Origin of the sequence: Paenibacillus cremeus (assembly GCF_007786445.1) — a bacterium.
In the GTDB taxonomy this organism is placed as follows: domain Bacteria; phylum Bacillota; class Bacilli; order Paenibacillales; family NBRC-103111; genus Paenibacillus_G; species Paenibacillus_G cremeus.
In genome coordinates, this window is sequence record NZ_VNJI01000001.1 from 287868 (window position 1) to 345538 (window position 57671).

The following is a 57671-nucleotide window of genomic DNA, read 5'->3' on the forward strand; positions in this document are numbered from 1 at the left end:
TTCGTATGGCCCGAGCCAGGATTGGGTCAAAATCGCTCAATCGTCGCACGCGCGGTCGAAGATTCGCCAGTGGTTCAAGAAGGAGCGCCGCGAGGAAAACGAGCTCAAAGGCCGCGAAGCGATCGAGCGCGAGCTGAAGCGCCTGGGCTATGATCCGACGGCGCTGATGAAGGATGACGAGATGCTGGAGGTTGCGCATAAGTTCAACTTCCACGAGGTCGAGGATATGCTGTCGGCTGTCGGCTTCGGAGGCATTACCGCAGCGCAGATCTGTACCCGTCTGACGGAGAAGGTGCGCAAAGAGGCGGAGGAGGCCCAGCAGCAGGCGCTGCAGCTGACCTCCGAGGTCCGCGAAGTGAAAGCGCCTGACAAGGAGCGCAGGGGCCGCCCGACGAACGGCGTTCGCGTCAAAGGCGTAGACAATCTGCTCGTCCGCTTTGCGCGCTGCTGTAACCCGGTGCCGGGCGACGAGATCATCGGGTACATTACCCGTGGCCGCGGCGTTTCCGTCCATCGCTCGGATTGCACGAACATCCCGGCGCCCGAATGCGAAGATGAAGGCAACCGGGTCATCGAAGTGAACTGGGCGGACGACGTGGAGGCCAGCTACAATGTGGAGATTGAGATTACCGGCCATGACCGGCTGGGCTTGCTCAACGAGGTATTGAAGGCGGTCTCCGAGAGCAAAACCATTATTTCCGCCGTCTCCGGACGCTCGGACAAAAATAAAATGGCGATGATCCACATGACGATTTTGATCCGTAATATCGATCATCTGCATGCCGTCGTGGAAAAAATCAAGCGGGTCAAAGATGTATACTCCGTACAGCGGATTATGCAAACGTAAGACTGCTAGATATATAAGGAGCTTCAGATGAGAGTAGTGCTTCAGCGCAGCAAAGCTGCACAGGTCACAGTAGAAGGGGAGATCGTCGGACAGATCGAGCATGGACTCGTGCTGCTGGTCGGCATCTCCCATGAGGATACAGAGCAGGATGCGCGTTATGTAGCGGACAAGGTGGCGGGGCTGCGCATATTTGAAGATGCGGAGGGGAAGATGAATCACTCCGTCCTGGAGACAGGCGGTCAGATTCTTTCCATCTCGCAGTTCACGCTGTACGGCGACGTGCGCAAAGGCAAGCGGCCAAACTTTATGGCAGCAGCCAGACCGGAGCGTGCAGAGCCGCTGTACGACCGGTTTAACGGGATGCTTCGCGAGCACGGACTGAAGGTCGAGACCGGACGGTTCGGCGCGATGATGGATGTGCAGCTAGTGAATGACGGACCGGTGACGCTGATCGTAGAGAGCAAGCAGCAAGGCTAAGCGCGTGGTGCGATGGCTGCGGCTGCGAGGATAAGGCTGACTTCTTTTGGGAAAAATGGAGATATCAACGCTGAAGGAGCGATTGCTGCCCATGTATCGACCCCCAAAAGACCAAATCAGCTCCATGCCGGAGCTGCAGTTTAGCTCCGGTGGTATGCCAGAAGCGATGGCGATGATGTCGGAGAATGGAATAGGCACCGAATTTAGCGCCGCTTATTCGTCAGTGAGCGAACAGTTCAAGCGGACGCCGCGCAAGCCTAACCGTTAGAAGCCTCCGGCCGGGATGAACCAGGAATAGACCGTGTTTCGTTTTCGAAGACGAAGGCGGTCTATTTGCTTTCATGAGGGATGCAAATATGCTACACTATTGCTAGTTTTGGGTTTAGAGCGCTTTACAGCAGGGTTGGAGGTTGAGAATCACATGAAAATTCAATTCGAGCGAATGGGCTTCAGCAGCCAGGCGACGGAGATGTTTCATATATGCAAGCTATTTTTTGAAGAGGTAGAGGCTGTGTACGAGCCCGTAGAGGATGCACAGCTGCTTATGCGGGTTCAGGTGGAGGCCGACGAGAAGCGGCGCTTGATTCTAGCCAACGTGCGGATGACCGAGCATGCGACTGGAGCGGTGTTCGAGAGCTCGCATCAGCGGGCGATGGATACCCGGGACGAGTCGCAAAAGCGCGCAGTCAAGCGTGCCGTCGGCTTTTGCTTGCTGCAGGTGCTGAGCGAGTACACCGGCATTGAGCAGGCTTGGGGCACGCTGACCGGCGTCCGCCCGACGAAGCTGATGCACAATCTGATGATGAAGCACAGCAGCATCGAGGACTGCAAGCAGGTGCTCCGCGACGAGCATCTGGTGACCGAGCCAAAGGTTCAGCTGCTGGCCGAGATCGCAGAGCGCCAGCTCCGGGTGATTCCCGATTTATTCAGGCTGGACCGTGAGGTCAGCATTTATATCGGGATTCCTTTTTGCCCGACCAAATGCGCCTATTGCACATTCCCAGCATATGACATCCGCGGTAACAACGGGTCGGTTGAAGCGTTCCTGGAAGGGCTTCATTACGAGATTCGCGAGATGGGCCGCTGGATGCGTGAAGCCGGCGTGACGATTACGACGATTTACTGGGGCGGTGGGACGCCGACGAGTATTTCCGCGGAGCAAATGGATGCGCTGTTCGTCACAATGCATGAGGCGTTCCCGGCGATGGACAAGGTGCGGGAGCTGACGGTGGAAGCCGGGCGTCCGGATACGATCACCGTGGACAAAATCAACGTGATGAAAAAGTGGAATGTCGACCGCATCAGCATCAATCCGCAGAGCTTCACCCAGGCGACGCTGGACACGATCGGGCGCCACCATACGGTGACGGAGACGCTGGACAAGTTCCAGCTGGCCAGAGAGATGGGCCTCAACAACATTAACATGGACCTCATCATCGGCCTGCCGAATGAAGGGATGAAGGAGCTGCAGCTGACGCTCGATCAGACGGCGAAGCTGATGCCGGAGTCGCTCACGGTGCACACGCTGTCATTCAAGCGCGCCTCTCGGATGACCAAGAACAAAGATGACTACGAAGTGGCGGAGCGGGATGAGATCACGGAGATGATCCGTACGACTGCAGAATGGACAGAGCAGCAAGGCTACGTGCCTTACTACATGTATCGCCAAAAGAACATTCTCGGCAACCAGGAGAACGTCGGCTACTCGCTCGAAGGCTACGAAAGCCTCTACAACATCTTGATGATGGAGGAGCGGCAGACGATTATCGGGCTTGGCTGCGGTGCGGTCAGCAAGGTGCTGTTTCCGAAGATGGAGCATGAGGACGGGTACGAGCAGCGTATCGAGCGCTTTCCGAATCCGAAGGAGCCGTCGGTATACAACCAGGCGTACAAGGAGTATATCGTGAAAAAAATCCGCTTGCTGGACGAAGCCTACGGCGCCGTAAGCACGGGGCAAGCTTAGGCGGACGGGGGACCGATCTGCTATGTTAAGCAGCACGTCTGCCACTTGCTCAAGACTAGCTGCCTTTGGTTAGTTGCTTCGAACGCAGCTATTTCTTATGACTTATTTATAACTTTTACGTTAGAGGTGCAAAATGTCGGCAAATTCAAGTTCTCCCCGTGGTCGCAATACCAAGGGGATTATCCTTCTTGCTGTAGTCGTCCTGCTGGTGGCGGCTGGGGCGGGAGTGTACTGGTGGAAACCGTGGAGTAAAACCGGCAAGGAAGGCGTGGTCGGGAAGCCGCAGCCGCTGGCGCAGGTCAAGACCGTCAAAGCGCCGAAGGACAGCTACGACGTCATTGTCGTGGGCACGGATCCCGAAGGCGTGGCTGCTGCCGTTTCCGCGGCCAAGAACGGACTGAGCACACTGCTGCTCGACGGGCGCAATCGGGAGATTTTAGGCGGACTCATGACGCTCGGCTGGCTCAACAGCTTGGATAATAACTATGAGCCAGATCGGGGAACGCTCCACAAGCGGGAAATTCTCAACAAGGGGATTTTCAGCGAATGGTACAGCAAGGTCGAAGGCGACTCGTTTGATGTGGCGACGGCGGCCAACGTGTTTAACGACTTGGTTGCGAAGCAGAAAAACATCGACGTCCTGCTCAAGGCTAAGACGATGGAGCCGGTGCTCAGCAAATCCGGAGACCAGTCGACCATAACCGGGATGAAAATCACCCAAGCGGACGGAACCGTGAAAACGGTGCAGGCGGGTGCGGTAATCGATGCGACGCAGGATGCGGATATTGCGGCGGCGTCCGGCGTGCCGTTCACGTTCGGCCGGGAAGACCTCGGCGATAAAAAGTCGAAGATGGCGGTGACACTCGTTTTTCGCTTGAAAAACATTACGCCGGACGTTTGGAAGCAGATGCAAAAGCGGATGGAAACGGACAACGACGACGGCACTGGCGCAAACGAGATGAGCGTTTGGGGCTATAAGGATATGAAGGACTACCCGCCGATCAACAAGGATCGCGTAGCGATGCGCGGACTGAACATCGGCCGACAAAACAACAACACGATGCTGATCAATGCGCTGCAAATTTTCGGCATCGATGGGACGGACCCGAAATCCCGTGACGAAGCGTTTGAGCTCGGCAAGAAAGAGCTGCCGCACATCGTCGAGTACATGAAAAAGAAGTATCCCGAGTTTGCCGGGATTGAGCTCGATGCTACCGCGCCGGAGCTGTACGTCCGGGAAACCCGCCACATTCAAGGCGAATACCGGCTTAGCATTCTCGACGTGATGGAAAATCGCGACCAATGGGATCGCATCGCCTTTGGCGCTTACCCGATCGACATTCAGCGCCTGTCTCCGGCGGATACTGGAGCTGTAGTAGGCCAGCCGCTTCAATACGCGGTTCCTTATCGCAGCATCGTCCCGAAGAAAGTGGACGGACTGCTCGTCGTCGGCCGCGCCGCCAGCTTTGATACGCTGCCGCATGGCTCTGCTCGTGTAGTCCCTGTAGGGATGGCGACAGGGGAAGCAGCCGGCGCTTCGGTGAAGCTTGCGAAGGAGCAGCACCTGACATTTCGTCAGCTGTCCGCTTCAAAGGATGCGATTGCCACGCTTCAGGATACGCTGAACAAGCAGGGCATGGAGCTCAAACCATTTGATTTGAAAACGATGGGGCTGCCGGATGCGAACCGGGCGTATAAAGGCTGGAAAACCTTTATGGAGCATAAGTCCTTCAAAGGCCTCGAAACTGCGTTGACCCTGGGACTCGCTACAGGAGCCTATACGAACGACTTCGCGCTTGATGCCAAGTCGAACGGGCAGCGGATGATCAACCAGCTGGAGGGCATGCGCAAGTTCAGGCCGGAAGTGCTGGTCGGCAGTCCGGCCGCAGCCGTCGCGAAAGGGACCGATCCGAAGGCGCTGCCGGTCACGCTCGACCTGGCTGCACAGATGATCGCGCAGCTGCTCAAGGTGGATGCGAAGCCGGGAAGCGCAGCGGAAACGCTGTTAAACAAGGGCATTTTGACGCAGGAATCGATCGCCACGATCGCGGACAAGCAGGAGCTGACCAACGGGGACACGTACATGCTGATCCGGGATGTTTATAATGCGGAAAAAGCGGCAAAATAGTAGAAGGCCCAACTGTCGGTTTTTGCTTGACTTTGGAAAATTTCGCGTATAAAATAATGGATAATCCAAACCAACATATGATCCGTTGATGGGACAAAGTACTTCGAACCTTGCATAAACAGAGAGGGAAGCCACAGGCTGCAAGCTTCCTTATGTGAATCGGACGAACAGACCTCCCGGAGGACGGACGGCGAACCTTGCGAATCCAAGCAGTAGCCGCTCTGCGCAGGCGGGCGATATCCGCAGTTGAAGTGTAAGTGAGCCTTCCGGCGTTCGGCTGGATCGTTCATTTAAATCGTGGGTGGTACCGCGGGAGACTTAGAAATAAGCGATCTCTCGTCCCTGAATGCCGTGAGCAGCAGGGGCGGGAGTTTTTTATTTTTTTACCAGGATACCGTAGAAAGGAGCTTGACCATAGATGAGTATTCAAAAGCCCAAAGGAACCCAGGATTTGCTTCCGGGTGAAGTGGAGAAGTGGCAATACGTGGAGGCCAAAGCCAGAGAGCTGTGCGAGCGGTTTAACTACCGGGAAATTCGGACGCCGATGTTTGAGCACACGGAATTGTTCCAGCGCGGGGTAGGAGAGACCACGGATATCGTGGAGAAGGAAATGTACACGTTCATGGATAAGGGCGACCGCAGCATCTCCCTTCGTCCGGAGGGCACCGCCGGTGTCGTCAGAGCGTACGTCGAGAACAAGCTGTACGGCGAGCCGGATGTCAGCAAGCTGTATTATACCGGCCCCATGTTCCGGTATGAGCAGCCGCAGGCGGGACGCTACCGCCAGTTTCACCAATTCGGCATCGAGGCTTTTGGGTCCGTAGATCCGAGCATCGATGCGGAGGTCATCGCTCTGGGCTACACGTTCTATAAGGAGCTGGGCCTCAAAGAAGTGACGGTAGAGCTGAACTCGGTCGGCAACCCGGCCGTTCGCGCCGCTTACCGGGAGCACATTCAAAAGTTCTTCGCCCCGGTGAAGGATAAGCTTTGCAAGGACTGCCAATCGCGCTACGACCGCAATCCGATGCGGATTCTCGACTGCAAGATTGACCAGAAATATTGCGAGGGCGCGCCGACCATCGTCGAGCACCTGGATGAGGAATGCAGCACGCATTTCCAAGCGGTGCAGGACTACTTGACCGCGATGGATATTCCGTTCCGTCTGAACCCGCGTCTGGTTCGCGGACTAGATTACTACACGCACACCGCGTTCGAATACAAGGCCGGCGGCATCGGCGCCATTGATACGATCGGCGGCGGGGGCCGGTATAACGGCCTCGTTGGCCAGATCGCCGGCGGCGGCAACGATCAGCCGGGCGTCGGGTTCGGGCTCGGGATGGAGCGGATCTTACTGGTGCTGCAAGCGCAAGGGGTCGACATCCCGGGTGTCAAACCACTGGACGTGTACTTAGTCGGACTAGGCGAAGCTGCCGAGCGGGAAACCGTCAAGCTGCTGCAAGGCCTGCGCCTGGCCGGGCTGAGGGCTGAGAGGGACTATCTCGGCCGCAAGATCAAGGCGAAGATGAAATCCGCCGACCGCTACAACGCGGCCTATGTTGCCATCCTTGGCGACGACGAGCTCGCCAGCGGCGAGATCACCGTCAAAGCCATGGCGACGGGCGAGCAGGAAACCGTTCGTCTGGACGCTTTTACCGAATCGATGCAAAGCCGAATCCGGCATGTATAAATTTTTCCATTCTTAACCACACTTGGAGGTAGAAATCGACATGTTGCTAAAAACGCATCACTGCGGAACTTTAACGAAAGCAAATGTAGGGGAAACTGTCATCTTGAACGGCTGGGTACAGCGTCGCCGGGACTTCGGCGGCATTCTGTTCGTCGATCTGCGCGACCGCAGCGGTCTGGTACAAATCGTATTCAATCCGGAGGTGTCGAGCGAGGCACTGGAGATTGCTGATCGTGCCCGTAATGAGTACGTTCTGGCCGTACGCGGTAAAGTGATCGAACGGTCGGAGGAGACAATCAACCCGAACCTGCCGACAGGTGAGATCGAAGTAACGATTACCGAGATCGAAATTATGAATGCGGCGAAAAACCCGCCGTTCTTCATCGAAGACGGCATCGAGATCGACGAGTCGCTTCGTCTGAAATACCGTTACCTCGACCTGCGCCGTCCGGAAATGCAGCGTACGCTTATGCTCCGTTCCAAAGCAGCTAAGGTATTCCGCGATTACCTCGACGACAACGGCTTTATCGAAGTAGAAACGCCGATCTTGACTAAGAGCACGCCGGAAGGCGCACGCGATTATCTCGTGCCAAGCCGTGTGCACCCGGGCGAATTTTTCGCACTGCCGCAGTCGCCGCAAATTTTCAAGCAGCTGTTGATGGTAGGCGGCATGGAGCGCTACTACCAAATCGCTCGCTGCTTCCGCGACGAGGACTTGCGTGCCGACCGTCAGCCGGAGTTCACGCAAGTGGACATCGAGACCTCCTTCCTGTCGCAGGATCAATTGCTCGACCTGATGGAGAAGCTGGTCGTTCGTTTATTCAAGGAAACTGCGAATACGGACATTCCAACTCCGTTCCAGCGGATCAGTTATGCCGATGCGATGGGCAAGTACGGCTCCGACAAGCCGGATCTTCGCTTCGGGCTGGAGCTTAAGGATGTTTCCGACCTGGTAGCGAACTCGGGCGTGCAAGTGTTTGCGAACGTGGTCAAAAACGGCGGTCAAGTTAAAGCGCTCAACGCGAAAGGTTGCGCGGCTTGGAGCCGGAAAGAAATCGACGACCTCGGCGTTTTCGCTGCCCGCTATGGCGCTAAAGGTCTGGCTTGGATTGTATACAAAGATGGCGAGCTGAAAGGTCCGATCGTGAAGTTCTTCAGCGAGCAGGAGCTAGAAGCAGTTAAAGCCCGCCTCGAAGCCGAAGAGGGAGACCTTTTGCTCTTCTCCGCGGACAACAAGAAGGTCGTCGCCGATGTACTCGGCAACCTGCGTCTGAAGGTTGGCCGTCAGCTGGGTCTGATCGACGACAGCCAATTCAAATTCGCATGGGTCGTAGACTTCCCGCTGCTCAGCTACGACGCAGAAGAGAAGCGCTATGTGGCGGAGCACCATCCGTTCACACGTCCGAAGGAAGAAGACGTACACTTCTTCGACACCGATCCGGGACAAATTCGCGCGCAAGCGTATGACCTTGTGCTCAATGGCTACGAAGTCGGCGGCGGCTCGATGCGGATTTACCAGCGTGATGTGCAGGAGAAAATGTTCGGCGCCCTCGGTTTCTCCAAGGAAGAGGCGAATGAGAAATTCGGCTTCCTGCTGGAAGCCTTCGAATACGGCACACCGCCGCATGGCGGGATTGCGTTCGGCTTTGACCGTTTGGTCATGCTGATTACTGGACGCACCAACCTGCGTGAAACGATTGCGTTCCCGAAAACGGCCAGCGCTACCGATCTGTTGACCGACGCACCGGGAGCCGTGGACAGCAAGCAGCTGGAGCAGCTTTCGATTCGTCTCGCACTCAAGCAGCCGTCCTCGAAATAACGCAACAGATATCCCAAAGGAGTGTGGGTTAACCCCTATGCTGCACCAGTTTTCGCGAACGGAGCTGGCTATCGGACCGGAAGGTCTCGAGGTCATGAAAAATAGTACGGTAGCGGTGCTCGGCATCGGCGGCGTCGGTTCGATCGCTGCCGAGGCGCTGGCCCGTACCGGGGTGGGGCGCGTGGTGATGATCGACAAGGACGTGGTCGACATCACCAACGTCAATCGCCAAATTCACGCGCTGACGACGACGGTTGGCCAGCCGAAGGCTGAGCTGATGCGGGACCGCATCAAGCAGATCAACCCGGAGTGCGACGCCGTCGCGCTGCGCATGTTCTACACCGAAGAAACGTATGAGCAGCTGTTCGAGTACCAGCTCGATTATGTGCTCGACGCTTCCGACACGATCAGCTACAAGATCCATTTGATCAAGCAGTGCCTCCAGCGCAAAGTCCCGATGATTTCGTGCATGGGCGCAGCGAATAAAATGGATCCAACCCGCTTCCAGGTGGCGGACATCTCCAAGACATCGGTCGACCCGATGGCCCGAGTCATCCGCCATAAGCTGCGCAAGGAAGGGATCAAGAAAGGCGTGAAGGTCGTGTTCTCGACCGAGGAGCCGATGAAGCCGCGCGGGGATGTAACCGAGCGCATCGTGCCCGAGAACGCACCGGAAATCCGCAAGGCGCAGCAGCCACCGGCGAGCAATGCGTTCGTTCCACCGGTCGCCGGACTGATCATGGTCAGCGTAGCGGTCAGAGACCTGTTGGCAAAGCACGGACTCTAAGCTAAGTCAAGCTAAGTTATGTGAGATTCATAAAAGCACCGCTTGAAGCAGAAATGCGACAAGCGGTGCTTTTGTGCCTTATAATAGAATTACACATTCAAACACTTGCGATAAAGGTTGTGTTGGCATGGATTTGTTCACTATGGCGGCCGAGCAGAGCCCGAGCGGCAAGCTGCTGGCGGATCGGATGCGTCCGGTCACGCTGGAAGAATATATAGGTCAAGAGCATATCGTAGGCCCGGGCAAGCTGCTGCGCCGCGCGATCGAGGCGGATCAGGTGTCCTCCATCCTGCTGTACGGTCCACCGGGGACCGGGAAGACGACGCTCGCGAATATTATCTCGCACCGCACCTCCGGCGTGTTCGTCAAGCTGAACGCGGTGGACGCCAGCGTCAAGGACGTGCGCGAGGTCATCGATCAAGCGAAGCAGAACCGCGCGCTCTACGGCAAAAAAACGATCCTGTTCCTCGACGAGGTGCATCGCTTCAACACGTCGCGTCAGGATGCGCTGCTGCCGGCCGTGGAGCAGGGCATGATCATATTCATCGGTGCGACGACCGAAAATCCGTTCCATCACGTCAACGGGGCGCTGCTGTCGCGCTCCACACTGTTTCAGCTGCAGCCGCTGACGCACGAGCATTCGCTGATCGCCATGCGGCGGGCCTTGGCCGATCATGACCGCGGGCTCGGCTTCATGCCGATCGAAGCCGGCGAGGACGCACTCGCGCATCTGTCGAAGATGGCCGGCGGCGACATCCGCCGGGCTCTCAATGCGCTGGAGCTGGCCGCGCTCACGACGCCGCCGGAGGCGGACGGCACGGTGCGCATCACAGTGGAGGTTGCAGAGGAGTCGATCCGCCGCCCGACGGTGAAGGCCGATGAGTCGACGCAGTACGACGTGCTGTCGGCGTTTCACAAGAGCCTGCGCGGCTCCAGCGATGCGGCGCTGTTCTGGTTTCTGCATGCGGTGGAGCGGCTCGGGATGGATCCGATGACGTTCCTGCGGCGGCTGATCGTCATGTGCAGCGAGGACATCGGCCTTGCGAACCCGCAGGCGATGGTGCAGGCCGTCTCGGCCATGGATGCGTATCACAAGATCGGCTGGCCCGAGTCAAAGTATGTCATCGCGCAGGCCATCCTATTTGCCGTAGAAAGCCCCAAATCCGACGCCATTCCCCAGGCCATCGCCAAAGCGATGATGAGCATGGAGCGCCTTCGGACGGTGGAGGTGCCGCTGCATCTGCGGGACGCCCATTACAAGGGCGCCGAAAAGCTTGGGCATACAGGCTACCTGTATCCGCATAATTATCCTGGGCACTATGTGGAACAGCAATATTTGCCCGATCCGATCCGGCATGAGCACATTTATATGGCCACGGAGCAGGGCATGGAAGACAAGATTAGGCAAAATCAGGAGAAACGCCGTTCCCAGGGAAAGGGACGTCGCTAGCTATCGTTACCCCGCACACGATTCCGAAGCTGGAAGCGAGTGACGGGGTTTTTGCCGTGGGAGAAATTATTCAAGCATAATTGAACAGGGGTGCCGATTATAATTTTAATAATCGCTCCAAATTCCACGAAACCCGTCGAACCGACAAGCGAACGCTTAAGTTAAGGGAGGTGCGCCTCCTCACCTGGAACCGGGTGGGCAGGCAAAGGAATTGAGTGATGGTTCGATCCCGTTAGGTTGGAACATATTGCTGGTCCTCGCGTTGGTCTTCTTGAACGGATTTTTCGTAGCGGCGGAGTTTGCGATGGTGAAGGTGCGAAGCAGCCGGATCGACACGCTGATTCTGAAGGGCAGCCGCAGCGCCGGGTTTGCCAAAAGCATCGTAACGAACTTGGATGCCTATTTATCCGCCTGTCAGTTGGGTATCACACTATCCTCACTGGGACTCGGGTGGATCGGCGAGCCGGTGGTGGCTGCGGTTCTGGAGCCTGTGCTGCGTCCGTTTCAATTGCCGGAGCCTGTGATTGAGACCCTCTCGTTTTTCGTCGCCTTTACGTTTATAACGATTCTTCATATCACCCTAGGGGAGCAGTTCCCCAAAACGTACGCCATCCGCAAATCCGAGCAGGTCACTTTGCTTTCCTCCGTGCCGCTGATTGGCTTTTATAAGCTCATGTACCCGTTCATTTGGTTTCTAAATGGGGCTTCCAATGCCTTGCTGCGCCTGGCCGGAATCGAGCCGACAGCAGAGACGCGCCTAGCGCATACAGAGGAGGAAATCCGCGGCTTGATGAAGGAAAGCAACCAAAGCGGCCTGATCGACAATACGGAGCTGACGCTGGTGGACAATATTTTTGAGTTTACGGAGACGCATGCCCGCGAAATTATGATTCCCCGGACGGAAATGGTATGCCTGTACCTTCACCGCACGTATGAGGAGAACAAGTCAATTGCGATCCATGAGATGCACACGCGGTACCCGGTTTGCAATCCGGACAAGGACAACATTGTCGGGTTTGTGCATATTAAAGATTTACTGACCACAGAGGAAGCCACCAAAAGCCTGCAGGAAATTATTCGCCCGATTACGAAGGTGCCGGAGTCCATGCAGATCAGCGCGCTGCTGAAATTGATGCAGAAGCAGAAGACGCAGCTGGCCCTGCTGATTGACGAATACGGAGGCACCTCGGGGCTCGTGACATTTGAGGATATCATTGAGGAGATTGTCGGCGAAATCCAAGACGAGTTTGACGAAGAGCGGGCTCAGATTGAGAAAAATGACGCAGACTGCTACTCCATTGACGGGAGGATGTTAATTGAGGAAGTGAACAGCTATTTCGGGTTAAGTATAGCATCAGACGATTATGATACGATCGGAGGCTGGATTTATTCGCAAGTGGAAATGCCGCCCAAGCCGGGCCAAAAAATCGATCTAAACGCCGCATTTGAATTCGTGATTGAGGAGACCGACCAGCTGCGCATTACCCGTGTGCTCGTGAAAAAGCGGGCTTCCCGCAGCAGCGTAAGCGGCACGGACACCGACTCAGCGAAGGTGGAGGGACCTTGAGTATCCTTAAAAGATATTGCCATAAAAAAAGCCGTCAGGGACTCGCCCTGACGGCTTCTTCACATCTTTACAGAATCAGCTTGTCAATCACCGCGCCGCCCAAGCATACCTCACCGTCGTAGAACACGACGGATTGCCCCGGCGTAATCGCCTTCTGCGCCTGGTCGAACATAATCTCGCAGCCGCCGTCCGCCTCGAAGCGAACCGTGACGCCTTGATCCGGCTGACGGTAGCGGAACTTCGCGGTGCAGCGCAGCTCCTGCGGAGGCTCCCCTGCGATCCAGTTCAAGTCGCTGGCCAGCAGACCTTTGGAGTAGAGGGCAGGATGCTTCTCGCCTTGCACTACATGCAGCACGTTCTTCTCCAGATCCTTGCCGGCCACAAACCAAGGCTCACCCGTGCCGGAGCCGCCGATGCCAAGCCCTTGACGCTGGCCCAGCGTGTAGTACATGAGACCGTCGTGACGGCCTTTGACTTCCCCTTCGAGCGTCCGCATATCGCCTGGTTTCGCCGGCAAATAGCCGCTCAAAAACTCCTTGAAGTTGCGCTCGCCGATGAAGCAGACGCCGGTGCTGTCCTTCTTCTTGGCCGTTGCAAGCCCGGCCTTCTCCGCGATGGCCCGGACCTCGGGCTTCGGAATATGGCCGATCGGGAACATCGCCTTCGACAGCTGATACTGATTCAGCGCATGGAGGAAGTACGACTGATCCTTGTTCGCATCCACACCGCGCAGGAGACGGTATTTGCCGTCCACTTGATCGACGCGGGCGTAGTGGCCGGTGGCGATGTAGTCGGCGCCGAGCTCCAGTGCTTTTTGCAAAAACTCGCCGAATTTGATCTCCCGGTTGCACATGACGTCCGGATTCGGCGTACGGCCCTTGCGGTATTCGTCCAGGAAGTAGGCGAACACCTTGTCCATGTATGGTTTTTCAAAATTTACCGTATAATAGGGAATGCCGATTTGGTCGCATACCCGGCGCACATCCTCGGCGTCTTCCTCCGCCGTGCAGTGGCCGAACTCGTCCGTATCGTCCCAGTTTTTCATAAACACGCCGATGACCTCGTAGCCTTGCTCCTTAAGCACGAGCGCCGAAACGGATGAATCGACGCCGCCGGACATGCCGAGGACGACGCGTGGTTTTTTTGTCATTGCGGTTACCTCGCTTTGCTGCATTGCTACCGCTTCGCTTAGGGAAGCAATAGCTTGTCTAGTATTATACATCGGTTTGCAAAAAGAATAAAATATTTCATGAATATGTCACGGTTTTTCTCCCATCGAACAAGGATTTATGATAACATATTAATGATACGGAAATGTATGAAATGTGAACGAGGTGTTCGAATTTGAAGATTTCTACCAAAGGCCGCTACGGACTGACCATCATGATGGAGCTTGCAACGAAGTTCGGAGAAGGCCCCACCTCACTGAAAAGCATCGCGGAGAAGCATCAGCTCTCCGAGCATTACTTGGAGCAGCTTGTCGCACCGCTGCGCAACGCGGGTCTTGTTAAGAGCATTCGCGGCGCCTATGGCGGTTATATATTATCCAAAGCGCCGGAGGAAATTTCTTCGGGCGATGTGATTCGGGTTCTGGAAGGACCGATTAGCCCGGTCGATTTTACAGAAGAGGACGATCCTGCGAAGCGCGATTTGTGGATTCGCATTCGCGACAGCATTGCAAGCGTGCTGGATTCGACGATGCTTTCCGACTTGATTAATTTCAAGGAAGAGGGAAGCAAAGACAACTATATGTTTTACATTTAACAAGTGATTGTGGTGAACGTCTTGGAGCTTATTTACTTTGACCATGCCGCTACAACCCCGGTCCATCCGGACGTCGTTTCGGCGATGCTGCCGTATTTCACAGGTATTTACGGGAATGCTTCCAGTACGCATCAAGCCGGACGGGATGCCCGACACGCGCTGAATCAAGCCCGGGACCGTATTGCGGCTTTCGTCGGCTGCCGGCCTGCGGAGCTGATCTTTACGGGCAGCGGGACCGAGAGCGACAACATGGCCTTGTTCGGCGCAGCGGAAGCGTATCGGCCGAAGGGCAAGCACATTATTACGACGCAAATCGAGCACCACGCGGTGCTTCATGCCTGTGAGCGTCTGGAACAGCTAGGCTACGAGGTCACCTATCTTCCGGTGGACCAATGCGGCCGTGTGAGCGTGACGGATGTTGAGGCAGCGATTCGCCCGGATACGATCCTGATCAGTGTCATGTACGGCAACAATGAAGTGGGAACGCTGCAGCCGATCGAAGAGATTGGAGCACTCGCGCGCAGCAAGGGCATTTGCTTTCATGTCGACGCGGTGCAGGCGCTTGCGCATGTTCCGATCGATTTAAGTACGCTGCCTGTGGATTTGATGAGTTTTTCCGCGCACAAATTGAACGGCCCCAAAGGAATTGGTGCGTTATATATAGCTAAGCAGATTCGATTATCGCCGCTCATGTACGGAGGCTCTCAAGAACGCAAACGCCGTCCCGGCACCGAGAACATCGCCGGAATCGCAGGCTTTGCGAAAGCCGTCCAACTTTTTGAACAGGGCAGGTATGAATTGCAACAAAAGGTGGAAAAACTACGTCAGGAAATGGTAAACGAGCTTCGAATTCATGTGGGTGAGTCTGATTTTGTCGTCAATGGCCATCCCACGGAACGGCTTCCGCACATACTGAACGTGAGCTTTCCCGGAATTTCCACGGAAACGATGCTGATGAACCTCGATATCGCCGGTGTCGCCGCAGCCAGCGGCTCCGCCTGTACCTCCGGTTCCCTCGAAGTGTCCCACGTCCTGCAAGCGATGCAGTTGCCTGAGGAAGTAACGAAGTCGGCCGTACGATTCAGCTTTGGCCAAGGCAACACCACAGAACACATCACCGCCGCAGCCCAAATCGTTGCAACCATCGTGAACCGTTTACGTACTAATGTTTAAGCAGGTAGGAGAGAATCATCGTTGAAAAAAGCGCGGAATGTCATCGGATTGCCGATCATTTGCGTCGGATCAGGTGAGCAGGTAGGCACGGTGAAAGACCTCCTCTTGAACGACGAATGGCAAGTGGAGGCGCTCCTGCTGGAAGCGAAGCATTGGTTTTCCGACGTGACCTGCATTCGGCTGCCGGATGTGATAGCCATCGGCGATGATGCCGTCACGATCGAGCATCCCGGGGTGATCATCCGATGGGAGGATCAGTCCCAGCTTATCGCTTGGCTCAGCGGAGATCGCAAAGTGAAGGGGCTTCCGATCCTGACAGTGAACGGACAGCAGCTGGGTGTCATTGAGGATGTTTATTTAGAGCCCAATAAGGGCACAAAGGTAATAGGATATGAATTGACCGAGGGTTTCATCTCTGATCTCAAAGAAGGACGCAAATGGCTGCCGCTGCCGGACTCGGTAAAGATCGGCAAGGATGCCGTCATTGTGCCCGTGGACGCTTCTGAGGCGCTGCAGGAAATCTTCGAACCAAAAGAAGAATAGGAGGATACGTTATGCTGCGTTGTCCAAATTGCAATTCCAAAGATATTGGAAAAATCGGGTCTCATCAATTTTATTGCTGGGGCTGTTTTATCGAGCTGACGGTAAACGGAGAGAAAATGTCCGTGTATCAAGTAGAGGAAGACGGAACGCTGAGCTCGCTGGACGATTTGTTTTTTGAAGAGGAAATGCCGCAGGTGCATGCGAACTAATCGCATAGCCGCATAAGGTACATGAACAGAACATACACCGCTTTCGAAGCCTTCGGACCGTCCGAGGCTGGCGAAGCGGTGTTTTTTGCATTCTCCACACTATATTCAGCAGGCGTACACTCTATGTCGGCATGGATGAGCAAGGCCTGCCCCGGTTAAAAATCCCAGCGTTGACACATACTGAAACGAAGGGGACGTCTGAATTCGACCTAAGAGCAGGGGGAGCTACTGTGGAGCGGTTTACGAAAAATCATCTGTTTATCTTCATGATCTATGTGCTGCTGGGCCTGCTGATGCTGTTTTTGGTGCTGCAAATCAGGCCGATGATCAGCTGGATGTATGGATTTTTACGCGAAATATTAGCGCCTTTTATTATTGCCATGATCATCTCTTATGTGCTCAATCCGATCGTCAGGCTGCTCGGAGCCAGGAAGGTGCCCCGTTCCATGGCGGTGCTGCTCATTTATGCAGTCTTTATCACCTCGTCCACGGTCGTGCTGATGAATATGATTCCGATGTTTATGAAGCAGCTGACGCAGCTGAATCAGAGCATGCCGGAGCTGGCGTTCAAAGCGCAGAGCATCGTGGACGGTGTGAACGGGAATCAACTGCTGCCGGACAGCGTGCGCGCAGGGCTCAATCAGTCGCTGGCCAAGCTGGAAAATGCGATTGCGCTCGCCATCTCCGAGTACATCCGTAATATCGGCAGCATGATCAACACCTTGTTCTTGATCTTCATTACGCCGTTCATGGCGTTTTATATGCTCAAGGATTTTCAGCTCATCGAAAAAACAGCGCTGGCCATCGTCCCGAAAACGCAGCGCAAGCAGATTGTCACCATGCTGGTGGACATCGATACGGCGCTTGGCAATTACATCCGCGGGCAATTTCTCGTCTGCCTCATCATTGGGGGGCTGGCCTACGTCGGGTATTGGCTGATCGGCATGCCTTATGCCTTGCTGTTTGCTTGTGTAGTAGCCGTTTTTAATATCGTTCCGTACCTGGGTCCGTTCTTGGGGGCTGCTCCGGCCTTGGTCGTAGCGGCTACCATCTCGGTGAAAATGGTGCTGTACGTCGTCCTAGTCAATACCGCGTGCCAAATTCTGGAGGGGAATGTGATTTCGCCGCAGGTGGTCGGACGATCGCTCAAGATGCATCCGCTGCTCATTATGTTTGCGCTGCTGGTGGGCGGGGAGCTGGCAGGGGTGGTCGGATTGATTTTGGCGGTGCCTGTCTTTGCGGTCATTAAAGTAATCGTACAGCATGTATTTCTGTACTATGTTCATCGGCGGACGGCGTGACGTGAACGGCTAGAAATTGCAAATGGCGGTGCATTTATGAGATAGTTAATGTTAAGAGCTTCCAATGGAAAGGCGGTGCGTGAGCTTGCTGCACTATGAATACGATCAAGAGCTGCTGAACATCGAGGAGCAGCAGAGCGGGCAGGATGTAGAGTTTTGGCTGCGGATGAAGCGGCCGGATGCCGGGGTGGAGAAGGCGGTGAAGCAGGTCCGCGCGCACTTCGATCAAGATGACATGACGTTGGACGTGCTGTTTTATGCCCATCCGCAGGAGGCCTACCAGTGGATTATGCGGCAGGATGCCTATATGGAGTTTGTCATGTGCCTATTTAAACACCGGTTGTTTACCTCCATCCGATGGAATTGAAAAACGGGTTGTCTTCTCCGAAGAGAGACAGGCGGCGCAATAAGCGCTGCAAAGGCAGGACTGGAGCCGAGTTGACAGGCAGCGGGGCGAAACGATATAATTTGATTTCAGTAGTGCATATTTTGGAAAGCGTTGAAGAAATTCAGTAGGTCATAGCCCATTAGTCAGAGAGAAGGCTTGAGGGGTTGCTTTCATACGAGAGTCGACCACCCAGCTGCGATTGCCTTCCTAATGAAGAATGACTGAAGCTCATTTCGGAGTGCGGATGAGAGTGTGCGCGTGAGCGATCACGAGAGCCATGAAAACCCGCCGGCGGGAGCCGTTACAAGCCATACATGAGGAGATTGTGCGGGAGCTGCAAGTCAGCATTTCTGCGCAATAACCAGGGTGGTACCGCGAGCAATTCGTCCCTGTTACAGGGGGCGATTTTTTTGTTTTTAGGGTCAATAAGTCAAACAGGAGGGTCATCACAATGATGAAAGCAGCTGACATTCGTTCCAAATGGTTGAAGTTTTTTGAAAGCAAAGGGCATAAGATTGAGCCGAGCGCGCCGCTCGTGCCGCATAACGATCCGTCCCTGCTGTGGATCAACGCCGGGATGGCTCCACTCAAGCCGTACTTCGACGGCCGTGTCGTTCCTGACAATCCGCGGATTGCCAACTCGCAAAAATGTATCCGTACCAACGATATCGAGAACGTCGGTAAGACGCGCCGCCACCATACGTTTTTTGAGATGCTGGGGAATTTCTCGATCGGCGATTATTTTAAAGAAGAAGTGATTACTTGGGCTTGGGAGTTTTTGACCGACCCGCAGTGGATCGGCTTTGATCCGAACCGACTGTCCGTTACCGTGTATCCAGAGGATACCGAGGCGTTCGAGTTCTGGAACAAGAAGATCGGACTTCCTGAAGAGCGCATTTACAAGCTGCAGGACAACTTTTGGGATATCGGCGAAGGCCCTTGCGGACCTTGTACGGAAATTTTCTATGATCGTGGCGACGCATACGGCGATTTGAACGATCCGGAGTGCTGGCCGGGCGGAGAGAACGAGCGCTTCCTCGAAGTTTGGAACCTTGTATTCTCGCAGTTCAATCATAACAAAGACGGCAGCTATACGCCGCTTCCGAATAAGAATATCGATACAGGCGCAGGTCTCGAGCGGTTGACTTCGATCGTTCAAGATGTAGACAGCAACTTCGATACGGACCTGTTTATGCCGATCATCGAGAAGACTTGCGAGCTCGCTGGCGTGAAATACAAGCAAAACGAAGAAACCGACGTTGCGCTGAAGGTGATTGCCGATCACGTGCGTACCGTAGCGTTCTCGGTTGGCGATGGTGTGCTTCCATCTAACGAAGGTCGCGGTTATGTTATCCGCCGTTTGCTTCGCCGCGCTGTTCGTTATGGAAAAGTGCTGGGCATGGATAAGCCATTCCTGTATTTGCTGACACCGATTGTCGGCGAGATCATGGGTGTGTACTACCCTGAAGTGGTGGACAAACGCGAATTTATCGAGCGTGTTATCCGCACCGAAGAGGAGCGTTTTCACGAAACGCTGGAGGGCGGCCTCGCCATCCTGGCTGATCTCGTAGAGAAGGCCCGCAAAGAAGGCAGCAGCCAAATCAGCGGCGCGGACGCGTTCAAGCTGTATGACACGTATGGCTTCCCATTCGACCTGACGGAAGACTTCGCTTCGGAAAAAGGACTGACGGTCGACCGCGCAGGCTTCGATCAATCGATGCAGGAGCAGCGCGATCGCGCCCGCAGCGCACGCCAAGAATCGGAGAGCATGAAGGTCCAAGGCGGGCCGCTCGCGGACTTCACGGTTAAAACGGAATTTGTTGGTTATACTGATTTGGTAACTGCTGCTAAAATTATTGCTATTGTCCATGAGAACCAGTTTGTGGATCTGGTGGGAACCGGTGAAACGTGCCAGGTCATCTTGGATCAAACGCCTTTCTATGCGGAAAGCGGCGGTCAAGTCAGTGACCACGGCTATATTACATCCGGCGACCTGGTGCTCAAGGTAGAAGATGTCTACAAAGCACCGCATGGCCAGTTTGTTCATACGGTGGTTGTCGAAGCAGGCGTACTCCGCAAAGGCGAAGCCGTTCAAGCTGCGGTAGCCCAAGATTTGCGCGAGGACATCATCAAGCATCATACAGCAACGCACTTGCTGCACAAAGCGCTGAAGGAAGTGCTCGGCGATCACGTCAATCAAGCGGGCTCCCTGGTAGCTCCAGAGCGTTTGCGCTTTGACTTCTCGCACTTTGGCAGCATCTCGTCGGAAGAGCTGCAGGATATCGAGCAGCGCGTTAATGCGCAGATCTGGAAGAGCATCGAGGTGGACATTTCCCTGAAGCCGATTGCGGAAGCAAAGGCTATGGGAGCGATGGCACTGTTTGGTGAAAAATACGGCGATGTTGTGCGCGTCGTTCGTGTCGGCGGCTACAGCTTAGAGCTGTGCGGCGGCTGCCATGTGCAGAACACCAGCCAAATCGGTTTGTTCAAAATCATTAGTGAGTCCGGCATCGGCTCCGGCGTGCGCCGGATCGAAGCGGTCGCAGGCCGCGGCGCGTATCAGTACCTGGACGGACAGCTTCAGTTGCTTCGCGATGCTGCGGGTCTCTTGAAATCCAACATCGCGGATGTGCCGAAGCGGATCGACGCGCTGTTCGCCCAGCTGAAGGAAATGTCGCGTGAGAACGAGTCGCTCAAGGCGAAGCTCAGCGGCATTGAAGCGGGCAGCTTGACCGATCAGGCCAAGACGGTGAACGGGGTTACGCTGCTCACCGCTCAAGTGAACGCCGGCGATATGGAATCGCTTCGTAACATCGTGGACCAAATGAAAGCAAAGCTTGGCTCGGCTGTTATCGTGCTTGGCGCAGCGGCCGAAGACAAAGTGAATCTGGTTGCAGCGGTGACGCCGGATCTCGTATCCAAAGGGCTGCATGCCGGCAAAATTATCAAAGAAGTGGCGACACGCTGCGGCGGCAGCGGGGGCGGACGTCCGGATATGGCGCAAGCCGGGGGCAAGGACGCTTCCAAGCTGCAAGAAGCGCTGCAAAGCGTGGAGCAGCTGATCGGATAAACTTTTTTGGCTTGTCAAGAGGAATAATTAGGGATATGGCGAATAAATGAGATATAATGATGTTGTGGGGGGTGCTGTAGCATGAGTTCGATGGATAAAACAATGAAGTTCAACGTCAAGGCGGAAGAGATCGAAACCTCGCCGAAGGAAGTCATTTTGCAGGTGTATGATGCTCTCCAGGAAAAAGGGTACAACCCGATTAACCAAATCGTAGGTTACCTGCTCTCCGGCGACCCTGCATACATCCCGCGCCATAACAATGCAAGAAGTATTATCCGCAAGCGGGAGCGGGACGAATTGATCGAGGAGCTCGTTCGTTCTTACTTGCAGCAGTATAAAGCTTAAGGAGCCGCTATGCGTTTAATGGGTTTGGATTACGGGGATAAAACGATCGGTGTAGCCGTCAGCGATGAGCTGGGCTGGACCGCTCAAGGGCTGGAAGTGATCAGACGATCCACGGTGGAACGGGATACCGCACGGCTGAAGGAGCTGATTGCCGAATACGGCGTTGGAGAGATCGTTGTCGGGCTGCCCAAGAACATGAACAATACGATTGGTCCACGTGGAGAAATTTGCATCGCATTCGCCCAAAGTTTGCATGAAATACTACAATTGCCTGTGCATATGTGGGATGAACGGCTCACGACCGCTTCGGCTCAGCGTACGCTGATCGAGGCGGATGTCAGCCGCAAGAAGCGTAAGCAGGTCGTCGATAAGATGGCTGCGCAGCTTATTTTACAAGGGTATATGGATGCCCATTCTTAAGAACGAGAGGTGAAGACGATGTCTCAAAAAGATCAGCCGACGGATCAGGATCAACTGCTGGAAGAGCCGGAAATTATTTTCATTCCGGATGATGAAGGAAACGAAGAAGAATTTGAAGTCATCATGAAATTTGAGGTGGACGGCTCGGACAAGAAGTATATGATGGTCGTCCCTGTTGATGCCGATGAAGAATCGGACGAAGTGTATGCATTCCGTTATGAAGAAGACGGTGACGATCTGCAGTTGTACACCATCGATGACGAAGAGGAATGGAACATCGTCGAGGAAACCTTCAATACGCTCATGGATCAAATGGATGACGAGGACGAAGAAGACTCGAAATAACTGAAATGTTGCAGCACACAGGGCGCTGAAACCTATGTTTCGCGCCCTTTTTACTCAAAGGAGGCCGCAAATCTTGTACCAGATTTCGGACGTGAAAGAGACGCAGCAGTTGCGGGAAGCTTTCGGAGATGATATTATTTTGTATGATGAGCAGCAGGAATCCGTTGTGTACCGCATCAAATCGGAATTTATTCTGGGCGGGCAAGGCTATGCCATGCTGGAGAAAGCTAAGCCCGGCAAGGAAGACGAACCGGAGATTTTCCGGGTGGCGCGAACTTCGGAGAACGAACTGGAGCTGCAGACGATCGAAGATGATGACGAATGGGAGAACATTGCGGAGCTCTTCGATGAATTAACCTTCCCGGCTGACGAACAGCTGTAAATCGAACTTTACAGTTGCCAATGAATGCAGGCAGTTGCTCGAGCGGAGATGATCCGCTCTTTTTCGTCGTGTAGGAGATAATGATTGAGGTTGAACAGCCATGAAACGGATTTTCCTATGGGGATGGACGGTGCTCCTCCTGCTGGCGATTGGGACTGGTGCAGGCTTTGCTCTCCATGTGGGGAAGCAGCTTGCGCCGATGCCGGAATCGCCGGATATCCAGCATATATCCTATCCCAGCGGCACGTCGATTACCCAGCTTGCCGATCAGTTGGAAGCGAAGGGGATTGTGCGGAGCGCGAAGTGGTTTACATGGTATTTGAAATACAAGAAGGAAGGCGCCCGGTTTCAAGCCGGGGAATACGCCATGTCTCCTGGACTTCGGATGGACCAGATCATCGGACAGCTCAATCGCGGCGAGACCATCAAGGAGGAAGCGCTGCGCGTGACGGTTCCGGAGGGGTACACGGTACGGCAGATCGCCGAAAAGCTGCTGCAGTATGGGGTGGATTCGGCGGCCTTTTTGCAGGCGGCGCAGAGCTTTAAAGGAGCGCAGGGCTCCTACGCTTCGCAAATTCCGAACGATCCGGCGCTGAAGGTCAGGCTCGAAGGGTATTTGTTCCCGGAGACCTACGAGTGGAAAAAGGATGCCCAGCCTCAGGACATGATCGAGAAGATGACGTCCGAGCTGGACAAGAAGCTGAGCGGATTGCCGGCCGGCTGGCAGGAGGCCATGACGAAGCAGGGGCTGAGCTTTCACCAGATGCTGACGCTGGCTTCGCTAATTGAGCGCGAGGTCGCCTTGGACGAAGAGCGGCCGATTGTCAGCGGGGTGATCCACAACCGGCTGAAGCAGGACATGCCCCTGCAGATTGATGCGGCGGTGCAGTATTTGCTGGACAAACCGAAGGAGCGGCTGTATGAGAAGGACCTGCAAATTGCGAGTCCGTATAATACGTACCTGAACAAGGGGCTGCCGCCTGGGCCGATTGCGAGCCCGAGTCTAGCCTCCATCCAGGCCGCCATTTATCCTTCGGATACGAAATATTTGTTTTACGTGACCAAGAAAGACGGCAGCAAAGGCCATTTGTTCGCGGAAACGTATGAGCAGCATAAGAAAAATATTGCGGAAAGCAATAAATAAGCGGGTGAATGGATCATGAGCAAAACGGAGCTTCTCATTTCTGCGGGATCCGTGGAGGAAGTTCGGCGTTACATTGAAGCCGGCGCGAATGCCGTCCTGGTCGGGGAGCATCGCTTTAGCCTCCGGCAGCCGGGCGAAGTTACGCTGGCGGAGCTGGCCGACATTGTTCCGTGGGTACACGGGCAAGGGGCCAAGGTGTATGTCGCCGTCAACAACATTATGGAAAATGCGATGCTGGACGATTTGTCGTCCTACATTGCGAAGCTGAGCGAGCTGAATGTGGATGCACTGGTCTTTGGCGATCCAGCGGTGCTCATGGCGGTGCGCCAATCGGCTCCGGGCATGAAGCTGCACTGGAATGCCGAGATGACGTCGACCAACTACGCGACGGCGCGGTATTGGGGCAGCAAAGGCGCGGTGCGGATGGTGCTGGCTCGCGAGCTAAACCTGGAGGAGACGCTGGAAATCAAGCGTGAGCTGGGGGATGCGATGGAGGTTCAGGTGCAGGTGCACGGCATCACGAACATCTATCATTCGAAGCGCAGCCTGCTGACCAACTACCAAGATCATCAAGGCCGGCCGGAAGAGCTGAACAATTTTGATCTCGGTATGGACGAAGGGCTGTTCCTGATCGAGCAGGAACGGCAAAATGAGCGTTTCCCGGTCTACGAGGATGCCAACGGCACGCATATTATGAGCTCCGACGACATCTGCATTCTGGACAGCGTGCAGGAGCTGCTGGAGGGCGGAATCGACAGCCTCAAAATCGATTCATTGCTGAAATCCGTGGAGTATAACGTGGCCGTTGTTCGCGGCTATCGAAATGCGATTGACGCTTATGAGGCCGATCCGGCAGGGTATGAGTTTAATGAGTTGTGGCTCGATGCGATTCGGGAGCTGCAGGATCCAAGACGCGAATTGACCTACGGGTTCTTTTATAAAGAGCAGGTTTATTAAAATAGGTAAGCGAGGTGGAAATGATGACTTTGATGCAGGAACAATTGCTTGGTAAGCGGGTGAGGCTGGAGAAGCCTGAGCTGCTTGCGCCGGCTGGAAGCTTGGAGAAGCTGAAATTCGCCGTGCATTACGGTGCAGATGCGGTGTATATCGGCGGACAGCAGTATGGTTTGCGCTCCAATGCGGACAATTTTACATTCGAGGAAATGCGCGAGGGCGTCGAATTTGCGGAGAAGTACGGCGCCAAGGTGTTTGTTGCGACCAACATTTATGCGCACAATGAAGATATTGCGGGACTGGAAGATTACTTGCGCGGCATTCAGGATGCCGGGGTTCATGCGATTATCGTGGCCGATCCGATCATTATCGAAACGTGTAAACGGGTAGCACCGAAGCTAGAGGTTCATCTGAGCACGCAGCAGTCGACGATGAACTGGCAGGCCGTCCAGTTTTGGAAGGACGAAGGCATTGACCGCGTCGTATTAGCCCGTGAAGCCAGCATGGAAGAGATTTTCGACATCAAAAAGCACGTGGACATCGAAATCGAGGTGTTTGTGCACGGCGCGATGTGCAGCTCGTTCTCCGGACGGTGTGTGCTGTCGAACCATTTTACGGACCGCGATTCGAACCGCGGCGGCTGCTCGCAGTCGTGCCGTTGGAAGTATGATCTGTTCACGACGGAAGAAGACGCGGAGCAGGCGCAAGTAGGCATCAAGGAAATTCCGCTGTTCCAAGCGGGCGACAATCCGTTCTCGATGAGCTCCAAGGATTTGTGCATGATCGAGCATGTGCCGGAGCTGGTTCGCTCGGGTGTGGACAGCTTCAAGATCGAAGGCCGGATGAAGAGCGTTCACTACGTGGCCACGGTGGTAAATGCGTACCGTCAAGCGATTGACGCGTATTTCGCCGATCCGGAGCACTATGAGCTGAAGCCGGAGTGGCTGTATGAGATTCAGAAGGCGGCGAACCGTCCGCTGAATACTGGATTTTTCTATGATCGTCCGGGCCACGAGGATCATATCTTCGAGCCGGAGGATAAGGCGGCACCATACGATTTTGTCGGCGTGGTGATGGGCTACGATGAGGAGACGAAGACGGCGTTGATTCAGCAGCGCAATCACTTCAAGCCGGGCCAAGAGATCGAGTTTTTCGGACCGGGCGGCTCGTTCTTCAAGCAAACCGTATCCGAGCTGCGAAGCGAGGACGGGGAAGTGCTGACGGCGGCACGCCATCCGCTGCAGCTGATCCGCATGCAGGTGGAGCAGCCGGTCAAGCCGCTGGATATGATGCGCAAGAAGATGGGCAAGAACTGATAATAATCGAATGACAAGAGACGTTTTGTCTATGGGGAGACCCGTGGCAGAGCGTCTTTTTTGTTGTGGAGGTTTTCATAAAATTAGGAAAAAAAGACTATTTTTTGACCTGAATCGACGCTTAAAGAGGAATCAACCTCATGTTGTCGAAAAGTAAACCTATACATATTCGCAACTTGATTATGATTTAGGGCGGTGAATCATTAATTTTTCTTTATTTTCTTAAAAAAACATGAAGGGATTTGGCAAATAATGTCGAACCTTTTAGGTTGAACAGCCAATTATGGAATCTCTCAACCGACAAAACCCAGCACATATTACAGAACAAGGTGGTGTACCCAGTGAAGGAGAAGCTGTCCTCACTTAAAGCCAGCCTGCAAAAAGCCGGCCAAGCTATGCAAAGCAAGAGTAATCAACCCTCAGAGAAAAAATCGCCCAATGGGATGAACGGAGCGGAAGCGCTCAAAAGCCTCGGACTTCAAAACGTGATGAAATCCGTTGGCATCAAGCTTTTCATTATCTTTTTTGTCAGCATCCTGTTCTTTGTCCTTACGGTGGGATTGACCTCATACAACATCTCCAAAGGCGTTATTCAAAATAAGGTCGGCGACGCGTCCGAGCAGACGATCATTCAAGCCGGTCAAAAGCTGGATTTGCTCTATGCTACCTATGAAGACTTGTCGATGCAAATTATGCTGGATGAAGATCTGAAGAAGATGCTGAACGAATTGGATAATGTCAACAAAAGCAGCTACGATTTTTTGCAGCTCCGGCAGAAGATCAACGACAAGATGAATGTGTTCTCTTATTCCAATAAGACGATCAAGTCGCTGAACATTTTTAAAGGCACGGGGGAGCCGATAACGACCGGTACAGGCGGATTTGCCAAGGAAACCTATGCGCAGGAAGATTGGTTCAAGCGTACGCTGGACGCCAACGGTAGAGCTACGTGGAATGAATCGCGCAGCAAAGGGTTTGGAGATAGTGGGACTGCCGGTGGAGCGCCGACATTTGCATTGACCCGCGTGCTCAAGAGCCCTTCGTCCAATACCATAATTGCCGTATTGCTGATGGAAATCAACATTGACGCGGTGGCCAAAGAGCTTGGCGATATCAATATGGGTGAGGGCGGCAAAACGGTCATTTTGAGCGCCAACCAAAAGCTCGTATATTCGAAGGAACAGGGCATGATCGGCTCCGACGCTTCGCTGGGTGTGGCTGACACTGCTTACGGCAAAGACCACGACCATATGCTGAACGAGAAGAAGGATAATCAGCTCGTCTATTTTAAATCGGCCAAGAACGGCTGGCTGCTTGTAGGCGCTATGCCTGTAGATGAGCTTGTGAAAGATGCCAAAAAAATTTCCATGGTTACCTGGTGGATGGCGTTCTTCGCTACGATCATTGCGGTTGTTATCGGCTTCTTCGTCGCACGGATGATCGGCGGACCGATGATTATGCTGCGCAACTTGATGAAGGATGGCGAGCAAGGTAATCTGCGCGTCCGTATGAACGTGAAGACCCAGGACGAGATCGGCCAATTGGGTCACAGCTTTAACTCCATGATGGAGAAAATCACGCTCTTGGTGCAGCAGACGAACAACTCCGCACAAGAGGTTCTGAATACGGCGATCGAGCTGTCCAACGCTTCGAAGCAGACGGCCACGTCCGCGAAGGAAATTGCGGTTGCGACCGAAGAAATCGCAGGCGGTGCTTCCAGCCTGGCTTCCGAATCGGAGCGCGGCAACGAGCTTACGCATAACATCGGCGTGCAGATGAAGAACGTCGTCAATGCGAACATCTCCATGGGCACTTCCGCATCGGATGTTCAGAAGTCCTCCGAGCAAGGGATTACATACATGTCCGAGCTGATCGGCAAAACGAATTCAACCGAAGCAATGACGCGTTCGATGGTCGAGAAGGTAGACAACTTGAAGGAAAGCACGCGCTCGATCCGCAAAATTCTCGACGTACTTGGCAACATGACGAAGCAGACGAATATTTTATCCTTGAACGCCACCATTGAGGCAGCAAGAGCAGGCACGGCGGGTAAAGGCTTCATGGTCGTCGCCGATGAGATTCGCAAGCTCGCGGACCAATCGAGACAATCGATCTCCGTCGTTGGGGACATCACGGATACGATTCAGAAGGAAATCGACGAGACCGTTAAGGTGCTGTCGCAGGCTTATCCGATATTCCAAGAGCAGATTTCTTCGGTGAAGGAAGCCGACTCCATCTTTAAGCAAGTACAGACGCACATGGGCGGCTTTATTACGCAGCTGTCCGAGGTGACCGAGTCGATCAGCGAGCTGGAAGCGTCGCAGGTCGTTCTGAATGAAGCGATGACGAATGTCAGCGCCGTAGCGCAGCAGTCGTCGGCGACGTCTGAGGAAGTAGCGTCCTTGAGCTCGGAGCAGCTCGGCATCAGCTCCGGCCTCGTGCGTTTGTCGGACAAGCTGGAGGAGCTGTCCAACTCGCTGAAGGAATCGTTATCGAAATTCCAAGTTTAATATAGTTAAGCATGAGCGCTCGCCCAGATGGGGTGGGCGCTTTTTTTTCGTCGCGTGCCGGTTTGATGAAGCGGCTTAAAGATCATACTGGTACTTAATGTAAGGATCTGATCTGTGAGAAGGTGCCGCAGCATTGAACAATGAGTGGAAACTGAAAAAACATCGGATTTTTATCGCGCTGCTGTTGATTGTGGCTGTGCTCTTTGCTTGGAATGCCCGATTATTCTGGATTCAAGTGGCCGCGGCGAGAAGCTTTACTGAACGGGGCATTGATCTGGTAGGCAATTCGGTCATTCAGCGTGAGCAGGGGATTGTGCTCGATAGCGGGAGAGGGGACTTTTATGACAGGCATGGGGTATCGCTTACCGGCAACGAGCTCAAGGTGCTGACGGTGTACCCGATTCGAGAGGATGACACTCCGTCAGCGGTGGAACGCAGGCGGGCGGAATTGGCGAACGTGGCGCGCATTTTGAAGATACCGACGGAGGCATGGAGTGCTTTTGTCCAAGGGCTGAGGACGCCGCAAATGTGGTCGCAGAACGGACACCCTGTCGACTTGACGGAGGAGCAGGCGAAGAAGGTGGAGGCGATGGGCCTGACCCAGGTGCGGGTGATGACCTACAAGCAGCGCTATGAGCCCAGTCAGACGGCCAGCCAGGTGCTGGGGTATATCAGCCAAAATCCGGATCGCGTCACGCGTCAATATACGGATCAGTTCCATAAAGGCGAGCTGCAGCTGACGAGCAAGATCGGCAATGCCGGGCTGGAAAAGACGTTCGAGCCCTGGCTGCAAGGTATCGGTCCGACGTCGGTGTCGCTTTTTATGGATGCGGGGAAGCATGCGGTCGGAGGCTTGGATGTGCGAACGATTAGGCCGGATAGTCCTTACTATCCTCTGAAGGTCGTCACTACGCTGGACAAGCCATTGCAGGAAACCATCGAAGCCCGCATGGATCAGCTCGGGATTGCTGAAGGGTCGGTTGTGGTGCTGGATGTGAACAATGCCGATGCGATCGCGATGGCCAGTCGGCCGGCTTTTGATCCGGAGCATATTGACCTCGCCCAGGGCAGCTGGAGCAATCGGGCAGTGAAGGCGGTCGCGCCGGGCTCGATCTTTAAGACAGTCACGGCCGCAGCGGCGCTGGAGGAGAAGGTGGTCAAGCCGGACGATGTTTTTGACTGTGAGGGCGAGCTGGGGCAGTATGGTTTTACTTGCTGGAAAAAAGAAGGGCACGGTCATATTACGCTGGAAGAAGGCTTTGCGCAGTCTTGCAATATTGTTTTTGCCAAAGTGGCGGAGCTGGTCGGCGGGGAGAAGCTGGAGAAGTATGCCCGCAAGCTGGGACTCGATACGCAGGTCGGCTGGACGGACGAGGTGCCGGGGCAAGCGGCGTTCCATCAAGTGGACGGGGAGGAGAAAGGGCAAATCTATCATTCCGAGGCGCTGAAAAAGGATGAAGGCGCGCTGATTCAAACGGCTATCGGTCAACGGGATGTTCTGGTCAGCCCGCTGCAGGCGGCCAACCTGATTGTCACGCTGCTTCATCAGGGGAAGGTGCTGTCGCCACGCCTTGTGCAGGAAATCCGGTTTCAGAATGACCGGCTGTACCAGTCGTTTCCGAGTAAACGGCTCGATACGATCGAGGAGCGGGCGATTCAACCGGCGACGGCTAAGGAGCTGCTGACGTTTATGGGCGACGTGGTGGATCATGGCACCGGCAAAGCGCTGAAAGCCGCCAAATGGTCCTTGGCCGGCAAGTCCGGCACAGCGCAGATTTCGCTGAAGGGCGGGAAGCCGGGAGAGAACCATTGGTTCATCGGCTACGGGCCGACCGAGAAGCCTCGCTATGCGGTAGCGGTGCTGGTGCAGAATGTACCCGAAGGACAGCGGAACAAGTCGATCGCTTTGTTTCAAGGGGTGATGGATGCGCTGGCAGCGGCGGAGGGGCGTGTGAAGTGAGAGGGAAAACCGGGTACAAAATAAAAAACCTCCGGCGAAATGTCGGAGGTTAATGGTAGGAGGTCGTGTGCAGAGACGGGATGAGAATGGAAAAGCAGGTGCCCTTGCCAATCTCGCTGGTGACGTCGATGCGTCCGTGAATGTTTTGGATGACGCGGTACGTGACCATCATGCCGAGGCCGGTTCCTTTGCCACGGGTGGAGTAGAATGGGGTGCCCAGACGCCCCAGCTCCTCCTGGGTCATGCCGACCCCATTGTCGATGATGTCAATGCAGACCGTTTGATTTTGCAGGGAGGCGACGATTTGCAGCTTGCCTCCGCTGGGCATCGCTTCGATCCCATTTTTGCAGAGGTTGATGATGCATTGCACGAATTTATCCGCGTTGGCGCTGATCATTAGCCGGTCCTGCATATCGGTTTCGACCGAGACATGCCGAAGGTCAGCGAATTCTTGCAGAGTGTTGAGCGCCCTCAGAATCAACTGCTTCGCATCGACCAGATCGATGGATTCCAGCTGCGGCTTGGCGAACGATAGGTAATCATCGATAATCGATTGCGCTTTATCCATTTCATCGATCACCATCTGATTGTAAATCTGGCGCTTGTCCTCTGACAGCCCGCCTTGCTTCATGATTTGAACGAACCCACGTGCGACCGTCATCGGATTGCGAATCTCATGTGCGAAGGAGGCGGCGAGCTCGCTCAGTACGTTCATTTTTTCGTTGTGCTGCAGCTGCTTGCGAAGGTCCACGTTCTGTTTCATCTGGCGAACGATGAGCGCGACGATCGTCATGGTAAACGTATGGAACATAAAGTAAATACCAAAAAACAAATAAAAATTGGAAGTGATCGGTTTGCCATTCAACAGCTGAGAGGCCAAGGTCACAACAGCTACGATAAAAGCATTGCCAAAGCCGATCAAAGCGGCTATTCGAATACTGTAGAGCCGTTCGGGGTGAGCAGCCGTCCGCTTTTTACAATACCAGAGCAAGAGGAGTATGAATCCGATGGTCACCGGCTGCCAGTACACACCGAAGCCCCCTAAAAAGATCCGGTAAGCGAAGATCATCGCTGCAACCACCAGCGCATAATTCATCCCGGCGTAAAAAAAGCAAATGACGAGCGGAATGACTCGTAAGTCGTACTGAAATCCGGGGATCAGCTCGACAGGGTGAGACATCGCGAACACCGAAAGGGCTGCGCACAGACCCGTCGTAATCCATCGGTTTGCCGATTCATTGTAACGCTGCAGTCGGTCGAGACTAAACACCTGAAACAGGAGTACAGGTGTAATGATGAGCAGTACATTTAAGAGCAGCGGAGTTTCCAATGTGTATTCCATCACCTTTGTGCATGATCTAAGGCCTATCTGTCCCTTATGTATTCGACAATCATTACTAAAATCCTACAGCTTACCAAAAAAACTCACAATTTACCGTTGTCGAAAAAGGGTTAGAACACGTGTGCATATCGTTTCTTTGGCATGGTGCGCACTCACAAGGAATGAGAGACAGAGATGTGCCTCGATCCGCATGAGAACGCGCTGAAGCCGCCAACCACTCCACAGCAGGGGGAGAATGGAGGCCGTTAACGAGCACCACTTGAGGGGCATGAGGGTCCAAGCGATACCAGTGAAAGGGACTACCAGATGCACCACGCTAAAAAATGCCGAAGCAATGACGCTGCCACGCCGGTCCCCTAGCATCAGAAGTACGATTATGAGTCCGATGACGAGCGTATCTGTTATAGCGCCGAGGCCATAGGCAAGAACGCCTTCAGCCAGCCAGAGCCAATGCATCAGCAGGACACAGCCGAGCAGCAAAAGGACTTGGGCGAGCAGAGGCCAAATGGCTTTCACCAAACGGAGCTTGCTTTCAAGGATTTCATCTAGTGTCCCTCCAGCTGCGATCACGCAGCGCAATTCCAAGAAGCGATCTCGAAATAGAGATCGAAATAAAAGCATAATCAGTACCATGATAAAAATAAGCGATACAACGGCGGCTGCGGATATATTAAACAGCGTCACCTCATCCACGCTCAGCCCGCTAATCGGTGCTGCCCACAAGGCAGCAAGCGCCGGAAGCACCACGGAACACCCAGCAAGAGGAGCAGCAATAACGCACGCACGGCCAAACGAAAAAGCACTTTGATCCGATGCATCCCGATCCTGATTCTGATGTCGATGCTGCTGCCGATGCGGATTATGCAGCTTGCCCCCTATCCCGGCCATCCGCTCACCACCTCATCGTACAGCTTTCGGTAGGCCTCGGTAACTTGGCTTAGCCGGTATTTGCGCTCCACCCGCTCACGCCCGGCTTGTCCCATCGCCGTTCGCGTCTCGGGCGCTCGGCAGAGCTGCACGAGACGCTCGGCCATCGCCTCTGGGTCGCCCGGGGGGACAAGGCAGCCGGCCGGCGCAGTGTCCTGCGAATCGCTGCCTTCGAGCAGCTCGCGGCAGCCGCCGACGTCCGTGCAAATCCATGGAATGGCCGCAGCCATTCCCTCCAGAATCGCTAGCGGCTGCCCTTCGCTAACACTGCTGAGAAGCAGTACATCCACGTGCGGCAAATATTCCGTCACCTCGACTAAGCCGAGGAAGCGGACAAACGAATCGAGCTCCAGCTCATGGACAAGAGCACGGCACTCTTCAGCATACGTCGGTTCCTCGTCGACAGGTCCCATAATCCACAGCTCCAGCTCAGGGAGCTGGCGGCTAGCAAGCGCAGCAGCGTGGAGCATCGTCTGGATATCTTTGATCGGGACGAGCCGGACCATGGCTCCGCACACGAATCCGCGGGCAGCCGAATCCAGAGCGAGTCGGGGGAGCTGAGCGAAACGCTCATAGGAGACGCCATTCGGGATGACGACGGAGCGCTCCGAAGGAAGCCCGAGTCCGAGCTGAATGGCGCGAGCCTCCGACGTTAACGCAACGGTCCGATCGGCTGTCCTGTACGCACACTGCGCCAAATGATAAAAATAATCGACCCAGCGGGGCTTGAACTCGGCTTCCGGCCAAGCGGCCTGCCAAAGCTCCTGCTCCCGCTCACGAGCGTAAATCCCGTGCTCCGTCAAAATAAACGGCTTCCGGTGCTTGAAGCGTAACGAGGCCGCCAGAAGTCCAGCGTACCCCGTAGAGACGGCATGGTATATATCTCCTTTAGGATAGTCTTGCTGGAGCAAGGAAAGCGCGGGAACCACCATCGCATGCCAGCTCTGTACATAAGCATGGAACGAGCCGTACGGCGTCTCCTGCCGGTAACGCTCCATCAGCCACGGCCAGAATGCCGGGCTGGCCAAATACGTCAGCGGATTCCCGAGCCTCTTCGGGTCGGCGAGCATCGGCAGCGCCTTCTCCAGATCGGCATGGCCTGCAAAAGCAAACCAATCCAAGCAGGCCTGCGCTTCCGCCGGGCTAAGACGAGGCCCTCGGCCTTCGGACAGCGCCAGATAATCCATCAAATACACATCGTGCACCCGGGTCAAATTGTCAGGCTGCGGGTACCTCCATTGCGACGCTTCCTCGCGCGACGAAGAGATTGCGATCACCTCGAATTCGTGCTCCGGCATACCCGTAATAAGCATCTGAATCCAGCTGGCCACGCCGCCGAATATATAAGGATAGCTTCCTTCCACGATCAGGATGATTTTCATAAGCTGTTTGGTTTGCACCGCTTTCAAGCGAAGTAGGGTGTGAGCCGATGTCCGGCGGGTTGCGGTTTTTTACAGCTCCCATGGTAGGCATATCGCGGCTCCGGTGTGTATAATGAGAAGCGACCGGCTACCGGAAAAGAATGAAGCAGGTGTGCGACATGCGTTTGGCAAGTGTAAAAAGTTTCATGATTTATTATGGCCATCCAACGGCGGAGACCATGTCCCGTTTAAAGCAGACCGACCTCGCCATCATCGAGCCCCAGCAGTACACGAAGGAGCAGATCGATGAGCTAAGGTCGGCCGGAACGTTCGTAATTGCGTACATCAGCGTAATGGAAAGTCCGACCTGGAACCTGTGGCGGACGAATCGGCTGAAGCCAGACCACTATTGGATGGAGAACGGTCAAAGGCTTCATTTTACCGCGTGGGACTCGTATTTGATGGACTTGCGTAAAGAGGAATACCGCGAGCTGCTGCTCCATGAAATTGAAAGGATGGCGGTGGCAAAAGGCTCCCAGGGCCTACTCCTGGATACGGTCGGAGACATCGACGATTATATCGAGCAGCCATTCCTCCGCGAAGATCTGCGCGCAGCCTATCGCCGCTTCTTGATGGAAGTAAGCTCACGGTTCGGCACGCTCACGCTGATTCAAAACCGAGGCTTTGAATCGCTGAACGTCGCTGCGCCTTATCTCCATGGCTTCCTCTGGGAGGACTGGAGGGCCGGCTGGCAAACCAACGACTGGATGCTGCAGCGCGTTCGCCGGCTGCTGTCAGCAAAGCGAAGCGGTCTGCAGGTGTTTACGGTCAGCACAGCGGCGGAGTCCGATAGCGGCAAGGAAGCCGAAGCGCTGCAGTTTATCCATCATTACGCTCCAGATGGTTATCTCACGTTGTAACTTTGAAATTTAGACGAACGGAACCGTCCACTCGGCACCGTCAATCCAAGATCGATCGCTGAACTCGCGGCCGCGGACAACGACTTGATGCGAGTAAACCTGCACGTACATTCCCTGCGCCGTGTTGTTGGACTGTCCAGCTGCAGGACGGGTTCTGCCGACGGAAGCGTTGTTGAACCAATGGAACGTATTTTCCTTATTGTAGTGATCTTCTCCGACGAAGCTCCGATGGGTGTGCCCAGACAGCACGATGACATTGCGGTAAGGCTCCAGAATGGCACGGAACCGCTTGGCCGGAATGAGACGGTGAGAACCGCCGTCAGTTCCAGGCTCAGGGAGCGGCTGATGAATAAACACGATCGCCGGTTTGCCGTCCTGATGCGCCTTCATCGTTTGCTCCAGCCAATTCAGCTGGGTCTCCGAATACCAAGCCCCTTCACCAACCTCCGGTCTTTCCTGCACGTAGCATTCCTGCGACACCATAATCAGATGGATCCCCTTCACCCATACGTCCAAATAAGGCTTATCTTGATAGCCGATATACTTCATGAATCGATCGCGGGACATAGCGTCCGTCTTGCCGTTAGGCATCGTCTCCGTAGAAAACTCTCCCTTAGAGGTCAGCCAAACATCGTAATAATCATGATTCCCCATATTCCCATAGACAGGGGGCAGCGTGTACCCGTTCATAATTTTGCCGAGCAGCTTGTAATCGCTCTCCCGCCCAAAATCCGTCAAATCCCCCCCGAGCACGATCGTATCGACAGCGGATTCGAAGTTGGACACGTCCTTTAGCGCAAAATGGAGCTTATCGGTCATGGTCGATTCGCCGACTGAAATATGCAGGTCACTGAGCAAAAAGAAGGATAACAGCGGGTCCTTCGAAGGCGCTGGCGGCGCCGGCTCAGGTAGAGGGGCAGCCGTTTCCTCCGGAGCACCGGCAGGAGTGGCAGCACTGCCGGTCTCCGCCTTCACCGTCTCCCGGTTGAAAAATTGAAACGCTGCAGTGCCGCCACCGGCGACCAGCGCTAAAAAGGCAATCATCTGTTTAATAAAACGACGTCTCGAGATCATCGGGACTTCCCCTCCGGCCATAGTTCTTCTGCTCTATATAGCTCCATTATATAGGAGACCTAAGCGAAACGGAAGAATAAGGAATATTCCAGTGGCTATTGACACGAAGCCAAAAGCTGGTTATCATACGAAAATGATAATCATTATCATTTCCGAGGATGCCGGATTATGAGGTCCAAACCGGCAGCTGGCTTCCAGCTTGCAGCTACAGACAGCGAGATGGTCAGAGGAGGAGATCACCATCGAAAATCAGTGTACGGTTGACATGGGGCGCTGCGCCGCGGTGTCCCGGAGCTTACAGGAAAACATGGGCGGAACGGCCTCCGTTCATGAACGATATGTTTGGGTAGAGGTTCCGCTGCCTTGGGAGTACGATGTGAAGCAGTCGCGCCATTTTCCCGCTGGATTGATGGAGCTGCACCGCGAGATGGGAGAAAACGGGATTCGCTTTAATCTGCTCGCCTGTGCTTCAGAGCAGCCGTCGACGCCGCCCGGGCATCGCAGAGTACTGTTTTTCCTGAGACCGGCCGGACCGTTTGCTGCCTTCGAGCGACAAGAATATGTGGTTCCCGAAGAGATGATCGGCACATTAATTCAAGCGGTTTGTGCGGAAAAAGGGGCTGCAGAGCCGTTCGAAAGCTACAAGCTCGCTGATTCGGGGACGTTGGACTTGTTCGTCTGCACGCACGGCAGTCACGACGTCTGCTGCGGCAAGGATGGCTATCCGTTCTATGCGGAGCTGAAAGACCGCTATTCCGGAAGAGAACGCGCTGTGCGGGTGTGGCGTGCGAGCCATTTTGGCGGCCATCGGCTGGCTCCTACGATGATTGAATTCCCGAGGGGCAGATACTGGGGGCACATGACGGTGCAGGCTGCCGATGTGCTGTTGAGCGCGACTGGAGAAGTGCAGCAGCTGTATTCCCACTATCGCGGCTGGGCGGGGCTCATGGCCTATGAGCAGCGAGTGGAGCGGGAGATTTGGCTTCACGAGGGCTGGCCATGGCAGGAGTATCTCAAAACCGGCTATACCGCCGAGCCGCAAGAGGATGGAGGCGTGCAGGTTCGGATCGATTACCAATCCGTGAACGGCGCTGTGACCGGCAGCTATGAGGCAGTTGTACGTGAAACCGGCCATGTGGACATCATCGGCTGCGATTTTAACGCGCCGCGAGCATATAAGCAATTTGCGGTCGAAAACTTGAAAAAGCTGCAGCCGCAGCAGGATACATAATTATTTTTTCTCAAAACCGCTAACCTTCGACTCTCGGTGGGGGCGGTTTTTTTGTTGTGCGAATAGGAAGGTACTAGGTGAAGATAGTACTGTTCAACGGAAATAGAAGGGGTATACTTGAATTAACAGGACCTGCCGGACTTGGCAGTCCATTCAAGAGGTGATGCTGGATGAGCCGAAAATGGGTGGAAAAAGAAGCCCCGATATGGGTGGAGCGGGGGATTGTGACCCGTGAGCAAGCCGATCGCATAATGGATTTGTATGAAGATAAAAAGCATGCGCTGGGACTGCTCCCGATTCTAGGGAGTATCTTGGTGGGGCTAGGGATTCTAAGCTTTATCGCCGCGAATTGGCAGGACCTTCCGGAGCTGCTGCGGCTCTCGATGATCGTGGTGTTCATGGCCGGGTTTTACGGTGCAGGCGATACGCTGCTGCGGCGCGGGTACGAGAAGCTGGGTCTAGCCATCGTTAGCTTGGGCGTCGTCAGCTTTGGCGCGGGCATTATTTTGATCGGGCAAATGTTTCACTTGGTGGCCTACAATGCGGTCTCGTTCATTCTATGGGCGACAGCCGCCATGCTAACCGGGTATTTGTATCGCAGCCGTTATTTATACTTGATCAGTCTACTGCTCTTTGATGTGGCGCAGATTTATAGTGTGTCGGAGTTTAATTCATTTAGCTACACGGACTTTGCGTTGATGGCTCTTGGCCTCGGGTATTACGGCTGGCAGCGGCGCAGCAGTCTCTTGATCTGGTGCTTTAGCTTGAGCGTGACGCTGCACGCCATGCTGTGGGTGAACGCGGAGGAAGCCAAATTCGTCTGGATGTTTATCCCGGCGATGGCGCTCTACGTCCTCGGCGATTGGCTGAAGGAGCGGGCGGGCGGTTATGCGCTGCAGGCGGCCCCCTTGGCGTCGGCGTTTGTGTTCGGCATCTTCATGGTTCTGTTTACGGATGAATGGAATCGGGGTATGCTGAGCGACCATTTGCGTCCTGAGCCACTGTACTATGTTACCGCTTTGCTTGTGCTGTTTGTCGTCTCACTGGTTGGGAAGCTGCGGAGCCGCCGGGCATCGAGTGCGTTTGAATGGATCTTGCTGGTGCCTTACATTTACTTGCCGGCTAGCGGTATCGATGTGATGTACTTGCTGGCGTTGTTCTTTTTCTCGCTGTATGTACTGTGGCGGGGGTATGCGGAGGAGTGGCGCTTCAAAATCAACTTCGGTACGGTGCTGTTCATCTGCAGTACGCTGGTCGCATATGGCAAGCTGACGTGGAAGTTTATGGATAAGTCGTTGTTTTTCATCATCGGCGGGGTGCTGCTGCTCGGATTGAGCTGGTTCCTGAACCGGAGGAAAAAGCAAGTGCTGCACGATGGGAAGGAGGGGGACGGACATGACGGTAACGAACATTAAGCGCCGCTCCTGGCTGGCCGCCGGTCTGGTGCTTCTGCAGGTACTGGTGCTCGTCGGAATGGCGGTTTCCTTTTATGCGGTCAGCTGGTTCGGTCAGGAGCTTCGGGTGAAAACGGTGCCTGTGGATCCGAAGGATTTGCTGTACGGCGATTATGTGGCGCTAAGCTACGATATCAGCCGGCTAGATCCATCGCTGTGGAAGGAGGCAGGCAGCAAGCCTCAGCGTGGGGATTCGATCTACGTCGTGGTCAAACCGGGGGCTGACGGGCTGGCGGAAGCCGTTGGGGCGTACCGGTCGAAGCCTTCGCTGCAGGCGGGCGAGCTGGCTCTTCGCGGACAGGTGGATTACAGCTGGGATGACGGGATTCGGGTAGTGTACGGCGTGGAGAAGTACTACCTGCCCGAAGGGACGGGCAAATCGCTAGAGCAGAAGGCCAGCAAGCTGATCGTGCACATGAAGGTGGCGCCTTGGGGGCAGCTGAAGATTGAGGCGCTGGAGGATCAGACCTAAGAGGAGTAGAAAATCGTCTTGCCATGAGGCCATGGTGAGGCGATTTTTTGCGTTTAAAGCCAGGTCATATCGCCGATAATGGACAGTGTTCTTTCTATATGTTGAATAAATCTGATGCGGGTGGGAAACCGATGTCGCTGGCGATCTGTGTATTTATTACTTGCTGTACCTTGATCACTCTGACCTTAATTCCAAAGAAGCTGTCCGAGCTGGACATGGTGTTTGTTTATTTTAGCAGCACAATTTTTGAGCTCAGTATTTTCACAATCTTTCATGTCAATCTAAACTGGATCGCGGTCAATCCGAGCGTGGAGACGTCGTTTGCCGATCTGGTGCTGCGTTTGATCCACATCCCGCTGCTGCTCCTCATTTCGACGAACATCTTGTTATATAACTGGAAAGTGCTGAAATGGCTGATTGTGGCCGGCATGCTGCTCATATGCCTTCCGATGCAGGTGCTGCTGGAACGGCTTCAGATTATCTCGACTCCGCATTGGAACGTTTTTCATACGCTGGTGACGTTTGCCGGATATATGGCGTTTTCAAGATGGATGGCATGGTGGATTCGTTATGTCGGGCGGAAAGTAGCGAATGCGCGATGATTGTTTATGACACACGGTTCAATTCCAACGAATGGTTTATTCTTGGAGGCTTAGTGCTCGGATTTACGGTGATCTACTTTTTGCCTAAGCGATTTTCGAAAAAGCATGCGGTCGTCTATTTTATGTGCGGCGTGTTCAGCGGCTTTTTCTTTGATCATTCTTTGAGTGTAGAGCCTCGAAGCTTCTATGATGTGAATGATACCTCAAAGTATGAGTTCATGGATTTTCTGTCTTACTTTTCCTATGGCTCCATCAGCTATTTGTTTTTTTACTTCTATGATCGCTTGTACATCCATACTTCCGCTGGAATTGCCGTATATGTGCTGGGCTGGTCTTTGCTGTCCGTCGGCATCGAATGGCTTGCTGTTCTTGTGGGCGTCTTTCACTATCAGCTGGGGTACAAGCTTGCTTATTCGTTCCCAATTTACTTGATCGTACAAACGTGCTGGGTGGCGTTCTTTTGCCGGTACCGGAAGATCAGTGAAGCTTAGCGCTCGTCGTATGCCGCATTACTTGCATTGAAGCCATGTCCTGACTACAATGTGGTAGATGTGAAAAAGGAACGGTGTACGGGAGAAAGGACGAGAGTGCGGATGGATCAAATGGGGCTGGATAGCGGACTGAACAATCTCCTGCTGCTGGATCGAACGGAGGAGCTGGCCGAAGCGGAGGTGCTGTACCCGTTTGCGCTGGAGGAGCTGCTGTGCAAGCATGTGGGCGAGGGCGGGTCGCCGCTGGTTCACCTATGGCGGCATCCGCGCGCCTTTGTGATGGGGCTGCGGGACAGCCGGCTGCCGGGGGTGGCAGAGGCAAAGCAATGGCTTGAGGCGCAGGGCTACTCGGTCGCAGTGCGCAATTCCGGCGGTGCGGCGGTGCCGCTGGACCTCGGGGTGGTCAATGTGTCGTTGATTTTGCCGAAGCGCAGCCAAGGCGCCATTGATTTTCACGATGATTTCGAGCGGATGTACCGCTTGATTGGTGAGGCGCTGCTGGCAACCGGCCAGGGCGTGGACAAAGGTGAAATTCAAGGGGCGTACTGCCCCGGGGACTATGATTTGTCCATCGGCGGGCGCAAGTTTTGCGGCATTGCCCAGCGTCGCCAGGCACACGCGTATGTAGTGCAGGCGTTTGTGGTGGTGACCGGCTCGGGCGAGGCGCGCGGCGAGCTGGCTGGAGGGTTTTATGCGCGAGCCGGCGGCGGTGTGGGAGCGGCAGAGCGAGACGCGGCAGCACGAGTGGAGGCGGCGGGAACGAGTGAAGCGTGCGCGATGTCGGAAGCCGCGAAAGTCGAGGCGGAGCGAACGAAGGCGATGGATTATCCGCGGGTGACGGCGGGCAGCATGGCGAGTCTCGAGGAGCTTGCAGGCGTGCAGCGCCCGGAGGATTTTATCGAAGCGGTCAAGCGGGCAGTGAGGCAGCGGCAAACGTCGGATGGAATGCACGCTGCCGCAGCAGGCCTGTGGCTGCCCGAGCGGGGGCAGGTGCTGGAGATGGTGGAATCGCTCCGCATACGCTATGGAATCAAGGATGTGTAGTGTGCGAGGCGGAAACAAGCGTATGAGCAATAGTGGAACTGGCTTCCGCTATTCGGGCCTAAACCGGCTTGTAAGTTGAAATAGCGGAACTGGTTTCCGCTATTTGTGCTTTTCAAGGCTTGAAGCGGGTTACCTGGCTAAATAACGGAATACAGTTCCGTTAGCGATCAACTATGTCCTGCGATGAAAGGAATAGCGGAACCAAGTTCCGCTAATCGGTCTGAGACGGTGCGATTTGGCGGTCCGAGACACGAACCAGCTGCTCGACCCTCCACGATTCGCTACCCCAAGAAATGCTGGAGCATCCACGGCAGCTCATTTTGCCAAAAGCCCCATAGGTGCTTACCCGGCTTCTCTACATATTGCAAACGGCAGCTTCTCTCTTCGAGAAGCTTTTTTGTCGTGCGGTTTTCTTCCAAAAAGTTGAACACGCCGCGCTCGGTTTTGACCTCGGTTTCGTCCGTGCCGATGACCATCAGAAGCTCCATCCAAGACAAGTCAGCCTCCTCTGCCAAGCGCTCTCGGGTCGTATGTAAAAATGCGCCGGATAAGGATAGTACTTTGCTAAATAGGCTAGGATAAGCTAAAGCAAGGTGCAAGGAAACCGTACCGCCTAAGGAGTCGCCAGCGAGAACTCGCTCGTCAGCGGTGGCGCGGACGGGGTATTTTTGCTCGATAAAGGGCACCAGCTCCTCAGCGAAAAATCGGCAGTAAGCGGCATTGCGATCCCCTTCAGGCGCATACTCGGAAGTGCGGACGCGCTTGTCGACATCCACGCCGACGATCAGGACAGGCTCCACGCCCTCGTCGAAAATGAGCCGGTTCATGGTGGTGGCGATGCGGCCGAAATTAAAAAAATCATCACCATCCTGGCAGTACACGACAGGGTAGGACAGCAGCTCGTTGTAGCCGGGCGGCAAGTACACTTTGACGGCTCTGTCCAGCCCAAGGGAGGCGGAAGGCACGGTTTCTTTGATGATCGTACGTTTGTAGTAAATCTGGTCGTCCATGGGGAGTACCTCCAAGTGATGGCAATTGTCAGTGTAGATGCAGCTATCAGCTAAGCTGGAAAACGATGGCATGAGAATTGGAAAAGATTGCGGAATGAAATGACAAAAAATGTCGGCTGCCCACGTTGTATTATAATAGATTTGTGAATTTTATTAATCTGTACTATCTATTTTGCGCAACTGTTATAGTGGTATTCACGGGGCAATATCACATTTTTCAAGTAGGTTATTGTATTATGAACAAAAACAGGTTTATAATACTACTATAACAGAAAGTCATTAATTTCGACATTTAAATCCATCATTGAGGTGATATTGAAATGAGCAAGGCAAGTGATGTGGCTGTGAAAGAAGCAAGCAAGCCGTATGAAGTAGCCGTACAACCGGTGACGCCTTTGTCCGTGCTGTCGACTGACGGGACGGTTGTTAATCCGAATGAGATGCCGAATCTCACCGACGAGCAGTTGAAAGAATTGATGAGACGTATGGTATTTACCCGTACGTGGGATCAGCGCGCAGTGAACCTGACTCGCCAAGGCCGTCTGGGCTTTTACGCACCGGTTTCCGGTCAAGAAGCTACGATGGTGGGCAGTGAGTTTGTACTGAATAGAGACGATTTTGTTTGCCCGGGCTACCGCGATATGCCGCAAATCGTATGGCATGGTCTGCCGATGTACCAGGCGTTCTTATATTCCAGAGGTCATCAGCATGGAGGTCAAATTCCGGCGGATGTGCATGTTTTGATGCCGCAAATCATCATCGGTGCGCAAATTTTGCATGCGATGGGCGTGGCGATGGCGTTCAAGAAAAAAGGCGAGAAGCGCGTAGCGATCACCTACACAGGCGACGGCGGTTCCTCCGAGGGCGACTTCTACGAAGGTCTGAACTTTGCGGGTGCGTTTAAGCTGCCTGCGATTTTCGTCGTGCAAAACAATGGCTATGCCATTACAACACCGTTCAGCAAGCAAACCGCGGCGGAATCCGTAGCGCACAAAGCGGTCTCCGCAGGGATCAAAGGCGTACAGGTTGACGGGATGGACGTTCTGGCTGTTACCAAAGCGGTACAGGACGCTGCAGAGCGCGGCCGCAGAGGCGAAGGCGCAACCTTGATCGAAGCGATCACGTACCGCTTCCTGCCACACTCGATGTCCGGGGATGACCCGTCCAAATACCGTACTAAAGAAGAAACAGCCGAGTGGGAGCAAAAAGATCCGCTGAACCGTTTCCGCATTTTCCTCACGAACAAAGGCCTGTGGTCCGAAGCCGAAGAGGCGCAAGTCGTGGAAGAAGCGAAGAACACGGTTGCTGAGATGATCAAGAAAGCCGAAGAAACGGAAAAAATGACGGTGCCAGGCCTTATCGACAGCATGTTCGAAACGACGCCTCACCATTTGGAAGAGCAAAAAGCGGAATACTTAGCTGCAACTAGCAAAGCGTAGAGGAGAGGAGATTTTCAGCCATGGCTCAAATGACAATGATTCAAGCGATTAAGGATGCGATGCGCGTCGAGCTGCAGCGCGATCCTAACGTAGTGATATTCGGGGAAGACGTTGGTAAAGTCGGCGGCGTATTCCGCGCAACGGAAGGCCTGCAAGGCGAATTCGGAGAAGAGCGCGTATTTGATACGCCGCTGGCCGAGTCCGCGATCGGCGGTATGGCCGTCGGGATGTCGACACAAGGCTTCCGTCCGATTATGGAGATTCAGTTTGTTGGATTTATTTTTGAAGCGCTGGACCAAATCGCAGTGCAAGCGGCGCGTCTGCGCTACCGTTCCGGCGGTCGTTACAATGCTCCAATCACGATCCGTACGCCTTTTGGCGGTGGGGTAAAAGCGGCAGAGCTGCACACTGATCCACTGGAAGGCTTGCTCGTGCAAACCCCAGGGATTAAGGTTGTTGTACCTTCCAACCCATACGATGCCAAAGGTCTGTTGATCTCGGCCATCCGCGACAACGACCCTGTATTCTTCATGGAGCATTTGAACCTGTACCGTTCGTTCCGCGCTGAAGTGCCAGAGGGAGAATACACGGTGCCGATCGGCAAAGCGAACGTCGTTCGCGAAGGCTCCGATGTTACGATCATCACCTACGGTGCGATGGTTCACACCTCGCTGAAAGCTGCTGAAGAGATCGAAAAAACGCGCGGCGCAAAGGTTGAAGTCATCGACCTGCGCACGCTGATGCCGCTGGATATCGACACGATCGTCGAGTCGATCAAGAAGACGAACCGCGCGATTGTTGTTCAAGAAGCGCAAAAAACAGCCGGTATTGCGGCTGAAGTGATCGCGCAAATCAATGAGAAGGCGATTCTCCACCTGGAAGCTCCGGTTCTGCGCGTCGCACCTCCGGATACGGTGTATCCTTTTGCGCAAGTGGAAGATCAGTGGCTTCCGAACCCGGCCCGCATCGTGGCGGGATTGAATCAAGTGCTGGATTTCTAATCTAGAGGACCGAGGGAAGGTGAGAGACCATGGCAGTATTTGAATATCGGTTTCCTGAGCTGGGCGAAGGAATCCATGAGGGCGAAATCGTCAAGTGGCACGTGAAGCCCGGCGATACCGTAAATGATGAAACGATCCTGATGGACGTTCAAAACGATAAATCGACGGTTGAAGTACCGTCACCGGTAGAAGGTAAAATCATCGAGCTGAAGGTTAGCGAGGGTACGGTGTGCACGATCGGCGACATTATCGCTGTGATCGATGTCGTTGGCGAGATCCCGCAGCAGGCGGGCGGCCATGGACATGGCGCCGCGACAGCGGTAGCCGAGGCTCCGGCGCCAGCTGCTGCTCCGGCGCCAGCTGCTGCTCCTGCGGCGGCTCCGCCTGCGGCGGCGCAAGCCGCACCAGCTGCCACAGCACCGGCTGCGGCAGCGCCAACAGCACCGGCGGGCGGCGCGGTGCTGGCTACTCCGAGCGTGCGCAAGCTCGCTCGTGAGAAAGGCGTGAACATCGCCAGCGTGACCCCGACCGGCCGTAACGGCCGCGTGACACGCGAGGATGTTCTCGGCTTTACCGCCGGCGGCGCGAGCGCGCCGGCAGCAGCAGCTGCGCCAGCTGCGGGCGAAGCCCCGGCAGCGGCAGCGGCTCCAGCAGCCAGCACGGCGGCAGCTGCAGTGGGCGGCGAGCGCGCGGAAGAGCGCGTGCCGCTGAAGGGCATTCGCAAGGCGATTGCGAATGCGATGGTCAAGAGCGTCTACACGGCTCCGCACGTGACGCTCATGGACGAAGTCGACGTTACGCTGCTCGTGAAGCTGCGTGAGAAGGCGAAGCCGGTGGCCGAGAAGAAAGGCACCAAGCTGACGTACCTGCCGTTCATCGTGAAGGCTTTGGTAGCCGCAGCTCGCCAATTCCCGGTCATGAACGCGATGATCGACGAAGAGAAGCAAGAGATCGTCTATAAGAAGTACTACCACATCGGGATCGCAACCGATACGGAGCAGGGCCTCATCGTTCCGGTCATCCAGGATGCGGACCGCAAAAATATTTGGACCATCGCCGAAGCGATCAAAGACCTCGCAGCCCGCGGCCGCGACGGCAAGCTGGGGCCAAGCGAGTTGAGAGGCTCGACGCTGTCGATCACTAACATCGGCTCGGCAGGCGGCATGTTCTTTACACCAGTGATCAACTTCCCTGAAGTGGCGATCCTGGGTACAGGCCGCATCACGGAGAAGCCAGTCGTGAAAAACGGCGAAATCGTCGTCGCTCCAGTCATGGCGCTGTCCTTAAGCTTCGACCACCGCATCATCGACGGGGCAACGGCACAAAACTTTATGAACTATATCAAGCAGCTGCTGGCTGATCCAGAACTGCTTGTCATGGAGGTGTAACCTGCGATGGTAGTAGGAGACGCATCGGTTGAAATCGACGTGCTCGTCATCGGCGCAGGTCCCGGCGGATATGTGGCGGCCATTCGTGCCGCCCAGCTGGGCAAAAGCGTACTGGTTGTAGACAAAGCCGAGCTCGGCGGCGTCTGCTTGAACCGTGGCTGTATCCCATCCAAGGCGCTGATCTCTGCCGCACATCAGTATGAGATCGCGCAGCACGGCTCGTCCATCGGCATTATGGCGGACAACGTCAAGGTCGATTTTGCCAAGGTTCAGGAATGGAAGAACGGCATCGTGAAAAAGCAAACCGGCGGCGTAGGCATGCTGCTGAAGGGCAACAAAATTACGGTATTCAACGGCGAGGCGCTGTTCATCAACGAGCATGAAGCCCGCGTGTTTAACGATAACGAAACGGCCCGTTACAAATTCAATCACTGCATCATCGCGACCGGCTCCCGTCCGATCGAGCTGAAGGCATTCCCGTACGGCGGGCGCGTGCTTTCCTCGACGGAGGCGCTGCAGCTGAACGAAATTCCGCAAAGCCTCGTTGTAATCGGCGGCGGCTACATCGGCATCGAGCTGGGCCAAACGTTCGCGAAATTCGGTACAAAAGTAACGGTACTGGAAGGCTCCGATGCCATCCTGCCGGGCTTTGAAAAAGAGCTGTCCCAGCTCGTAGCGCGCAACCTGAAAAAGTCCGAGGTGGAAGTTGTAACCGAGGCGCTGGCTCAAGGCTGTGTGCAAACCGATAAGGACGTTACCGTAACCTACACCGTAAAAGGTGAGGAAAAGAAAGTAACGGCCGACTACGTGCTCGTTACGGTTGGCCGTCGCCCGAATACGGACGGCGATCTGTCGCTGGAGCTGGCCGGGATTCAAGTGGGCGAGCGAGGCCTCATTCCAGTCAACGAAAAATGCCAAACGAACGTACCGCACATCTACGCGATTGGCGATATCGTGGCCGGTCCGGCGCTGGCTCACAAAGCTTCCTACGAAGCGAAGGTCGCGGCGGAATCCATCGCTGGGATGCCTAGCGTAGTGGATTACAAAGTGATTCCGGCGGTCGTCTTCTCCGATCCGGAAATCGCCGGTGTCGGTCTGAGCGAGACCGAAGCCAAAGCGAAGGGCATCAACCTTGCGATCGGCAAGTTCCCTTACGGCGCGAACGGCCGCGCACAATCGATGAACGCAACGGACGGCTTCGTGAAGCTGGTTGCGGACAAAGACAGCGGCCTGTTGATCGGTGCTCAAGTCGTAGGCGCAGAGGCTTCCAACCTGATTGCTGAGCTGACGCTCGCCATCGAGATGGGCGCTACGCTCGAGGACATCGCGCTGACCATCCATGCGCATCCGACGCTGGGTGAGATTACGATGGACGCCGCGGAAGGCGCACTCGGTCATCCGATTCATCAGCTGGGCAAGTAATTCTTTTATATAGAGCAGTCCGAGGGCGTTCGCCCTTGGGCTGTTTTTGCATGTAAACAGGGGGTTTCGCATCCACGATCAGGGGATTCCCTGACTTACTTTGGTCCTCACACCCGCTACAATAGAATGAAGGGGTACTTTGTTTGTTACTTAAATTGCCGCAAGACATGTCGGTAGATGGTGGAGATGAAAGGGATCATGACGGACATTCATACCGTCTTACAAGAGCTGAAACAAGGGTCGGCCAGCGAGTTCTGTGCGATCGCTTGGGCGGATCGAGACAATCGGATGCTGCGATGGCAAGCGGCAGCGGGCAATTTGAACGAGCGCTATCGCCAGATCAGCTTCCGTTCCGGGCAGGACCTGGCTGGATTGGTCTGGCGGATCGGGCGACCGGAAGCGCTCGATGCGGGCACGGCGGGCTACGAACGAAAGCGAAAGGAATCGCCCATTATGCTCGCGGAGCAGCTGCTTGCCGCGGCTGCGTTTCCGATCTCGCTACAGGCCAGCGGCCCGGGCGTTCTTTTGGTCGGCAGCCGAGCTTTGCGTTTATATACCGCGGGCGATCTGGAGCGCATTTCAGCCGAGGTAGGAGTGGTTTTTGGCAGCAGTATCGGTAGTGGAGGGATTGAAGGGGATGCGCTTCACTGGTAAGATGAGGGCAGAGCAAGTGTACGTAAAAAGGGCAGGGTGAGAACATGATCAGAATCGTCATCGTGGATGACCATGCGGTGGTCCGTTCCGGGCTGAACACACTTTTACACGGAAAGCATGAAATGGTGGTGGTTGGAGAAGCGGCGGATGGCGACGAAGCCATTCGGAAGGCGGAGGAGCTGAAGCCGGATGTCGTGCTGATGGATCTCAGCATGCCTCATGGCAAAGACGGGCTTAGCGCAACCACGATCATTAAGAAAGCATTGCCGGATACGTCGGTGCTCATCTTAACAATGCACGACGACGAAGAGTATTTGTTCCGGGCGATTCATTCCGGTGCCTCCGGCTACGTGCTCAAGAGCGCGCCGCACGAGGAGCTGCTGACAGCGATTCAATCGGTTGCCGCAGGGGATGCCTATTTGTACCCGACCGCCACCAAACGCCTCATGGGTGAATATTTGGAGCGGATCAAGCGCGGAGAAAATGCCGGCTCGTACGAGTCGCTTTCGGAGCGGGAGAAGGAAATTTTGGGATGGACGGCCAAAGGGTATTCGAACAAGGAAATCGCTGAGAGCCTGTTTATCAGTGTGAAAACGGTGGAGACTCACAAGAGCCATCTGATGGAGAAATTGGGGCTGAAATCGCGGCCGGAGCTGGTCAAATATGCGATGAAACGGGGATTGTTAAACTTTGACTAGTGCACATTCCGATTCCGGAGCCATCGGCCGAAACGTCGAGTACTTGCTCGGCGAGTTGGACCGCCATATTCATGATCCCGCTTACCGTGATCGGCTCAAGCGGTCGCTCAAGCAGCTGATCGATGTGAAATTTGCTTTGGATGAGTCCTCGATTGTTGCGATTACGGACCCTCGGGGCAAAATTTTATACGTCAACGATACGTTTTGTAAAATTTCTAAGTTTAGCCGCGACGAGCTGCTCGGTCAGGATCATCGGATGATTAATTCCGGCCATCACAGTAAGGCGTTTATGAAACAGCTGTGGGCTACCATCTCATCAGGCCAGGTGTGGTCCGGAGATATTAAGAACAAAGCCAAGGACGGTACGTATTACTGGGTGAATACGACGATCGTTCCTTTTTTGAGTGAGGCTGGAGAGCCGTACCAGTATTTGGCCATCCGCAATGAAGTGACCCGTCTGAAAAAGATCGAGGAAGAGCTGCAGCACATGATGACCAAGGTCATTCAAATTCAGGAGGAGGAGCGGCAGCGCTTTTCCCGCGAGCTGCATGACGGCATCGGGCAAAGTCTGTTCTCGCTGCTCATTCAGATGGACCATATCATTAGCGAGCATCAGCTCGCAGGGCAGCTTGGCAAGCTGCGCCAAGAGGTATCGCATATTATGGAGGATGTGCGAGGACTGGCTTGGGAGCTCAGGCCTTCGATCCTCGATGACATGGGCGTCGTTCCCGCGATTCGCCGTCATCTGGAGAAGTTCTCGCAGCATTATGGGATTCAGGTGGATTTTGAATGCAATTTGCGCAAGCGGCTGAGCTTCCATATGGAGACCGCCATTTACCGCATTATCCAGGAGTCGCTTATGAATCTGGCGAAGTATGCGGAAGTATCTAGCGCATCGCTAAGTATCCGTGAAACGGAAAACATGCTGTTCGTAGAGATTGTGGATCATGGCAAAGGCTTTGATCTGAACGCTGATCGCAGCGGCGTGGGGCTATTCAGTATGGAGGAGCGGGCGAGGGGGATCGGCGGGACCTTGAAGGTGCGCAGCGTGCCGGACGATGGTACGACGGTTACGCTAACGGTACCATTGCAGAGGGATGATTCTGTGAGGTAAAATGTTATTAAGAGCAGAGAGCTTAAAAAACGTCCGGAGATGAGACCCGGACGTTTTTTTCTTTTACCTCACTGCCGGCTGCAGGGGCTTACGCATGAGCCGGATGATGCTTGTCGCCGCCACGGCCGTGGCCGTGGTCGTGATGCTTGAAGACGTTCACGAGGTGGTGCACATACGGTTTCACGTAGTAGGCGACCCCGAATCGTCCTGCGTTCGCTCCAGCGGTGATGAGGATAATGCCGAGCAATGTCAACCAAGGGTTAGTGCTTACCGTTCCGGCGAACATATACATGAAGTTCATCAGCAGCCCGAAGAACATGGCCGTTGTGGTGAGCACTCCGAGGATGAGTCCGATCCCGACCAGAAGCTCACCCCATGGAATCAGAAGGTTAAACAGCTTCACATTCGGCAGGGCGAAGGCTTTGAGGAAGGCTACGAAGGTAGGGTAGACTGCCTCATGGGTGGCGGTGTCTGCAATCGGCTTCGCGATTGCATTGGTCAGAAATCCGGTGGCGTCAAACGGCTTCGCTCCGGTAATTTTGTGCCAGCCGGCGGTGAGCCATTCCCATCCGACATAGAGTCGTAAGAAGGTCAGCAGCACTGCCGCGGCTTTATTTTCACGTAACCATTTCGTTAACATAGAAATCTCTCCCTTATTTTATTAGTGAAATTTATCACAAAGTGCGGTATGCATATTAGTCTTTTATACCATAGCTGACGATTTTGGCTGTTAAGATCGCTTGAACCGGCGGTCATTTTTTAGCGGGACTCGGTTAGGTCTTGCTTGTTGAAGTTTCATTTGGCGCCGCCCCTTTCCTCTGTTCTATGTCTTTATCATACCGTCCTCGAGCTTTCGTGAACATCGGTGGGACCCCTGAGCTTGAGGGGGATTCTTCCCTATATTTGGATTCAGGGTTTTCACTCCGGGCTGGAGCGATGATAAAAAATGGCCTTTACAAATAAGAATGGCTGGAATATGATCAAATTGTATCACTTAACAAAATCGGGTTTCATTAAATGAAACGAGGTGGTGCAGGACATGGATATTAAGCAAAAGGTTATGGAGCAGTTTGGCAAGCATGCGCAGGGGTATGTTACGAGTACGTCCCATTCGTCCCGGGAAGATTTGAGTATTTTGGAGGAGTGGGCCGGAGCGGAGCAGCCGGAGCGTGCGCTGGATGTGGCTACCGGAGGCGGTCATGCCGCGAACGTCTTGGCGCCTTTGGTGAAGCAGCTGACTGCGCTGGATTTGACGCCGGAAATTTTGCAGGCGTCCGAAGCATTTTTGAAATCGAAAGGTCATACCGAGGTGCAGTTTGTGCTGGGAGATGCGGAGTCGCTTCCTTTTGCCGATGAGAGCTTTGAGCTGGTGACCTGCCGGATTGCGGCGCATCATTTTCCCAACCCGGATGCCTTTGTTCAAGAGGTGCACAGGGTGCTGTCGCCGCAGGGCTGCTTCCTGTTGTTCGACAATGTCGCTCCCGAGCCGGATGAGCTGGACGTCATCTATAACAAAATCGAGAAGGACCGCGATCCGAGCCACTTCAGAGCTTGGAAAAAGACGGAGTGGATCCGTATGGCGGAGTCGGCTGGATTTTATACCGAGCAGCTGCTGCAGGCTCCGAAGCCGTTTCAATTCGAGTCGTGGTGCGAGCGCATGAGCTTTGCCGGTGAGGATAAGGATGCGCTTGAGCGTTACATGCTGGAGCAAACACCGGAGGTTCGACGGGCGCTTGATGTACAAGAGGAGCAGGGGAAGCTGGTCAGCTTTCAGGGCAGCTATTGTATGATGAAGCTGAGGAAGCTGTGGTAAGGGCTGTTGCGTCACGTTTCATTTGAACTCCCGGAGGTCAGACGGTTCGATTGTAAGGGGAACGCTTTATTTTGAAGATAAAACAAAGAAGTCGGTCACAGGTTCTAACGGAACTTGGGAGCGGCTTCTTGGGCATTTTTCAGCAGGGATTAGTCTGTTGCTTCTTCCGGCGGGAAAATCGTGCTCAGGTCGATGGAGATGCAGGAGAAGCTCGGAGAGGTGAGGGTCTGCTCCTCGGTTAGGGTGTTGATCAGCCGGTAGGTGCCGTTTACGAGCGCGAATTGCTCGACCATGCGGTAGTGGGGATCCGCCAGCCAGTACTCTTTGACGCCATTGGCTTCGTAGAGCGATTTTTTGAGTGTTTTGTCTCTGCGCGAGGTGCTTCTGGACAGGATTTCCACCAGCAGATCGGGAGCACCGAAAATGTAGCCGTCACGGATGATGCCGAGGTTCTCGTTAGCGATGTAAATGACGTCTGGCTGAACGATGTTGTCTTCGTCGAAGTGGACATCTAGCGGTGCTAAATAGATTTTGCCGTTTAGATGGCAGGTGGTATGAATGGAACGGTAAAAATTACCCAAGATGGATTGATGCGCAACCTTAGGCGAGGACAAAAAATCGTACCGCACGCCCCCGATAATCTCATACCGCTCCGGGATATCGTAAGTCCCTTGCTGCTCCTTAATTACTGGCTTCTTCTTAGTGTCCTTGTCGCTCATCAAAATTCCCCCATTCTATGAAAATATTAGTTACTATCTCTATTGTAACATATAGGAATTTTCCATGGATACTCTTGACAGTAATTATTGACCAGGAGTAAAATACCAAACAGAGGAATATTGAACAAACGTTTAAAACAAATGTTCAAAACGGATGTTCAAGGTAAACCCGGGCAAACTAACGGTTGCTGAAAAAGGCAAGCTGCGGGGGCGGGTGCTGTGGCTTTTATTGCACGCTGATAATTGGAGGGGCGATATGAAAGCAGATACGCAGGCCAAGGATGTGAAGCTGAAAATTTTGGATGCGGCGAAGAAGCTGTTTGCGCAAAAAGGGTTCGAGGGCACAACGGTCCGGCAAATTTGCGATGAAGCGGGGGTGGCGCTGGCGCTTGTTTCGTACCATTTTGGCGGGAAGGAAAATGTGTTCTATGCCTTGTTCGAGGCGTTCACGCCGGAGTTTTTGCATAAGGACTATGCGCTCGCGGAGCCGGTAGAGGATTTGCTGTCGCTGATCCGCGATTTCGCACGGTTTCGTTTGGCGGAGCCGGAGCTGATCAACCTGCTGCAGCAAGAGATCATGATGCAGAGCCCGCGATTGGATAAGGTGCAGCCGATCGTTTTTGCCTTGTGGAAGCAGCTGCGCGCCATCTTGCAAGCCGGTAAAGCGACAGGGCAGTTCGAGTACGAATCGCTGAAGCATACGGTTCATTTTGTCGTGGGGGCGCTCATTTTTACACGCAACAGCTCATTCTTCGATCAGCTGCTGCAAGAGGATGGGGTGCAGACGAACGAGGATGAAGAGACGCTGATCCGGTATACGAGCGATTTTATTCTGGGCGGGTTGAGGTACGAGAAGAAGTAACGAGGGGCAACGTGGAGAGGGGACATCAGGGATGAAAAAACAAGTGGCGGCCATTGTGGTATTGGCGTTAGCGCTGAGCGGCGGGGGATGGATGCTTTCGGCGCAGGGGAAGGATGCGGTGACGCTGGCCAGCACGCATAAAGCGAGCATTTTGACGGCGGAGCAGGTGAATGTGTCCTTCCAGGGCGTGGGCGGCAAAATTACCGACCTTCCGGTGAAGGAGGAGCAGACGGTGAAAAAGGGCGACGTGCTCATGACGCTTGACCCGACGGACATCGATCTGCAGCTTCGCAAAGCGCAGGCGGATGTGGACGTGACGGCGCTGAAGATCAAGCAGGCGGAGGACGGCATTCAGGTCGCCGAAGGCAAGCTTGGCAATGCGGTGAAGCAGGCGCAGCTCGGGCTGTCACAGGCGCAGACGCAAGAGGCCCAGGTGGCGGAGGGCGCGCGCGCCGAGGACATCGAGCGTCAGAAGCTGGCGGTCGCCGCAGCGGACGAAGCGTACACGCATGCGCTGAAGCTGTACAATCAGCTGCTGAACACGGAGGAGACATACGATAAGAATCCGTATTCCTACAAGGAGCACCGCGATGCCGTAGAGAACGCACGCAGTCAGGTCACGGCACTGGAGAATGGGAGAAGCCAGCAGCAGGCGGCGTTGACGAAAATGATGAACGGCGCGACGGACAAGGAGCGCAAGCAGGCGGAGCTGCAGACCGGCCGGGCGGAGGCGGTTCTTGAGCAGCAGCAGCTGGCGGAGGGTGACATCGCGAACCAGCGGATCGGTATCGATGCGCTGAATAAGCAGCTGGAGCAGCAGAAGATTTTGCTGGAGTCGCTGAATGTGCAGAAGGACCGGTTTTTACTGCGGGCGCCTGCGGATGGCAAGGTTGTCAAAGTCGTGCCGAAGGTCGGGGAGAATGTCGGATCGGGTACGCCGGTCATTTTGCTCGAAACCGGGAAGCTGTACTTCGATCTGTACGTCGATGAGCGTCAGGTAGGGAAATTCAAGCCGGAGTCGGCGGTGGCGACTCATTTTGCTGCGGTGCCGGATGAGGTGGAAGGCAAGGTGCAGTTCGTTACGGCAGCACCACAATTTGCTGCACTGCGCATGAGCCGGGAGAAGGGAACGGCCGATCTGAACATGTTCCAGGTTCGGGTTTATGTAAACCGCACGGACAAGCTGCTGCCGGGGATGACCGCGGAGGTGCATGTCGATGAAATCGCTGCTCGATGAGTGGAAGTTCGCGCTGGCGAGCAAGTATGTTCCGGCGATTCTGATTGCGCCTTTGCTTATCGCGGCATTGTTCGGGTATATGTTTCAAAACGGTCAAATCAACGAGGCGCCGGTAGCGGTCGTGGATGAGGACAACAGCGCCTACAGCCGCTCGTTCATCGACAAGGTCAACTCCACGCAATATCTCAACGTGATCGATGTGTTTCATGAAGCGATTGCGCCGGAGACGCTGATGGCCAATGAGGAATACATGGCGGTCATTTATTTGCCGCGGGGAATGGAGCAGCTTCGGTTTCAGGGCAAGCAGATTAACGTGGGACTTTTGATCGACAATTCCATGCCTTCGGCGATCGGCAACATTCGCTCGGGAATGCAGGAGCTGATCACCATTGAAAATACGACGTTGTCCGTAGGCAAGCTTAAGGTGCTGGGCATGAGCGATGAAGCGGCGATGGGTATTGCAAGTCCGCTTTCTTTGCAGCAGCGGCTGCTGTTTAATCCGACGTCGGATTTTATCGGGTTCATGGTCATAGGCTTTGTCAATGTCGTGGCACTGGGGATTACGGCGATCGGGGCGGCGTCCATCGTGCCAAGATTGCGACTGGAAGGCAAGCTGGAGGAAGCATTGCGCTCACCTCTTGGGCTATGGCCTCGAGTGCTGCCATACGCCGTTATCTCCTGCATCAGCCTGATGCTGGCGTTCGGCTTGCTGAAGCAGCTTGGCGGGCTGCGTTTTGTCGGTTCGCCGGTGGCGTTCGTCGTGCCGCTGCTATTGTATACGCTGACCGTAACGCTGATGGGCATGGTGGTCGGCTGGACGGCGGCGGATCCGTCGAAGGTGGCGCTGCGCACGTACGCGATTGTGTATCCTTCGTTCATGCTGTCGGGTGTGCAGGTGGCGACGATTATTTTTCCAGGGCCGATTCAGGCGGTGAGTCACGTGCTTCCGCTGACCTGGCTGTTCAAGTTTATCCGGGGCATGGGCTACCGGGGCGGTAAGCTTGCTTATTTTGCTCAAGAGCTGGGCGTGTTTGTGCTTATGATCGGGGTGCTGTCGCTGCTGGTCGGCGGGATGATGCTATGGGAGACACGTCGTGCGAAGGTGAAGCTGAATTCAAAAATGGGAGAGATGGCAGCATGAGAGGTTATAGCAGCATGAAGCATATGGGGAGAGCGGCGCTGGCCGTTGTGTTGTCTGCGGTGCTGGTTGTAGGGGGCAATGCACTGCCAGGGCGGGCATTGGCGGCAGAGGATGCTGCAGGAGCGGCGGTGGTTGCGCAGGTACCATCGGCGAAAAGCTATGCGCTGACCGACAAGCTGCAGGTCGAGGTCAAGAGCCTGCTGAATGAGACGACGAGCGATTGCACGCGTATCGGCATTGTGGTTCGGCTCCGCAGCAGTGCCGCTAAGGTGGCGAAGCTTCCGGATCTTGATGTCCGGGTGAAAACGGCGGACGGCTACGAGTATCCGCTGCAGGCGAGCGTATTCAACGCGCATGCCATTCGTCCGCAAACGACGGAGGAGCTCAGCTACATGGTGACCGTGGATCGACGCGATCCGATCGAGCTGACGGAGCTGACTTGGGTCGATGTCGATTGGTACAGCTATCCGAAGCAGGAGACGGTCCAGCTGGCGATGCCGATTGACGGCGCGGGCTGGACGGGGCCGCTCTCGAACTTTGCTGACGGCGCGGCAGCGGAGCTGGCTTGGGGACAGTCGTTCTCGCTGGCGGCTCCCTTGGAATCGCAGCTGACGTATACGCCGGTTGCAGTCAGCAAGGACAATACCCCGCAGGGACCGGTCACGACGGTGCAGCTGCGGGTCGAGAATCCTTCGGCCACGAAGAAGGAGGCGCTTCCTGATTTTGTGCTGGACGGGAAAGCTGCGGCTGCGTCGGCTGGTGGGCCAGACCGCTCGGTGTTCAGCGGCAAGCGGGTGGAGCAAGGCCCGATTGTGCTGGAGCCGAAGGAGAAGCGGTACATCCATTTTGTCATTCCGACGGAAAAGGATACGGTGCTGAGCGCTGTGAACGTGCTGACGCCGGAGACGTTCCGCCAAATGGATGCCAAAGGCAATGTGACAGCCTCCTCCTATACGGTGGGTCGATTCCACATCGTGCTGCCAGCTGCGGCGGGAGGCATCGCGGCTGCGGAGTTTGCAGCAGCGAAGCTCTACGCTGCGGGAGAGCCGTTCGCGTTCGACCGCTTGTCTGACGCGATTGATCCGAGCATGGACATTTCACTAGCCGAGCTGCATCGGCATGAGAATGAGGGCGAAGGCTATCAGACGGTGATCGCCAAGCTCACGCTGAGCAACAAGGGCGATCTGCCGGTGCCGCTGCCGGCATTCCAGACGAAGCTGCTCACGGCGCAGGGCTTGACCTATTCCGGCAGCCGTCAAGCCGGCACGGTCAGTGAAATTATGCCGAAGACGAACTATGTCGTCAGCTATGCTTTCAACGTACCGACCGGAAGCGAGGATTCGTCATATGTGCTGAAATTGACGGATGCCAAAACCGCGGCACCTGCTGTCACCACGATTGGAGCCTACAAGCTGGAGCTGCAATCGGCGGATTCAGATTCGGTTTTGAATTTGAAGCGGATGGATTTTTATCCGTTTACGGTGAACCTGACCGACTGGGCGATCAGCGGCCGCACGAACATGCCGTCGTCGCTTGCGCCGGGGCCGATCACCTATTCCTATCGTCTGATGCTGTCGATGGATATTGAGCGGGATGAGCGGGTAATGGTGGATCAGAACTTCTCCAAAATGCAGCTGGAGCTCGTCGATCCGACCGGCAAGCAGGTGTCGGTGCGTACGATTTCGTTTACCGGGGTGAACCGGCTG

53 protein-coding genes (2 of these 53 cut by a window edge) are annotated in these 57671 nt (G+C 54.8%); 45 read left to right on the forward strand and 8 right to left on the reverse strand.

Annotated features, from left to right (window positions below):
• The 10 genes from FPZ49_RS01285 to FPZ49_RS01325 all read left to right on the forward strand — a co-directional run.
• On the forward strand, positions 1-847 hold the 3' portion of the coding sequence (locus FPZ49_RS01285) for a RelA/SpoT family protein (RefSeq protein WP_144842529.1). Its footprint begins 1346 nt before the window's first position; only the last 847 of its 2193 coding nucleotides appear in the window; its start codon lies off the left edge, out of view; it ends in the stop codon at positions 845-847.
• A 27-nt stretch (positions 848-874) separates the two neighbouring features.
• Positions 875-1324, forward strand: a complete 450-nt coding sequence (gene dtd, locus FPZ49_RS01290) for a D-aminoacyl-tRNA deacylase (RefSeq protein ID WP_144842530.1) — start codon at positions 875-877, stop codon at positions 1322-1324.
• 91 nt (positions 1325-1415) lie between these two features.
• On the forward strand, positions 1416-1592 hold the full coding sequence (locus tag FPZ49_RS35280) for a hypothetical protein (protein ID WP_222429846.1): 177 nt from the start codon (positions 1416-1418) through the stop codon (positions 1590-1592).
• A gap of 153 nt (positions 1593-1745) precedes the next feature.
• Entirely contained in the window at positions 1746-3287 is a 1542-nt protein-coding gene (locus tag FPZ49_RS01295) for a coproporphyrinogen III oxidase (RefSeq protein ID WP_144842531.1), read from the forward strand.
• A 133-nt stretch (positions 3288-3420) separates the two neighbouring features.
• Positions 3421-5415 (forward strand): FAD-dependent oxidoreductase, encoded by a 1995-nt coding sequence (locus FPZ49_RS01300; protein ID WP_144842532.1) that lies wholly within the window; start codon positions 3421-3423, stop codon positions 5413-5415.
• 418 nt (positions 5416-5833) lie between these two features.
• Positions 5834-7102, forward strand: coding sequence for a histidine--tRNA ligase (gene hisS, locus FPZ49_RS01305; protein WP_144842533.1), 1269 nt, complete (start codon positions 5834-5836; stop codon positions 7100-7102).
• Positions 7103-7142: 40 nt separating this feature from the next.
• Entirely contained in the window at positions 7143-8921 is a 1779-nt protein-coding gene (gene aspS / locus FPZ49_RS01310; RefSeq protein ID WP_144842534.1) for an aspartate--tRNA ligase, read from the forward strand.
• A gap of 37 nt (positions 8922-8958) precedes the next feature.
• The gene (locus FPZ49_RS01315; protein ID WP_144842535.1) at positions 8959-9708 is read left to right on the forward strand and encodes a tRNA threonylcarbamoyladenosine dehydratase; all 750 of its coding nucleotides are present in this window, start codon (positions 8959-8961) and stop codon (positions 9706-9708) included.
• A gap of 127 nt (positions 9709-9835) precedes the next feature.
• On the forward strand, positions 9836-11158 hold the full coding sequence (locus FPZ49_RS01320) for a replication-associated recombination protein A (protein ID WP_144842634.1): 1323 nt from the start codon (positions 9836-9838) through the stop codon (positions 11156-11158).
• Between the two features lie 211 nt (positions 11159-11369).
• Positions 11370-12725 carry a hemolysin family protein gene (locus FPZ49_RS01325; protein ID WP_261381191.1) on the forward strand — a complete coding sequence of 452 codons (1356 nt, stop codon included), beginning with the start codon at positions 11370-11372 and terminating at the stop codon, positions 12723-12725.
• 67 nt (positions 12726-12792) lie between these two features.
• Here FPZ49_RS01325 and mnmA read toward each other — a convergent pair whose 3' ends face one another.
• Complete coding sequence (gene mnmA / locus FPZ49_RS01330) at positions 12793-13875, reverse strand: tRNA 2-thiouridine(34) synthase MnmA (protein WP_144842536.1); 1083 nt, start codon at positions 13873-13875, stop codon at positions 12793-12795.
• A gap of 194 nt (positions 13876-14069) precedes the next feature.
• Here mnmA and cymR point away from each other — a divergent pair, with 194 nt between their 5' ends.
• From cymR to FPZ49_RS01410, 16 genes are all read left to right on the forward strand, one after another.
• Positions 14070-14489: a cysteine metabolism transcriptional regulator CymR gene (cymR, locus tag FPZ49_RS01335; RefSeq protein ID WP_144842537.1), complete on the forward strand. Its 420-nt coding sequence runs from the start codon at positions 14070-14072 to the stop codon at positions 14487-14489.
• A 21-nt stretch (positions 14490-14510) separates the two neighbouring features.
• A complete protein-coding gene (locus tag FPZ49_RS01340; protein WP_144842538.1) occupies positions 14511-15662 on the forward strand; it encodes a cysteine desulfurase family protein in 1152 nt (383 codons plus the stop codon).
• A gap of 21 nt (positions 15663-15683) precedes the next feature.
• On the forward strand, positions 15684-16205 hold the full coding sequence (locus tag FPZ49_RS01345) for a PRC-barrel domain-containing protein (protein ID WP_144842539.1): 522 nt from the start codon (positions 15684-15686) through the stop codon (positions 16203-16205).
• Positions 16206-16216: 11 nt separating this feature from the next.
• Positions 16217-16414, forward strand: a complete 198-nt coding sequence (locus tag FPZ49_RS01350) for a hypothetical protein (protein ID WP_028549805.1) — start codon at positions 16217-16219, stop codon at positions 16412-16414.
• 230 nt (positions 16415-16644) lie between these two features.
• Positions 16645-17715, forward strand: coding sequence for an AI-2E family transporter (locus FPZ49_RS01355; RefSeq protein WP_144842540.1), 1071 nt, complete (start codon positions 16645-16647; stop codon positions 17713-17715).
• 85 nt (positions 17716-17800) lie between these two features.
• Positions 17801-18082, forward strand: a complete 282-nt coding sequence (locus FPZ49_RS01360; RefSeq protein ID WP_144842541.1) for a hypothetical protein — start codon at positions 17801-17803, stop codon at positions 18080-18082.
• Between the two features lie 475 nt (positions 18083-18557).
• Positions 18558-21173, forward strand: a complete 2616-nt coding sequence (gene alaS, locus FPZ49_RS01365) for an alanine--tRNA ligase (protein WP_144842636.1) — start codon at positions 18558-18560, stop codon at positions 21171-21173.
• An 81-nt stretch (positions 21174-21254) separates the two neighbouring features.
• Entirely contained in the window at positions 21255-21518 is a 264-nt protein-coding gene (locus FPZ49_RS01370; protein WP_144842542.1) for an IreB family regulatory phosphoprotein, read from the forward strand.
• A gap of 9 nt (positions 21519-21527) precedes the next feature.
• Complete coding sequence (gene ruvX, locus FPZ49_RS01375; protein WP_144842543.1) at positions 21528-21938, forward strand: Holliday junction resolvase RuvX; 411 nt, start codon at positions 21528-21530, stop codon at positions 21936-21938.
• A gap of 18 nt (positions 21939-21956) precedes the next feature.
• Positions 21957-22283 (forward strand): DUF1292 domain-containing protein, encoded by a 327-nt coding sequence (locus FPZ49_RS01380; protein ID WP_144842544.1) that lies wholly within the window; start codon positions 21957-21959, stop codon positions 22281-22283.
• 73 nt (positions 22284-22356) lie between these two features.
• A complete protein-coding gene (locus FPZ49_RS01385; protein WP_144842545.1) occupies positions 22357-22665 on the forward strand; it encodes a DUF1292 domain-containing protein in 309 nt (102 codons plus the stop codon).
• Between the two features lie 100 nt (positions 22666-22765).
• Entirely contained in the window at positions 22766-23809 is a 1044-nt protein-coding gene (mltG, locus tag FPZ49_RS01390; RefSeq protein ID WP_144842546.1) for an endolytic transglycosylase MltG, read from the forward strand.
• Between the two features lie 12 nt (positions 23810-23821).
• Positions 23822-24766, forward strand: a complete 945-nt coding sequence (locus FPZ49_RS01395) for a peptidase U32 family protein (RefSeq protein ID WP_144842547.1) — start codon at positions 23822-23824, stop codon at positions 24764-24766.
• A 20-nt stretch (positions 24767-24786) separates the two neighbouring features.
• Positions 24787-26079, forward strand: a complete 1293-nt coding sequence (locus FPZ49_RS01400; protein ID WP_391563795.1) for a peptidase U32 family protein — start codon at positions 24787-24789, stop codon at positions 26077-26079.
• 341 nt (positions 26080-26420) lie between these two features.
• Positions 26421-28589, forward strand: a complete 2169-nt coding sequence (locus tag FPZ49_RS01405; protein ID WP_144842548.1) for a methyl-accepting chemotaxis protein — start codon at positions 26421-26423, stop codon at positions 28587-28589.
• Between the two features lie 133 nt (positions 28590-28722).
• Entirely contained in the window at positions 28723-30549 is a 1827-nt protein-coding gene (locus FPZ49_RS01410) for a peptidoglycan D,D-transpeptidase FtsI family protein (protein WP_186445542.1), read from the forward strand.
• Positions 30550-30598: 49 nt separating this feature from the next.
• Here the strand turns inward: FPZ49_RS01410 and FPZ49_RS01415 are convergent, their stop codons facing one another.
• The 3 genes from FPZ49_RS01415 to pelF form a co-directional block, all read right to left on the reverse strand.
• A complete protein-coding gene (locus FPZ49_RS01415; RefSeq protein ID WP_261381192.1) occupies positions 30599-31879 on the reverse strand; it encodes an ATP-binding protein in 1281 nt (426 codons plus the stop codon).
• A gap of 102 nt (positions 31880-31981) precedes the next feature.
• Positions 31982-32779, reverse strand: coding sequence for a hypothetical protein (locus FPZ49_RS01420; RefSeq protein ID WP_144842550.1), 798 nt, complete (start codon positions 32777-32779; stop codon positions 31982-31984).
• The gene (pelF, locus tag FPZ49_RS01425; RefSeq protein WP_144842551.1) at positions 32767-34200 is read right to left on the reverse strand and encodes a GT4 family glycosyltransferase PelF; all 1434 of its coding nucleotides are present in this window, start codon (positions 34198-34200) and stop codon (positions 32767-32769) included. Before pelF ends, FPZ49_RS01420 begins: the two co-directional genes overlap by 13 nt.
• Before the next feature lie 158 nt (positions 34201-34358).
• Here pelF and FPZ49_RS01430 point away from each other — a divergent pair, with 158 nt between their 5' ends.
• A complete protein-coding gene (locus FPZ49_RS01430) occupies positions 34359-35099 on the forward strand; it encodes an endo alpha-1,4 polygalactosaminidase (RefSeq protein WP_222429847.1) in 741 nt (246 codons plus the stop codon).
• 9 nt (positions 35100-35108) lie between these two features.
• Here FPZ49_RS01430 and FPZ49_RS01435 read toward each other — a convergent pair whose 3' ends face one another.
• Entirely contained in the window at positions 35109-36173 is a 1065-nt protein-coding gene (locus FPZ49_RS01435; protein WP_144842553.1) for a metallophosphoesterase family protein, read from the reverse strand.
• 199 nt (positions 36174-36372) lie between these two features.
• Between FPZ49_RS01435 and FPZ49_RS01440 the strand changes: the two genes are divergently transcribed.
• From FPZ49_RS01440 to FPZ49_RS01465, 6 genes are all read left to right on the forward strand, one after another.
• Entirely contained in the window at positions 36373-37404 is a 1032-nt protein-coding gene (locus tag FPZ49_RS01440) for a sucrase ferredoxin (protein ID WP_144842554.1), read from the forward strand.
• Between the two features lie 170 nt (positions 37405-37574).
• Positions 37575-38819 carry a DUF2157 domain-containing protein gene (locus FPZ49_RS01445; RefSeq protein WP_144842555.1) on the forward strand — a complete coding sequence of 415 codons (1245 nt, stop codon included), beginning with the start codon at positions 37575-37577 and terminating at the stop codon, positions 38817-38819.
• Positions 38800-39330, forward strand: coding sequence for a GDYXXLXY domain-containing protein (locus FPZ49_RS01450; RefSeq protein ID WP_144842556.1), 531 nt, complete (start codon positions 38800-38802; stop codon positions 39328-39330). Before FPZ49_RS01445 ends, FPZ49_RS01450 begins: the two co-directional genes overlap by 20 nt.
• Positions 39331-39461: 131 nt before the next feature.
• On the forward strand, positions 39462-39932 hold the full coding sequence (locus tag FPZ49_RS01455) for a hypothetical protein (RefSeq protein WP_144842557.1): 471 nt from the start codon (positions 39462-39464) through the stop codon (positions 39930-39932).
• Complete coding sequence (locus FPZ49_RS01460) at positions 39929-40423, forward strand: hypothetical protein (protein ID WP_144842558.1); 495 nt, start codon at positions 39929-39931, stop codon at positions 40421-40423. The genes FPZ49_RS01455 and FPZ49_RS01460 overlap by 4 nt, the downstream gene beginning before the upstream one ends.
• 102 nt (positions 40424-40525) lie before the next feature.
• Positions 40526-41467: a lipoate--protein ligase family protein gene (locus tag FPZ49_RS01465; RefSeq protein WP_144842639.1), complete on the forward strand. Its 942-nt coding sequence runs from the start codon at positions 40526-40528 to the stop codon at positions 41465-41467.
• Between the two features lie 281 nt (positions 41468-41748).
• On the opposite strand, the gene FPZ49_RS01470 is transcribed toward FPZ49_RS01465, so the two are convergent.
• Positions 41749-42477: an alpha/beta hydrolase gene (locus FPZ49_RS01470; protein WP_144842559.1), complete on the reverse strand. Its 729-nt coding sequence runs from the start codon at positions 42475-42477 to the stop codon at positions 41749-41751.
• Between the two features lie 320 nt (positions 42478-42797).
• On the opposite strand from FPZ49_RS01470, the gene pdhA reads away from it, so the two are divergent.
• The 7 genes from pdhA (at position 42798) to FPZ49_RS01505 (ending at position 50193) form a co-directional block, all read left to right on the forward strand.
• Positions 42798-43916 (forward strand): pyruvate dehydrogenase (acetyl-transferring) E1 component subunit alpha, encoded by a 1119-nt coding sequence (gene pdhA / locus FPZ49_RS01475; RefSeq protein ID WP_144842560.1) that lies wholly within the window; start codon positions 42798-42800, stop codon positions 43914-43916.
• Positions 43917-43936: 20 nt separating this feature from the next.
• On the forward strand, positions 43937-44917 hold the full coding sequence (locus FPZ49_RS01480) for an alpha-ketoacid dehydrogenase subunit beta (RefSeq protein WP_144842561.1): 981 nt from the start codon (positions 43937-43939) through the stop codon (positions 44915-44917).
• Positions 44918-44946: 29 nt separating this feature from the next.
• Positions 44947-46305: a dihydrolipoamide acetyltransferase family protein gene (locus FPZ49_RS01485; protein WP_144842562.1), complete on the forward strand. Its 1359-nt coding sequence runs from the start codon at positions 44947-44949 to the stop codon at positions 46303-46305.
• A 6-nt stretch (positions 46306-46311) separates the two neighbouring features.
• A complete protein-coding gene (gene lpdA / locus FPZ49_RS01490; protein ID WP_144842563.1) occupies positions 46312-47727 on the forward strand; it encodes a dihydrolipoyl dehydrogenase in 1416 nt (471 codons plus the stop codon).
• Between the two features lie 198 nt (positions 47728-47925).
• Positions 47926-48381: a hypothetical protein gene (locus tag FPZ49_RS01495; RefSeq protein ID WP_144842564.1), complete on the forward strand. Its 456-nt coding sequence runs from the start codon at positions 47926-47928 to the stop codon at positions 48379-48381.
• Between the two features lie 44 nt (positions 48382-48425).
• Entirely contained in the window at positions 48426-49079 is a 654-nt protein-coding gene (locus tag FPZ49_RS01500) for a response regulator transcription factor (RefSeq protein ID WP_144842565.1), read from the forward strand.
• Positions 49072-50193 (forward strand): PAS domain-containing sensor histidine kinase, encoded by a 1122-nt coding sequence (locus tag FPZ49_RS01505; RefSeq protein ID WP_144842566.1) that lies wholly within the window; start codon positions 49072-49074, stop codon positions 50191-50193. Before FPZ49_RS01500 ends, FPZ49_RS01505 begins: the two co-directional genes overlap by 8 nt.
• A gap of 88 nt (positions 50194-50281) precedes the next feature.
• Here FPZ49_RS01505 and FPZ49_RS01510 read toward each other — a convergent pair whose 3' ends face one another.
• Positions 50282-50833 (reverse strand): DoxX family protein, encoded by a 552-nt coding sequence (locus FPZ49_RS01510; RefSeq protein WP_144842567.1) that lies wholly within the window; start codon positions 50831-50833, stop codon positions 50282-50284.
• A gap of 399 nt (positions 50834-51232) precedes the next feature.
• Between FPZ49_RS01510 and FPZ49_RS01515 the strand changes: the two genes are divergently transcribed.
• Positions 51233-52006 (forward strand): class I SAM-dependent methyltransferase, encoded by a 774-nt coding sequence (locus tag FPZ49_RS01515; protein ID WP_144842568.1) that lies wholly within the window; start codon positions 51233-51235, stop codon positions 52004-52006.
• A 149-nt stretch (positions 52007-52155) separates the two neighbouring features.
• Here the strand turns inward: FPZ49_RS01515 and FPZ49_RS01520 are convergent, their stop codons facing one another.
• Positions 52156-52725 carry a Uma2 family endonuclease gene (locus FPZ49_RS01520; protein ID WP_144842569.1) on the reverse strand — a complete coding sequence of 190 codons (570 nt, stop codon included), beginning with the start codon at positions 52723-52725 and terminating at the stop codon, positions 52156-52158.
• Between the two features lie 256 nt (positions 52726-52981).
• Between FPZ49_RS01520 and FPZ49_RS01525 the strand changes: the two genes are divergently transcribed.
• The 4 genes in view from FPZ49_RS01525 to FPZ49_RS01540 are tightly spaced (at most 31 nt apart) and all read left to right on the forward strand, a layout consistent with a single transcriptional unit that may run on beyond the window.
• Positions 52982-53587, forward strand: a complete 606-nt coding sequence (locus tag FPZ49_RS01525) for a TetR/AcrR family transcriptional regulator (protein WP_144842570.1) — start codon at positions 52982-52984, stop codon at positions 53585-53587.
• 31 nt (positions 53588-53618) lie between these two features.
• Positions 53619-54824, forward strand: a complete 1206-nt coding sequence (locus tag FPZ49_RS01530; RefSeq protein ID WP_144842571.1) for an HlyD family secretion protein — start codon at positions 53619-53621, stop codon at positions 54822-54824.
• A complete protein-coding gene (locus FPZ49_RS01535) occupies positions 54805-55965 on the forward strand; it encodes an ABC transporter permease (RefSeq protein ID WP_144842572.1) in 1161 nt (386 codons plus the stop codon). The genes FPZ49_RS01530 and FPZ49_RS01535 overlap by 20 nt, the downstream gene beginning before the upstream one ends.
• Positions 55962-57671: the 5' portion of a hypothetical protein gene (locus tag FPZ49_RS01540; RefSeq protein WP_144842573.1), read on the forward strand. It continues 138 nt past the right edge of the window; 1710 of the gene's 1848 nt are visible here — the first part of the coding sequence; the start codon lies at positions 55962-55964; its stop codon lies off the right edge, out of view. The genes FPZ49_RS01535 and FPZ49_RS01540 overlap by 4 nt, the downstream gene beginning before the upstream one ends.

What these genes read in the sequence shown, in the direction of transcription:
- dtd (WP_144842530.1), top strand. Translation starts at nt 875, where the DNA reads ATGAGAGTAGTGCTTCAGCGCAGCAAAGCTGCACAGGTCACAGTAGAA.
- FPZ49_RS35280 (WP_222429846.1), top strand. Translation starts at nt 1,416, where the DNA reads ATGTATCGACCCCCAAAAGACCAAATCAGCTCCATGCCGGAGCTGCAG.
- FPZ49_RS01295 (WP_144842531.1), top strand. Translation starts at nt 1,746, where the DNA reads ATGAAAATTCAATTCGAGCGAATGGGCTTCAGCAGCCAGGCGACGGAG.
- FPZ49_RS01300 (WP_144842532.1), top strand. Translation starts at nt 3,421, where the DNA reads ATGTCGGCAAATTCAAGTTCTCCCCGTGGTCGCAATACCAAGGGGATT.
- hisS (WP_144842533.1), top strand. Translation starts at nt 5,834, where the DNA reads ATGAGTATTCAAAAGCCCAAAGGAACCCAGGATTTGCTTCCGGGTGAA.
- aspS (WP_144842534.1), top strand. Translation starts at nt 7,143, where the DNA reads ATGTTGCTAAAAACGCATCACTGCGGAACTTTAACGAAAGCAAATGTA.
- FPZ49_RS01315 (WP_144842535.1), top strand. Translation starts at nt 8,959, where the DNA reads ATGCTGCACCAGTTTTCGCGAACGGAGCTGGCTATCGGACCGGAAGGT.
- FPZ49_RS01320 (WP_144842634.1), top strand. Translation starts at nt 9,836, where the DNA reads ATGGATTTGTTCACTATGGCGGCCGAGCAGAGCCCGAGCGGCAAGCTG.
- mnmA (WP_144842536.1), bottom strand. Translation starts at nt 13,875, where the DNA reads ATGACAAAAAAACCACGCGTCGTCCTCGGCATGTCCGGCGGCGTCGAT.
- FPZ49_RS01350 (WP_028549805.1), top strand. Translation starts at nt 16,217, where the DNA reads ATGCTGCGTTGTCCAAATTGCAATTCCAAAGATATTGGAAAAATCGGG.
- alaS (WP_144842636.1), top strand. Translation starts at nt 18,558, where the DNA reads ATGAAAGCAGCTGACATTCGTTCCAAATGGTTGAAGTTTTTTGAAAGC.
- FPZ49_RS01370 (WP_144842542.1), top strand. Translation starts at nt 21,255, where the DNA reads ATGAGTTCGATGGATAAAACAATGAAGTTCAACGTCAAGGCGGAAGAG.
- ruvX (WP_144842543.1), top strand. Translation starts at nt 21,528, where the DNA reads ATGCGTTTAATGGGTTTGGATTACGGGGATAAAACGATCGGTGTAGCC.
- FPZ49_RS01380 (WP_144842544.1), top strand. Translation starts at nt 21,957, where the DNA reads ATGTCTCAAAAAGATCAGCCGACGGATCAGGATCAACTGCTGGAAGAG.
- mltG (WP_144842546.1), top strand. Translation starts at nt 22,766, where the DNA reads ATGAAACGGATTTTCCTATGGGGATGGACGGTGCTCCTCCTGCTGGCG.
- FPZ49_RS01400 (WP_391563795.1), top strand. Translation starts at nt 24,787, where the DNA reads ATGATGACTTTGATGCAGGAACAATTGCTTGGTAAGCGGGTGAGGCTG.
- FPZ49_RS01420 (WP_144842550.1), bottom strand. Translation starts at nt 32,779, where the DNA reads ATGGCCGGGATAGGGGGCAAGCTGCATAATCCGCATCGGCAGCAGCAT.
- pelF (WP_144842551.1), bottom strand. Translation starts at nt 34,200, where the DNA reads ATGAAAATCATCCTGATCGTGGAAGGAAGCTATCCTTATATATTCGGC.
- FPZ49_RS01430 (WP_222429847.1), top strand. Translation starts at nt 34,359, where the DNA reads ATGCGTTTGGCAAGTGTAAAAAGTTTCATGATTTATTATGGCCATCCA.
- FPZ49_RS01435 (WP_144842553.1), bottom strand. Translation starts at nt 36,173, where the DNA reads ATGATCTCGAGACGTCGTTTTATTAAACAGATGATTGCCTTTTTAGCG.
- FPZ49_RS01445 (WP_144842555.1), top strand. Translation starts at nt 37,575, where the DNA reads ATGAGCCGAAAATGGGTGGAAAAAGAAGCCCCGATATGGGTGGAGCGG.
- FPZ49_RS01450 (WP_144842556.1), top strand. Translation starts at nt 38,800, where the DNA reads ATGACGGTAACGAACATTAAGCGCCGCTCCTGGCTGGCCGCCGGTCTG.
- FPZ49_RS01455 (WP_144842557.1), top strand. Translation starts at nt 39,462, where the DNA reads ATGTCGCTGGCGATCTGTGTATTTATTACTTGCTGTACCTTGATCACT.
- FPZ49_RS01460 (WP_144842558.1), top strand. Translation starts at nt 39,929, where the DNA reads ATGATTGTTTATGACACACGGTTCAATTCCAACGAATGGTTTATTCTT.
- FPZ49_RS01465 (WP_144842639.1), top strand. Translation starts at nt 40,526, where the DNA reads ATGGATCAAATGGGGCTGGATAGCGGACTGAACAATCTCCTGCTGCTG.
- FPZ49_RS01470 (WP_144842559.1), bottom strand. Translation starts at nt 42,477, where the DNA reads ATGGACGACCAGATTTACTACAAACGTACGATCATCAAAGAAACCGTG.
- pdhA (WP_144842560.1), top strand. Translation starts at nt 42,798, where the DNA reads ATGAGCAAGGCAAGTGATGTGGCTGTGAAAGAAGCAAGCAAGCCGTAT.
- FPZ49_RS01480 (WP_144842561.1), top strand. Translation starts at nt 43,937, where the DNA reads ATGGCTCAAATGACAATGATTCAAGCGATTAAGGATGCGATGCGCGTC.
- FPZ49_RS01485 (WP_144842562.1), top strand. Translation starts at nt 44,947, where the DNA reads ATGGCAGTATTTGAATATCGGTTTCCTGAGCTGGGCGAAGGAATCCAT.
- lpdA (WP_144842563.1), top strand. Translation starts at nt 46,312, where the DNA reads ATGGTAGTAGGAGACGCATCGGTTGAAATCGACGTGCTCGTCATCGGC.
- FPZ49_RS01495 (WP_144842564.1), top strand. Translation starts at nt 47,926, where the DNA reads ATGACGGACATTCATACCGTCTTACAAGAGCTGAAACAAGGGTCGGCC.
- FPZ49_RS01500 (WP_144842565.1), top strand. Translation starts at nt 48,426, where the DNA reads ATGATCAGAATCGTCATCGTGGATGACCATGCGGTGGTCCGTTCCGGG.
- FPZ49_RS01510 (WP_144842567.1), bottom strand. Translation starts at nt 50,833, where the DNA reads ATGTTAACGAAATGGTTACGTGAAAATAAAGCCGCGGCAGTGCTGCTG.
- FPZ49_RS01515 (WP_144842568.1), top strand. Translation starts at nt 51,233, where the DNA reads ATGGATATTAAGCAAAAGGTTATGGAGCAGTTTGGCAAGCATGCGCAG.
- FPZ49_RS01520 (WP_144842569.1), bottom strand. Translation starts at nt 52,725, where the DNA reads ATGAGCGACAAGGACACTAAGAAGAAGCCAGTAATTAAGGAGCAGCAA.
- FPZ49_RS01525 (WP_144842570.1), top strand. Translation starts at nt 52,982, where the DNA reads ATGAAAGCAGATACGCAGGCCAAGGATGTGAAGCTGAAAATTTTGGAT.
- FPZ49_RS01530 (WP_144842571.1), top strand. Translation starts at nt 53,619, where the DNA reads ATGAAAAAACAAGTGGCGGCCATTGTGGTATTGGCGTTAGCGCTGAGC.
- FPZ49_RS01535 (WP_144842572.1), top strand. Translation starts at nt 54,805, where the DNA reads ATGAAATCGCTGCTCGATGAGTGGAAGTTCGCGCTGGCGAGCAAGTAT.